This is a genomic window from Mycobacterium sp. RTGN4, assembly GCF_033804635.1.
Lineage (GTDB): Bacteria > Actinomycetota > Actinomycetes > Mycobacteriales > Mycobacteriaceae > Mycobacterium.
The window spans coordinates 114,561-169,866 of the sequence record NZ_JAPZLB010000013.1 but is presented as its reverse complement, the minus strand read 5'-3'; the positions used below and the strand labels follow the sequence as shown (position 1 = coordinate 169,866).

The following is a 55,306-nucleotide window of genomic DNA, read 5'->3' as shown; positions in this document are numbered from 1 at the left end:
CCAACGACACCCCAACGCCCGCGGCCGGACCCTGGACGACGGCGACGACGGGCTTGGGCAGCTCGACGATCGATCGGACGGCGGCATTGGCTGCGGCAAGCACGTCGGCGGGGGTGCCTGCGGCGCCCGGATTGGCATGGTCGGCTTCGCTGATGCCTGCGCCCGAGCTGAATCCGCGACCCGCCCCCGCGAGCCGAACCACCCGCACGCGTGGGTCGGCGCCCGCCCGCGTGATCGTGTCACCGATGGTGGCGAGCATCGCCGCCGTGAGCGAGTTCAGACTGTCCGGGCGGTTGAGCGTCACCGAAAGCACGCCGTCATCGAGGGACACCGTGAGATCGTCGATGCCTAGATAGGGCATGAGATCGGGCGGATTCGTTGTCATTCGCTGCCTAGGGTCAGGCGAGCCGAGGCCCGCGGTCGATCAACTTGGTTATACAAGTAAGCTATGTCGGCGGTCAACCAGGTCGACTACCGGAGGGCGTTGCAAGATGGCTGGACCACTACAGGGATTGCGTGTCGTCGAGTTGGCGGGCATCGGCCCGGGGCCACACGCAGCGATGATTCTCGGCGACCTCGGAGCCGACGTCGTACGCGTCGAGCGCCCCAGGAAGGGTCCGGGCGTACCCAGTGGGGATTCGATGCTGCGGAATCGGCGCTCGGTGGCGGCCGACCTCAAGAGCGACGAGGGTCGCGAACTGATCCTGCGCCTGCTCGCCAAGGCCGATGTGCTGATCGAGGGCTTCCGGCCCGGTGTCACCGAGCGGCTCGGGCTTGGACCTGACGACTGCGCCAAGGTCAACGGCGGGCTGATCTATGCGCGCATGACCGGCTGGGGCCAGGACGGGCCGCGGGCGCTGCAGGCCGGTCACGACATCAACTACATCTCGCTGAACGGGCTGTTGCACGCCGTCGGCCGCAAGGATGAGCGCCCGGTGCCGCCGCTGAACCTGGCAGGCGACTTCGGTGGCGGATCGATGTTCCTGCTCGTCGGCATCCTGGCCGCGCTGTGGGAGCGCCAGACTTCCGGCAAGGGCCAGGTGGTCGACGCCGCGATGGTCGACGGGTCGAGCGTGCTGATGCAGATGATGTGGAGCTTCCGCGCCACCGGAATGTGGAGCGACGTCCGCGGTACCAACATGCTCGACACCGGCGCGCCGTACTACGACACCTACGAGACGTCCGACGGAAAGTACGTGGCGGTCGGATCGATCGAGCCGCAGTTCTACGCGGAACTGCTCGCGGGGCTCGGCCTCGATCCTGCGACGTTGCCCGACCAGAACGACGTCGACGGCTGGCCAAAGCTCCGGACTGCGTTCACCGAGGCGTTCGCCGCACACGACCGCGACCACTGGGCCAAGGTGTTCAACGGCACCGATGCCTGCGTGACGCCCGTGCTGAGCTTCGCCGAGGTGGAGACGGAACCTCACATCACCGAGCGCGGGACGTTCTTCGCCAATGGCGACAACCTGGAACCGTTCCCCGCACCCCGCTTCTCGCGCAGCGCTTCGTCGACCCCGACCCCACCCGGTGTTCCCGGAGCCGACACCGAGGCCATCCTGCGCGACTGGGTATAGTCCCAACCAACCAGTCGGTTGAGAGCAGATCTCGACCGTAGATGAGTACGAAAGGAATGCATCCGTGCAGATCAAAGACGCCGTTGCCGTCGTCACCGGTGGCGCCTCCGGCCTAGGTCTGGCGACCACGAAACGCCTGCTCGACGCCGGCGCGTCCGTGGTGGTCATCGACCTACGAGAAGGTGAGGAACTGAGTCAGCTCGGCGATCGCGTGAAGTTTGCGTCCGCCGACGTGACCGACGAGGCGGCCGTTGGCCAAGCCCTCGACCTCGCTGAATCGCTTGGCCCGCTGCGCATCAACGTCAACTGCGCGGGTATCGGCAGCGCGGCCAAGACCCTCGGCAAGGACGGCCCCTTCCCGCTGGACTGGTTCACCAAGACCATCCAGGTCAACCTCATCGGCACGTTCAACGTGCTGCGCCTCGCCGCGCAGCGCATTGCGAAGAACGAGCCCATCGGCGAGGAACGCGGCGTGATCGTCAACACCGCCTCGGTCGCGGCCTTCGAAGGTCAGATCGGTCAGGCCGCGTACTCGGCCTCCAAGGGCGGCGTCGTCGGTATGACGCTGCCGATCGCGCGCGACTTGTCGCGTGAGCTCATTCGCGTCTGCACCATCGCGCCGGGACTGTTCAAGACCCCGCTGCTCGGCTCGTTGCCCGAGGAAGCGCAGAAGTCGCTCGGTGCGCAGGTGCCTCACCCGGCCCGACTCGGAAACCCCGACGAGTACGGCGCGCTCGCCGTCCACATCATCGAGAACCCGATGCTCAACGGTGAGACCATCCGGCTCGACGGCGCAATCCGGATGGCCCCGCGATGACCATCAAGACGAAGTTCACCGAAGTATTCGGGGTCGAGCACCCCATCGCTCAGGGTGGCATGCAGTGGGTGGGGCGCGCGGAACTGGTTGCGGCCGTTGCCAATGCGGGCGCGCTGGGGTTCATCACCGCGCTGACTCAGCCCACACCGGCCGACCTGGCGAACGAGATCGCCAAGACGCGTGACCTCACCGACAAGCCGTTCGGGGTGAACCTGACGATCCTGCCGTCGATCAATCCGCCGCCCTATGACGAGTACCGCCGGGTGATCGTCGACGCGGGCATCAAGATCGTCGAGACGGCCGGGTCCAACCCGGCGCCGCACCTGCCGATGTTCCACGACAACGGCATCAAGGTGCTGCACAAGTGCACCTCGGTGCGGCACGGCGTGAAGGCGCAGAGCCTCGGCGTGGACGGCATCAGCATCGACGGCTTCGAATGTGCCGGCCATCCCGGTGAGGACGACATTCCGGGTTTGGTGCTCATCCCGGCGGCCGCGGCGAAGATCGAGATCCCGATGATCGCCTCGGGCGGATTCGCCGATGCCCGCGGCCTGGTCGCCGCGCTGGCGTTGGGCGCCGACGGCATCAACATGGGCTCGCGGTTCATGTGCACCGTCGAGTCGTGCATCCATCAGAACGTCAAGGAAGCGATCGTGGCCGGCGACGAGCGCGGTACCGAGTTGATCTTCCGCAGCCTGAACAACACCGCGCGGGTCGCGAGCAACGTGGTGTCGCGTGAGGTCGTGGAGATCCTCAAGGGTGGCGGGCAGTTCGAGGACGTCAAGGACCTCGTGGCCGGGTCTCGTGGGCGCACGGTGTACGACGACGGCGACGTCGACGCGGGTATCTGGTCGGTGGGCACCGTGATGGGGTTGATCAACGACATCCCGACCGTCGGTGAACTGGTTTCGAGAATCGTGGCAGAGGCCGAGGACCTGATCACCGGTCGCCTCGGCAACATGGTCACGCCATCGCCTGTCACGGCGAAGGTCTAGTAACTCTGAGGGACGTTCAGATTGCACTCAGGGCTGTGACTCGCGTGGAGTCACAGCCCTGAGTGCATCTGCGTGGCGGTGTATCAGGCACCAAAAAAGCCGCCGACGCAACAGGTCAGCGGCTCTTGTGGCCTACGTCTAACGCGGGCAGGTCTACGGCCGAAAGGCCAGGTCAGACCATGCGCCCGAAGGCGAAGGGTCAGACTGCTTGAGCGAGGTCCGGGAACTGCTCGGACGTGTCGCCCTCAATCAGGAAGTCCCCGTGGTACAGGGCCTCGAAATCAACTTTGATGACATCTGCACTGGTGTCGTCGATCCACATGTACTGAACAGTAACCATCACCATTAAGAGTTCATTGAGTCACGATTCGGAAAATGGTGGCAATTCTTACCCGCGGGTAGTTTCCTAGCCCGTCGGCTTCGTCAGGTGTAGCGGATTGGTGCCGTTCAGCAATATCCAGGTGGCTACCGCGGCGGCAATGCCGATGATCAGCAGCCCGACACTGATCACACCGGGCCAGCGATGGCGGCCGAAGAGCTTCGCGTCCAGCGAGTAGGCGCCTGCGCCCGCGAAGAGCAGGGCCGTTGCCGCGAACGCGGTCAGGAATGGGACGTTGAACGGGTCAGCCCAAAACGCGGCGGCGGACACGTTCACCAACCAGGCGTCGATCATCGCAGCGAGCACACCCGCCGCGGCAAGCGGTGTCAGCAAACCAAGCAGCAAGAGCACCCCGCCCGCGGTCTCGGTGGCGGTGACGAGCGCTGCGGCGAACTTCGGCATGCGCCAGCCGCCGGACTCCATGAATGCCACCGTCGCGCCGAAGTCCAGCGCCTTGATGAGGCCGGCCTGAATCATCGTCACGCCGACCGCAAAGCGAAGTAGCAGCAGGCCGACATCGGTGAGGGCGTAGGCGTTGCGGGGAGTGTCGATGGTCGGCGTGTAGTCGGTGGCCATGACGACCACCTTATTCCGCTGTGAGAATGCTGGGAGTGCCTGCGCGGTGAACATTCCCGGGGTGGGCAACGTATGAACCGTGTGGGGTCCGCGTTGACGACGCTGAGTTATCGTTGATAAGTTAGCGCTGATATCTCTTGAAAGGACTCACGTGCTGCAGAAGATCGGCCTGCTGGCGATCGCCGCCCCGCGGCGCATCCTCGGCGTCGCGGCCCTGATCATGGTGGCTGCTGCGGTGTTCGGCGTCCCGGTGGCGAAGAGCCTGTCGGCGGGCGGTTTTCAGGATCCGACATCCGAATCGGCCCAGGCGACGGCACTGCTGACGGACAAGTTCGGGCAGGGTGACATGCAAATGCTGGTCACGGTCACCGCACCAGCCGGAACCACCGGAACCGCAGCCACAGCCGCCGCCATGGACATCGTCGACCACCTGAAGCGGTCGCCCCACGTCGCCAACGTGACGTCGGCCTGGACCGTGCCGCCCCAGGCCGCCACCGAACTGACCAGCAGGGATGGCAAGTCGGGCCTGATCGTCGCGGGCATCACCGGCGGTGAGAACGACGCTCAGAAGTACGCGCAGAGTTTGGCCGACGAAGTGGTGCACGATCGCGACGGAGTGACGGTCCGCGCAGGCGGTGTAGCGATGGTCTACGCGCAGATCAATGCCCAGACCCAACGCGACCTCTTGCTCATGGAATCGATCGCCATCCCGCTCAGCTTCCTGGTGCTGGTCTGGGTATTCGGCGGCCTGGTCGCGGCGGCGCTGCCGATGCTGGTCGGCGGGCTCGCCATCGTCGGGTCGATGTCGGTGCTGCGCCTCATCACGTTCACCACCGACGTCTCGATCTTCGCGCTGAACCTGTCCACGGCGATGGGCTTGGCCCTGGCCATCGACTACACGCTGCTGATCATCAGCCGATACCGCGACGAGCTCGGCGAAGGCAGACCCCGGGACAAGGCGCTGCTGCGGACCATGTCGACGGCAGGCCGCACGGTGCTGTTCTCGGCAACGACCGTGGCGCTGTCGATGGCTGCGATGCTGATCTTCCCGATGTACTTCCTGAAGTCGTTCGCCTACGCGGGCATCGCGACCGTCGCGTTCGCGGCAGCTGCGGCGGTGATCGTCACGCCCGCAGCCATCTGGTTGCTCGGTGACCGGCTGGATGCGCTCGACGTCCGTCGACTGTTCCGCCGGGTGCTCCGTCGGCCCGAGCCCGCGGTCAAGCCCGTCGAGAAGTTGTTCTGGTACCGCTCAACGAAGTTCGTGATGCGACGGGCAGTCCCCATTGGCCTGGCCGTCGTGGTACTGCTGCTGGCGTTGGGCGCACCGTTCCTGAGCGTCCGGTGGGGCTTCCCCGACGATCGAGTGCTGCCCACGTCGGCCTCGGCCCACGAAGTCGGCGACCAACTGCGCAACGACTACGTCGACAACTCCTCGACGGCGGTGAGCGTGGTGGTACCCGACGCCGCCGGACTGACACCCGCCGAGTTCGAGCGCTACTCGGTCGACCTGTCCCGAGTGCCCGACGTGTCGACGGTGTCCGGCCCGGCCGGGACGTTCATGGGGGGAGCGCAGGTAGCGCCGCCGTCGCCGAGCGGTTACGTCGCCGACGGAAGTGCCTACTTCAACGTCGGCAGTACGGCACCGCTGTTCTCCGACGCATCCGAGGCCCAGCTCGACCGGTTGCACGCGGTCAGCGCACCCGACGGTCGCACGGTCCAACTGGCCGGCATCGCACAGATCAACCGGGACAGTGTGGACGCCATCACGACACGACTGCCATGGGTGCTGGGCCTCATCGCAGTGATCACCTTCGGGTTGCTGTTCCTGTTGACCGGCAGCATCACGCTGCCGCTGAAAGCCGTTGTGCTCAACGTGTTGTCGTTGACCGCGGCATTCGGCGCGCTGGTGTGGATCTTCCAGGACGGCCACCTCAGCGCATTGGGCACCACGCCGACGGGGACGCTGGTGGCCAACATGCCGGTGTTGTTGTTCTGCATCGCCTTTGGGCTTTCGATGGATTACGAGGTGTTCCTGGTGGCCCGCATCCGGGAGTACTGGCTGTCGATGCGGACTGGTGCGGCGGCCACCCCCGCGGGGCTGCAGGCGATCAAGGCGTCACGCGCCGACAACGACGAGGCCGTCGCGCTCGGGCTCGCGCGCACCGGCCGGGTCATCACGGCCGCCGCGGTGGTGATGTCGATCTCGTTCGCGGCGCTGATCGCCGCGCAGGTGTCGTTCATGCGCATGTTCGGCGTCGGGCTCACGCTGGCGGTGCTCGTCGACGCCACCCTGGTGAGGATGATGCTGGTGCCTGCGTTCATGCACGTGATGGGTGGCTGGAATTGGTGGGCGCCAAGGCCACTGGTGCGGCTCCATCAACGCATCGGCATCAGCGAATCCGGCCCGGAAGACGCGCCCGCCTCGAATTGCGGCCGGTCGATGGCCTCAGTGACGGACACTCGATAGCGTGACGGTCCAGCCATTGCGACGCAGGCGCGCTCCGCGCGGTTCAGGTGAACAGCTTCGCGACGAGATCCTCGACGCCGCCACCGAGCTGCTGTTGGAGACCGGCCACGAGAAGTCGGTGTCGATCCGCGCGGTGTCGCAACGCGTCGGCGTCACGCCACCGTCGATCTATTTGCACTTCTCCGACAAGGACACTCTGCTGGATGCGGTGTGCGCCAGGTATTTCGAACGTCTCGACGAGGTGATGCAGGCCGTCGTCGAGGATCAGCCGACGACCATCGACCGACTGTGGGCGCAGGGCATGGCCTATGTGCGCTTCGGGCTGCAGACACCCGAGTTGTATCGCATCGCCACCATGGGGGAGTCCAGGCCGGGTAGCGACATCGACCTGACCTTGAACACCGCGGCGTTCATGCACCTCGTCGGTTCGGTGCAGGCGCTCATGGCCGAGGGCGTCTACCCCGATGGCGATGCGACCGTCGCGGCGCTCGAACTGTTGACCGTCGCGCACGGCATCGTGGCGTTGATGATCTCGCGGCCGTATCTGCCCTTCGGTGAGGTTGAGGACTTCGCCGATCGGGTGTTGCGCGCTGCGTGTTGCGGCCGCATCGCGATGGGTGTGATGGGCGCGGATACCCCTCCGGCGGAGGCCATCGCCAGGATGAAAGGACTCGCCGGTGAGTGACGCCGACGCTGTAGACAATCCGTTCTTCGCGCGGCTGTGGACGAGGCTGTCCGCACGGGAAACGGAGCAAATCCGGAAGCTGCGGCGGGAGAACCTGGTCGGACTGACCGGGCGCGTGCTGGAAGTCGGCGCGGGCACGGGCACCAACTTCGAGTTCTACCCCTCGACGGTCAGTGAGGTCGTCGCCATCGAGCCGGAACGCAGACTCGCCGTCATCGCGCGGAAAGCGGCCGAGCGTGCGGCGGTGCCGGTCACGGTCAGCACCGACACCGTCGAGCAGTTCGATGCGGGAGGGCGGTTCGACGCCGTGGTGTGCTCGCTGGTGCTGTGTTCGGTGGACGACCCCGATGACGTGCTGCGGCAACTCTTCTCGGTGCTGACGCCGGGTGGCGAGCTGCGTTACCTGGAACACGTCGCGAGCACCGGGATGCGCGCCGGGCTACAGCGGCTGGCCGACGCGACGGTGTGGCCGCGGTTGTTGGGTAACTGTCACACCCATCGTGACACCGAGCGGTCCATCGCCGCCGCCGGGTTCGAGGTGCGCGACGCCAGGCGCGAGTGGATGCTCCCGGCGTGGGTGCCGGTGCCCGTCGGCGAGACGGCGATCGGACGGGCGGTCCGACCGGCTTAGCCGAGCAACGCCGGTAGTCGTTGGAGCAGGCCCGGCAGGGCGGTCGCGGACGTTTCCCGCAGCGAGATCGTCGCTCTGTGCGACAGGGCCGTCTCTTCGGGATTGACCTCGATGACGGGGATGCCCTCGGACAAAGCCAACTCGGGCAGGCTGGCCGCCGGGTACACGACGGCCGACGTGCCGACGACGATCGCCACGTCGGCCCCCGCCACCGCGGCCATGGAGCGCTCCCAGGCCTCCGTCGGCAGTGACTCGCCGAACCACACGACGTCGGGGCGGATCAATCCGCCGCACGCGGGGCACGCAGGCGGCTGCACTGCCTCGACCGGTTCCGGCATGGCGGGGAGTACCCCGTCGTAAGTGGATTGGCAACGGTCACAACGGAAGTGGAACAGGCTACCGTGCAGGTGGTAAGCCTGCGTGCTACCTGCCCGCTCGTGGAGGTCGTCGACGTTCTGGGTCACCACGTGCACGTCGGCGTAGTCCTGCCAGGCGGCCACCGCCCGGTGTCCGTCGTTGGGTTTGACGGCTTTCATCATGTAGTGCCGCCACAGATACCACGCGAAGACCTTCTCGGGATGTCGGTGCCAGCCGTCCGAGCTGGAGATCTCGTACGGGTCCACCTTGGCCCACAGACCCGTCTCGACGTCTCGGAAAGTCGGGACGCCACTCTCGGCCGACATCCCGGCGCCGCTGAGCACCGTCACTTGCACATCCCCAAACTAGCGGGTTTCGGTGATACTAGGCAGGTGGTGAAGCCGGGCGACTGGGTCAGGATCGAGCAGGAGGCGTCCAGGCCGCTGTTCGACCAGTTGCGGACCCAGCTCATCGAGGGAATCAGGGACGGCCGGTTGCCGCCGGGCACCCGCCTGCCGACGGTCCGTGAGTTGGCTGGCGAACTCTCCATGGCGGTCAACACCGTGGCGCGGGCCTACCGTGAACTCGAGAGCGCCGGTGTCGTCGAAACGCGGGGCCGCTTCGGCACTTTCGTGGCCAGGGCCGACCCAGCGGATGCCGCGATGGCCACCGCTGCGCACGCCTACGTGACAGCCGCCAAGGCGCTCGGCGTGGCCAAGGCCGACGCACTGAGTTACATCGACGCGGCGTTCGAATAGCTGGTCAGCCGAATCCCAGCAGCTTCTCGACGGTGCGCAGGTTGCGGGTGGTGGTCGAGGACTTGTACCGCTTCTTGCTCATCGTCTTGCCGATCGTGCTGTCGAGCGTGCCCGCCCTGGATACCTGCCAGTAGACGACGCCCTCGCCACGCTCGATCTTCTCGTCGGGCCCCGCGTCGTCGACCAGTCCCGCTAGTTCGTCGAGGACGTCGGGATCGGTGACGAACGTGACGTACGAGTGGTGGCCCTCGACCTCGCGCTCGAACGGAAATGCCTTCGAAATCGCTTGCACGGTGTCGAGCGCATAGGCCAACACCCACGCGTCGTAGCCGAACGCCTCGCGTAACGCGGCCTCTGCCGTCGTGCGCACCTTCGCCACCCCGGACCGGCTTGTCAGCAAGACGTTGCCACTGGCCAGAATCGTCTTCACGTCGGTGAACCCCGCATCGGTGAACGCCTTGGCGACGTCGGCCATCTTGATGTTCACTCCGCCGACGTTCACCCCGCGCAACAGCGCGGCGTACCGCCTCATCCGAATTCCAGCAACGTCATGCTGGGCCGGTTGCGTCGCACGAAACCGATGCGGTCCAACGGTTTCCAACCCATGAACCGCCATATTCCCCGGCCCGGTGTCAGCGGAACGTCGCGTGCGACGCGTACGCCAGGAATGGTGCCTGCCATGGCCAGCCCCTCGTCCGCGGAGAGACTGAACGGCATCGGCGGCGCGATGTAGCGGTCCGACATCTTGGCCCCCTTCAGCGTGCGCTGGCTGAAGAAGCGCGGTATCGAGTCGAACATCATCCGGCCACCCGGGAAGCGCGCCGCGCAGTCGCGGATCAGGCTGAAGACGTCGTCGGGGTCCAGGTACATCAGCAGTCCTTCGGCGGTGATGAATGCGCCATGTGAGGAATCGACGCGATCCATCCAGCTACGGTCGAGCGCGGACTGCGCCAACTCGACGATGCGGTCATCACGGGGCAGCAGGCGTCTGCGCAACTCCATCACGGGCGGCAGATCGATGGAGTACCAGGTTACTTCGTCGGCGACGCCCGCGCGCTCCAGTCGCCAGAAGCTGCTCTGCAACCCCTCGGCCAGCGCCACCACGGCGGCCTTCGGGTGCGTCGTCAGATAGTCGCGCGCCACCGCGTCGAACGCGACTGCACGGAGTGCGTGCGCCTGGTGCGGCTTGCCGAACTTCAGGTAGTCGTAGTCGATGGTGTCGAGCAGCGTGATGGCCCACGGGTCGCGGATGACGCCATCGGAGCGCTTGGCCTCGGTAGCGCGGTTGTGCAGGGTCCACAGCGTCGTCGCGGAGACGCCTTCCAGCGTGTTGCCATCGATCGCGGTCATGACGCCCATGGTAGGGAGGCCGTACGCTGGCAACATGACCCGTCAGGTGCTCGACGACAAGTTGTTGGCCTTGATCAGCGGCAACTCGCTGGGGGTGCTCGCCACCATCAAACGCGACGGTCGGCCGCAGCTGTCGAATGTGTCGTATCACTTCGACGCGCGCAACGTGGCCGTCGAAGTATCGGTTACCGAGCCGCGCGCCAAGACCCGCAACCTGCGTCGCGACGCGCGGGCGTCGATCTACGTGAGGTCGGACGACGGCTGGGCCTACGCGGTCGCGGAAGGCGACGCCATCCTGACTCCACCGGCGGCCAGTCCGCACGACGACACCGTCGAGGCACTGATTGCGTTGTACCGCAACATCGCCGGTGAGCACCCGGACTGGGACGAATATCGCCGGGCCATGGTGGAAGACCGCCGGGTGGTGTTGACCCTGCCCATCAGCCACGTGTACGGACTGCCACCGGGCGTGCGGTAACAGCGACTCAACTCCTGGTGGCGCGCTACCGTATGCGTCATGGCCGAAGAACCCGAGGACGAGAACAAGCGCAAGTTCCGCGAAGCGCTGGAGAAAAAGAAGGCCACCGCCGGCGGCGGCACCGCGCACAAGGATGGTGGACGCAAGCACGGTCCGCGCTCGACGGGTCCCGCAGAGGCGCACCGCGAGTTCCGCCGCAAGAGCGGCTAGTTGCGGCTTGCGAGCGCAGCTGCTGGCGCCGATGCGTCCGAAGCAGCCAGCGCTCGTGCCGCGACGAGGCCGGTCACGATGATCGCGAGGCACCACCACCCCTCGTCCTTGAGCCCCCATGCGCAAGAGGCCAGCGTCGCTGCGCCTGCAACGCAGAGGAGCACGCCGACTGCGGCGCTGCGTGGGCCGGGTCCAGCGACGTAACCGCCATCCCACAGCGGCAGCGGGTTGTTCTCGAGCGGACGAAGCGCCACGAACGTGACCGCCACCAGTACGGCCATGATCGCGAACTGGACGACGGCGAGTACGACGAGGTGTGGCTGACCGGGGTAGCGCGCCAAGCCGAAATGGTCGAACACCAGATGCATGCCGAGCAGCACCGGCATGTGCCACAGGTACAGCGTCATCGCACCGGAATTGCCGATCACCGCAAGGCGCCACACGCGCGGCCGGCCCGCCCAGCGGGCGATCGCGGGCGCAGCGCCAATCGCAAACGCGCACAGCATGATTGCGTGACCAGCGAGCAGTAGCGACGGCGGAGTCATGTTGCGCAGTCCATCTGCGTCGATGCCGACCAAACTCAGTTGGTAGGGCCCGAACACGTACAGCGCGATGTTCACCCCCACCATCGAGACGCCAAGGCGCAGCGCCGCCCGGGGGTCGAGTAGCCCACGTCGGTAGGCCACGCCGAACATGCCGGGGATGAGCCACGCCGCGAAGTTGACGTAGGACAGCGCAGTCCATCCAGGGTCGGTGACGCGAAGGTAGTCGACGACGGCGACGATGACGTACGTCGCGCCGACGGCCGTCATCAGCCGTGGCAGCGAGGTGATGCGGGTCAGCAGGGGCACTGTGGCCAGCACCAAGACGTACGCCCCCAAGAACCAGAGCAGTTGAATGGAGATGCCCGCGACCGGCTCGTAGACGTGCTGGGGCAGCATCAGCTTCAATCCGGCCAGCGCGACGACCCAGAACCCCAGGTAGTAGAGCACCGGACGGTACAGCCGCGTGCACCGCTTCAACAACCAGCCGCCCCAACTCTGACCGCCGCTGATTCCCCGGTCGCTTCGCTCCTGCCCGCCGCCAACATACGAATTGACCGACGCCGCCACCCCGGCGAAGAAGAACAGCGGCATGATCTGGAACACCCACGTCAGGGCCTGAAAGACGACCGAGGTGGTGAGCAGGTTGCCCCAGCGGAAAACACCGTCGTCGATGATGCTGGTCGCCATGATGGTGTGTCCGGCGACGACGCCGACCAAGGCCACGATGCGGATGACATCGATCGCCCGGTCCCGGTCCGGTGGCGTGTTCGCTTCAATGTCGGCGGCGGTGGGGAAGCGCCGCGCTGTTTTCGTCATGGGCCGAATCTAAGCCCGCATGCCGTAGGTAGAAGCACTCAAATTCGGCCCGCGATCAGGCGGTGCTGTGCCCGTCAGGAGTGGTGGCGAGCCGGAGTTGCCGGGCAAGGAGAAACAGCGGGAACGTGACGCTGATGGCGATGAGAAAGCCGAAGACGACGTAAGCCCAGACGTAACGGACACCGACCCGTCGCGCTTCGACGAGCATCAACACGATGGCTGCCAAGCCGAGGAGGAACAGGTCGTTGGTCAGCGATGAGGTGGCGTAATTGGTGTAACCCGCTGCGAAGAAACCGATCAGCCCCCCGTTGTCCTCGCTCTGGAAGTACGCAATGTTGTTTGCCCATGTGGCGACCAGCGCCACCACGGCGATGCCGGCGTAGATGCCGCAGAGCAGCTTGTCGTGCCCCGATAACTTCGATAACGATGTCATCGGCAGATTGTGCGCTTCGATCGGTCAGGAATCCAGGGTCTTTCCCTGCATTAAGCATTACTGCCCGCGGAGACCCGCTCGCGCCGGTTTCCAGCCTCCTGCACCAGGATTGCGGCGAGGCACACCACCGCGAGCACCGCGATCGCGACGGCGAAGCTGACTCCGGCGGTGCGCAATCCCCAGTGCTGGGCGGCCAACCCCTCGCCGACGACGGGCAGTGAGATCGCCACGTAGGCCACCACGAAGTAGGTGGAGCTGACCTCGGCCCGGCGGTCGGCAGGCGTGAGTTCGACGACGGCAGCCAGTCCGCGGCTGAAGCTGATGCCCTGCCCGACGCCTGCCACGACCGCTGCAGCGATCAGGCCGGGCAAGGACGAAACATGCAGTGCGACAGCGAGCATCACCATCCCGACCGCGAGGATTGCCGAACCCACGGCCACTGCCCGAGCCGGTGCGATGCGTCGTGCCCACAGCTGCGAGAGCGCCGATGCCGCGAAGATGGAACTCGCCATCGCGCCTGCCACCGCGTGGTTGGAAATGCCGATGACGCCGGAGACGAACGACGGTGCCACGGCGCTGAAGAGCCCCATCACCGCGAAGCCGGCGAACGCCGCCGTCGCCGCCGTCATGAAAACCGGCCGCACCTCGGCAGGCACCGACAGCCGCTGTAGCCCAATCCTTCCGGTGCGCGCCGACGTCTCGGGGGCGATCAGCACCGCGGCCACGGCCAGCACCACCAGCACGATGTGCACGACGAAGGACAGCTGCAGCGGATACGGCGCGTATTGCACCAGAATCCCGGCCAGCAGGGGACCGAGGCCGAGCCCGCCAACGTTGGCGATGGTCGCCATCACTGCGGCCCGGTCGCGCCGTTGCGGCGGCGCGGCCTCGACGACCGCCGCCGTCGCGGTACCCGTGAAGATGCCCGCCGAGAACCCGGAGAGCAGACGGGCGACCAGCAGCAGCGGAACCTCGTCGGCGAGTAGGAAGACCAACGCGCTGGCCAATGCGAACACCGCGCCGGCCAACAGCACGGGCCGTCGGCCCACGGCGTCGGACCATCTGCCGAAGGCCAGCAACGCGGTGAGCACCCCGATCGCATAGCTCGCGAAGACCACCGTCGTCGTCAGCACGGCGAAGTGCATGCGCTCGGCGTACAGCGCGTACATCGGCGTGGGAAGGGTGGTACCCACCATGATCGCGGCGAACGCGTAGGTCAGGAGCGCCGACCCGTACGTGCGGCGACGGGCAGCAACTGGAGTCTCCGGCATGCTCCTAGCCAACACTGCTCGTGGCGACTTGCATCCCGGCCTAGTGGTCGACGGCCTTCTCGGCCCCGATCCCGGTGAGCGAGCGCACCTCCATCTCGGCGTTGCGGGCTGCGTCGCCGCGATCCTTGGGGGTCGTCAGGGTGCCGATGATGCCGAGCGCGAACGCCAGCGGAATGGACACGATGCCGGGGTTGGCCAACGGGAACCAGGCGAAGTCGGCCCCGGGGATCATCGCGGTCTTGGCACCCGACACCGCAGGGGAGAAGACGATCAGCACGATGGTCGAGATCAGCCCGCCGTACATGCTCCACAATGCGCCACGGGTGTTGAACCGCGCCCAGTACAGCGAGTAGATGATCGTCGGCAGGTTGGCGGCCGCGGCGACGGCGAATGCCAGCGCGACGAGAAACGCGACGTTCTGACCGTTGGCGAGGATGCCCAGCCCGATCGCCACCAGGCCGAGCACCACCGCGGTGATGCGGGACACCCGGACCTGTTCGGCTTCGGTGACCTTTCCGGACTTGATCACGCTGGCGTAGATGTCGTGCGCGAAGGACGCCGACGCCGTGATGGTCAGTCCGGCTACCACCGCGAGGATGGTCGCGAAGGCCACCGCGGAGATCACGCCGAGCAGGATCACCCCGCCGAGTTCGAACGCCAGCAGGGGCGCCGCGGAGTTCACTCCACCTGCCGCCTTCAGGATCTTGTCGGGGCCGACCAATGCGGCTGCGCCGTAACCCAACACCAGAGTGAACAGGTAGAAGGCGCCGATCAGTGCGATCGCCCAGACCACCGAGCGGCGGGCCTCCTTCGCGGTCGGCACGGTGTAGAACCGCATCAGCACGTGCGGCAGCCCCGCCGTGCCGAGCACCAGGGCCAGCGCGAGCGACACGAAGTTGAGCTGCGACGTCAGCGAGCCGCCGTACTGCGCGCCCGGTGCCAGCACGTCGCGCTTCGCGACGCCTTCGGTGGTCGCACCCGAGATCGCCGACTGGGCGGAGCCCAGAATGTCGGACAAGTTGACGCCGAACTTCACCAGCACCATGACCGTCATCAGGGCGGCGCCCGTGATCAGCAGCACCGCCTTGATGATCTGGACCCAGGTGGTGCCCTTCATGCCGCCGACGAGCACGTAGACGATCATGAGCAGGCCGACGACCGCGATCACGACGCCCTGCCAGAACTTGTCGTTCACGTCGAGCAGCAGGGCGACCAACCCGCCGGCGCCTGCCATCTGCGCGAGCAGGTAGAACAGCGACACGGTAAGCGTCGACGTCGCGGCTGCGAGCCGCACGGGCCGTTGCTTCAACCGGAAGCTCAGCACGTCGGCCATGGTGAATCGTCCTGTGTTGCGCAGCAATTCGGCCACCAGAAGAAGGGCGACCAACCAGGCGACGAGGAATCCGATGGAGTAGAGGAAGCCGTCGTAGCCGTATACCGCGATGGCCCCCGCAATGCCGAGGAAGCTGGCGGCGGACAGGTAGTCGCCTGCGATGGCGATACCGTTCTGTGGCCCGGAGAAGCCACGTCCGCCCGTGAAGAACTGATCGGCGCTTCGGTTGTTGCCGCTGGCGCGGATCACCACGGCCAACGTGACGAGGACGAACACCGCGAAGATGGCGATGTTCGCGAGCGGATTTCCGACCGTCGATGCGGCTGCGACGTAGTTCAGTTCTGGGTTCACTTCGAAACCTCCAGTTCGGTTTCGACGCGTTCCCGGATCGCGGCGGCGCGCGGGTCCAACTCGCGATTGGCGAATCGGACGTAGAGCCCGGTGATGAGAAAGGTGGTGAGGAACTGGCCGAGCCCGATCAACAGGCCGACGTTGACGTGCCCGAAAACCGGAGTGGCCATAAAGTCGTGCGCGAACGCACCGAGCACCACGTAGATGCCGTACCAGACGAGGAAGAAGGCGGTCATCGGAAACACGAAGCGCCGCAGTCGTGTTCGTAGCTCCTGGAAGTCGGGGCTGGCCTGGGTGGCCAGGTAGATCGCCTCGGTGGCCTCGGCGGCCTCTGGTGGTGTGGTCGGTTCGGGCACGCGGCTCCTGAGCTCGATGTGCAGTTGTGTCGGTCTCACAGCATAGTGAGAGCTGAGTCACAGGTATGGGCGTTCGCACTAGACTGGCCGAATGGCCAGGCTCCAGCTCGTTCAAGATCAGGCGGCCGATGCGCTGCTCGAGTCGAATCCCTTTGCGCTACTTGTCGGCATGATGCTGGATCAGCAAATACCGATGGAGGTCGCATTCGCCGGGCCCAAGAAGCTCGCCGATCGCCTTGGCGCACTCGAACCCGACCTGATCGCCGGATACGACCCGGACGCCTTCATCGCACTGTGTTCGGAACGCCCTGCCGTGCACCGGTTTCCAGGGTCGATGGGCAAACGACTGCAAACCCTGGCGCAGGCGATCGTCGACGACTACGCAGGCAACGCCGCCGCGATCTGGACCGTCGGCGATCCCGATGGACCCGAACTGTTGCGGCGGGTCAAGGCGCTACCTGGCTTCGGCGAGCAGAAGGCGAAGATCTTCGTCGCACTGCTCGGCAAGCAGTACGGGGTGACGCCTCAGGGCTGGCGGGCGGCCGCAGGCGACTATGGCAAGGCAGGCACCCACATGTCGGTGGCCGACGTCGTCGACAGTGGGTCGTTGGAGAAGGTGCGGTCGTTCAAGAAGCAGGCGAAGGCAGCGGCGAAGGCCAAGGCCTGAGCCCCGCTTTGGCGCGAGCGCGCGTGTTGGTACGCGACACGCCGCTGGAATTCGGCACTTTGCGCGCGCTCGACGGGCGCTAGAACGCGGACCCGTCGAACGTTTCTTGGGTAACGAAGTCCCGCACCAGCTTTCGCTTCAGCTTGGTGGGTTGGTGAACGGGCTTGCCCAGCGGCATTACGGATGCGACGGCGTACTGTTCGGGAATGCCCAACAGGGTCCGTACCGCCGGTTCCTGAGCGACGGCCATCGTCGTCGGCACGCCACCGAACCCCTCGTTGCGCGCGGCCAGCAGCACGTTCCATACGAATGGGTAGACCGAGGCTCCGCTGATCACACCGACGCGGTCCAGGTCCTGGTCCGTGGCAGCCACCACGCCGAGATCGAGACAGACGACGAGCAGTACCTGGGCGCCGAGCAACGATGCCACCATGGGGCTCCCATCCGTTGCCGACACCGTCGCGTCATCGACACCGCGCGCGTGCAACGGATTCCACGGCGACTCCCCGTTGGCCGACTGGGCGAGGTAGCGCTTGGAGCCCGGGAGGCTCAACTCGACCAGTTCCTGGCGGGTGCTCGGATCGCGCACCACGATCACTCGGACACCCTGGCGGTTGCCGCCACTCGGTGCGAACCTCGCATTGTCCAGAATCCGTTCGAGCACGTCGTCGGGCAAGGGAGCGTCGGTGAACTGTCTGACTGCACCCGTCGTACGCATTGCGTCGTATAGCTCCATACCCGTCATCATGCTGGTGTGGGATCGTGGAGACATGGCGAAGACACATCTGAACTGCCCCTGCGGTGAGGCGATCACCGGGGCTGACGAGAACGATTTGGTCGAGAAGGCTCAGGCGCACCTGGCGGAGTCCCATCCCGGCCGTGAATACGACCGGGACATGATCCTGTTCATGGCCTACTAGGCGCCGAGGTCGGGCGTCAGGCAGTGACTTCGGGAACCACCGTCGAACCGATGGTGGGCATGAACTGGCACTGCTTGTCGGTGGTCGTGACCTGACCGAAGATCGTCGACATGATGCTGCCCGCACCGGTGTCGGCGATGGCGGTCAATGTCGTCGGCCCCGCCGGGTTGATGTCGGACTGCGGCTTGAGCGTCGCGGTGCCCGACTTGCCCGTCGTCAGGTTGACCCAGGTCACGTTCAGCGGCAGCTTCTGCACGTCCGCAGGGCCAGGCGTGCCGATCGCGGTGAACACGTACGCCGTCTGTCCGGGACCGGGTCCCGGGGAGGGGATCTTCGCCGGCCCCGCGACCGAGATCGCGGTCGCCAGCACGTTTCCGCCGTCCGTCAGGCATCCGTTGCTGATCGATGGGTACATGAAGTCCTGTGTCACAGGTGAATCCGGGCCGAACCCGGGTGCAGGCCCTGGCGCGGGCGCCGCGTCGGGAGCGGGTGCGGGAGCGGCGTCGGGCGCGGGGACCGCATCCGGTGCTGGTGCCGGGGCGGCCTCAGGGGCGGGCGCGGGGGCGGCCTCGGGTGCGACGGCCTGCGCGGCCTGAGGGACCGCATCCGGTGCCGGACCCGCCGCGTGTGCCGGGTTGATGCCCATGGGGAGGTGGGCCTCGGTGCCCGGCACCGCCCCAATCGCGGGTACGTGCGCGACCTGGGGATCCGCGGCAAACTGATTAACGGCGGCTGCCACGTCCCGGGAACCGGGAGGGGTCGCGGAGTTACCCGCGAATGCGGCCGCCGCAGCCATCAACATCGACGCCGCGTTCGTCGGGTCGGCCGCTGCCTGTTGAATCGCCGGACTCAGCGATTGCATGGCGGGCAATCCCGGCGCCTGCAGCCCACTGATCGGCAAGGGCAGCGGCGGCGCCGGTTCGGCCGCAGCGACCGGCGAACCTCCGAGCATCAGGCCTGCTGTCGCGCTCAAGGCGACCAGCAGCGTCTTCGTCGATGACATGACTCTCCCCACAGTGATGGTTTTGCGGTCGGTTAGGCGTGGGTCACGGCAGTCCGGAGATCAACCCGCTCAAACCGTTCGCGGACAGGGCCGGCGCTGCGGCTGGTGCAGTCGCGGCCAACGGCGCGACCGCGGTCGCGACGGGTACGGCCGGAGCCGCGGCCACGGCGGGCGTTGGCGCCTTCGGCAACAGACTGGCCAACGGGCTACCGGCCGGCATCAGCGAGGCCAGGTCGCCGGGGAAGTTGACCGATTGCGGCAGCGGGAGAGCTCCCGGCACCTGGGGAAGCGACACCTCGGCCGAGGGAATCAAGCCCTGTGCCGGTGCGGGTGCCGCGGCGGCGACGGGTGCGGCCGCAGTCAGCGGAGCGGCCAGTGGCGCGGCCGCGGCCAACGGAGCCGCAGGTGCGGCAGCCGCCTGGGGCAGCGTGACGGAGGCCGTCGCCGCGGGCGCAGCGGCAGGCGCAGCCGCAGCCGGAGCCACGGCGGTCGCGGGTGAACCGAACGCCGAAGCCAAGCCCTGCAGCAACATCGGCGCGTTGGCGGGCGACAGCGAGCTCAGGAACGGCATGTTGGGCAGGCCGGGCACTACCGGCGCAGGCGCGGGGTCAGCGGAAGCCGTCGAACTGAACAGCAGCGCGCCCGGCAGCGCGCAAGCGGCCGCGATCATGCTGGTAGCGAAGATTCTTCTGGCGAGAGGCATGGTTTTCCAATCAGTCGGAGGCACGTCCGGGAGCGACGCTACGTAGTTACTGGTGGTACTCAAGTGACACGTGTGGCGTTTATGGAACCGTGACGGATCGGACGGCATACGGTTACCGATCGCTAGAGTCAGGGGATAGCTACGCCTGCGCTACGCCCCAGCGAGTCGCCGCCGCATAGGTGGGCGGCCGTGGCGCCCTACCTGCTGCTGCTCAGCGTCGCGCTGCGGTTGGCGCTCACCTACCTGGGGCCCAACGGCACCAACTTCATCGACCTTCACGTGTACGTCGACGGCGCCGCGGCGATCGACAGCGGCCGACTTTATGACTTCGTCTATCACGCGCCGGTGCCGCCGATACCGCTGCAGTTCACGTACCCGCCGTTTGCCGCGCTGGTCTTCTACCCGCTGCACTTCCTGCCCTTCGCGCTGGTCGGATTCTTGTGGCAGCTCGGCATCGTGGCGACGCTCTACGGTTGCGCCGCGGTCACGCTCAAACTGCTCGGGCGCTTCGACCGGCGCTCGGCCATGACGTGGACGGCGCTGGCGATCTGGTTCGAGCCGATGCGCCACGTCTTCGAACTGGGCCAGATCAGCGCCTTGCTCGTGCTGGCCGTGCTGTGGGCCTGCTACAGCAGTCGGCCCTGGGTCTCCGGCCTGTTGGTCGGCGTGGCGGCAGGCATCAAGCTCACCCCTGCGGTCTCGGGGTTGTACTTCCTCGGCGCGCGCCGGTGGGGTGCGGTGGCAGCCTCGGCGGTCGTGTTCGTCGGAACGGTCGCGTTGTCCGTGGTGGTGCTCGGCGGGCAGGGGCGCTACTACTTCACCGACCTGCTCGGCAACGCCGGACGGATAGGTCCGGTGGCATCACCGATGAACCAGTCCCTGCGCGGCATGGTTGGCTACCTGCTCGGCCATGACACGGGCTACGGTGCGCTGGTCCTGTTGGGGATCGGCGGCGCAGCCGTACTTTCCGTGTTGGCTTGGCGGGCAATCGATTCCGATGATGCCCTTGGCCGGCTTCTGGTGGTCATGCTGTTTGGCCTGCTGATCTCGCCGATCAGTTGGACCCACCACTACGGCTGGGTGCTGCCGCTCATCTTGTGGTTGGTGTACGGGCCGATGCGTGGCCGCACGCGCAATGTCGGCTGGGCATGGTTCGTGCTGGCTTACGTCAGCCCGCCGTGGATCCTGGTGTTCACCGACTCAAGGGGTTGGACGGTGAGCAGCCACTCGTACTTGGCTTGGGCCGGCTCGCTCTACGTGCTCGCGACGCTGGCGACGCTTGGCTATCTCGCTACGCTTCGGCGACGATCCGATCGAGCTGCCCGGCCATATCCAGATCCTTCTGGGTAATGCCGCCTTCGGAGTGCGTGACAAGTACGAAAGTAACTGTCCGCCAACGGATATCGATGTCAGGATGGTGATCCTGACGCTCCGCGTACTCGGCGACCCGACGTACGGCGTCGACTCCGGCGAGGAAGGCCGGAAACTTGACGGACCGCTTCAATGCTCCGTCGGTGTGCTCCCAGCCGTCGAGCGACGGCAGCGCGGCATCCACTTCTTCGTTCGATAACACGGCCATGATCGAAGGTATACCTTCGCGCGCAGTGTCTAAACCACCGCAGAACCAGATAGTCGTAGCCGGAGCGCTGATCTCCGAAGGAGCACTGCTCGTCGCCCAGCGCGACCGGCCGCCCGACCTTGCTGGCCTGTGGGAGCTGCCCGGCGGCAAGGTGGCGGACGGGGAATCCGACGCGGCGGCGTTGGCTCGTGAACTGCGCGAGGAACTGGGCGTCGAAGTCGTCGTCGGCCCGCGCATCGGTCACGACGTCGCGCTGTCCGACACGATGACGCTGCGCGCCTACCTCGTCACCCAGACCGGCGGCACCATCGAACCGCACGACCATCGAGCCTTGAAGTGGGTGACGGCCGACGCGCTCGACGACGTCGATTGGGTGCCCGCCGACCGTGCCTGGCTACCCGACCTCGCGGGTGCGCTACACGCTCAGCTCTGAACGGTGCCGCCCGACGCCTTGAGCGGGCTAGTACCGCAGCCCGTCGCCGACCACACGGACCTCCGAAACCGCCGCGGGATGGCGGGCTGAGTACACCGGGTGGGTCAACACCGGGTGCCTGCAGTGCAGGCACGACGGCTGTGGCTGATTCGCCGAGGCGAACGTCAGGTGGTGACATGCCGCACACCGCACGACGAACAACGCGCCGATCCAATTCAGCAGTCCGAGGTAGATCGCTGCCGTGGCGGCCAGTGCCAACACCGCGATCAGCGCGACCGTGAGCCCTTCGTAAACCGTCATGAACAAGGCCTCCAATCAAGGCTGGACAAAACCACGGTACGCCGCAAAAACGAAGGGCGTCAGGACTTCCTGGCCCGCTTGAACACCTTTTCGAGCTCCTTGCCGCGGAGGCCGTTGAGCTCGGCCTTGTGCACCTTGTTCAGCACCAGTGGGCAGCGCTTGCACCGCGGTTTCGAGCGGCAACACTTCTTCTTCGGTTTGGCCTTCGCGAACTCGCTGGACTTCAACTGACCCTCTCGTGTCATTCCGCCGTTTTCGCGAATGGTGGCCTGCGCTGCGACAATGTCTGACGTGGATTTTCGTAACGTAGCCATCGTCGCGCACGTAGACCATGGCAAGACGACCCTGGTCGATGCAATGTTGCGGCAATCTGGTGCCCTGACCCACCGCGGCGACGACTCGATCGAACGCCTGATGGACTCCGGTGACCTGGAGAAGGAAAAGGGCATCACCATTCTGGCGAAGAACACCGCGGTGCACCGCCAGCACCCCGACGGCAGCATGACGGTCATCAACGTCATCGATACCCCGGGACACGCGGACTTCGGCGGCGAGGTCGAGCGCGGGCTTTCCATGGTCGACGGCGTGTTGCTGCTGGTCGACGCGTCCGAGGGGCCGCTGCCGCAGACCCGGTTCGTGCTGCGCAAGGCCCTTTCCGCGCATCTTCCCGTCATTCTGGTGGTCAACAAGACCGACCGGCCCGACGCCCGCATCGCCGAGGTGGTGTCCGAGAGCCACGACCTGTTGCTCGACGTCGCCTCCGACCTGGATGCGGAGGCCCAGAAGGCCGCCGAGGACGCGCTCGGCCTGCCGACGCTCTACGCGTCGGGGCGCGCAGGAATTGCCAGCACCATCGAGCCGGCCAACGGCGAGAATCCCGCTGGCGAGAACCTCGACCCGCTGTTCGACGTGCTGCTCGAAAACATCCCGCGCCCGCAGGGCGATCCCGAGGCTCCGTTGCAGGCGCTGGTGACCAACCTGGATGCGTCGGCCTTCCTCGGCAGGCTCGCGCTGATCCGCATCTACAAGGGCCGCATCCGCAAGGGTCAGCAGGTCGCGTGGATGCGTGAGGTCGACGGCCATCCCGTCATCACCAACGTCAAGATCACCGAGCTGCTCGTCACCGAGGGCGTGGAACGGACGTCCACGGATGAGGCCATTGCAGGCGACATCGTCGCCGTCGCAGGCATTCCGGAGATCATGATCGGCGACACGCTCGCCGACACCGAGCACGCTCACGCGCTGCCCCGCATCACCGTCGATGAGCCCGCCATCTCGGTGACCATCGGCACCAACACCTCGCCGCTGGCCGGAAAGGTGAGCGGGCACAAGCTGACCGCGCGCATGGTCAAGTCGCGACTGGATTCCGAACTCGTCGGCAACGTGTCCGTTAAGGTCGTCGACATCGATCGGCCCGACGCCTGGGAAGTCCAGGGCCGAGGCGAACTGGCGCTGGCGGTGTTGGTCGAGCAGATGCGACGCGAGGGCTTCGAGATGACCGTCGGCAAGCCGCAGGTGGTCACCAGGACAATCGACGGCAAGCTGCACGAGCCGTTCGAGGCGATGACCATCGACTGTCCCGACGAGTTCGTCGGCGCCATCACACAGCTGATGGCCGCGCGCAAGGGCCGGATGGAAGACATGATCAACCACGCCGCAGGGTGGGTGCGGATGGACTTCATCGTGCCCAGCCGTGGCTTGATCGGCTTCCGCACCGACTTCCTGACCTTGACCCGTGGCACCGGGATCGCGAACGCGGTGTTCGACGGTTACCGCCCGTGGGCGGGCGAGATCCGGGCGCGCCACACCGGATCGCTGGTCTCGGACCGGACGGGCAAGATCACGCCGTTCGCCATGACCCAACTGTCGGACCGCGGTCAGTTCTTCGTCGAGCCGGGCCAGGAGACCTATGAAGGCCAGGTCGTCGGCATCAATCCGCGCGCCGAGGATCTCGACGTCAACGCGACCCGCGAGAAGAAGCTGACCAATATGCGTTCTGCGACGGCCGACGTCTTCGAGACGCTGGCCCGTCCGCTCGAAATGGGCCTCGAACTGGCCATGGAGTTCTGCGCCGAGGACGAGTGCGTCGAAGTCACGCCAGAGATCGTGCGGGTGCGCAAGGTCGAGCTGAACGCCACGGTGCGCGGCCGTCTGAAGGCTCGCGCGAAGGCCCGGGGCTGAGTCTGATGTCGCCGTCGGGGCGGCTCCGGCGTCGCCCGATACCCTGAACGGCGTGCCGACGACCTTGCGACGCATCATTGGCGTCGCGGTCGCATTGCTCTCGGTCTTGGCCCTGGTAGCGGCGTGCACGGTCAAGCCGCCGCCCGCACCGCAGAGCACCGAGACGTCGGTGGTCACCCCGCCGCCACCGCCCAAGGCGATGCAGATCATCATGGCGATCGACTCGATCGGACCTGGCTTCAACGCGCACCTGCTGTCCGATCAGTCACCGGTGAGTGCGGCCATCTCCGCGCTCGTGCTGCCGAGTTCGTTTCGGCCGATCCCCGACCTCCGCTCGCCGACCGGGTCGCGCTGGGAAATGGACCCAACGCTGTTGGAATCGGCCGAGGTGACCAGTGAAGATCCGTTCACCGTGACGTACAAGGTCCGCCCCGAGGCGCAGTGGACCGACAACGCGCCGATCGGCGCCGACGACTACTGGTATCTGTGGCGGCAGATGGTCGGTGAGCCAGGGGTCGTCGACCCCGCGGGCTACGACCTGATCACGGGCGTCCAGTCGATCGAGGGCGGCAAGACGGCGGTCGTCACCTTTTCGCAGCCGTATCCCGCGTGGCGCGAACTCTTCAACGACCTGCTCCCCTCGCACATCGTCAAGGACGTACCCGGCGGCTTCTCGTCGGGGTTGGTTCGGTCGTTGCCCGTCACTGGTGGCCAGTTCCGCGTGGAGAACATCGATCCTCAGCGCGACGAGATTCTGCTTGCGCGCAACGACCGGTACTGGGCGGTGCCCGCGCAGCCTGACGAGATCCTCTTCAGACGTGCGGGATCACCTGCGGCACTGGCTGATTCGATGCGCAACGGCGACACACAGGTCGCGCAGGTGCACGGCGGCCAAGCGACATTCGCACAGTTGGGCGCCATTCCCGATGTGCGGACGGAGCGCATCGCCACCCCACGCGTGATGCAGTTGACCCTGCGCGCGAGGCAACCGGCACTCGCGGACACCCCGGTCCGCAAGGCCATCATGGGACTGCTCGACGTCGATCTGCTGGCCGCCGTCGGTGCGGGCAGCGACAACACGGTGACGCTGGCGCAGGCGCAGGTGCGCTCGCCATCCGACCCCGGCTACGTTCCGACCGCTCCGCCCGCGATCACCCGGGAGGCGGCCCTGGGCCTGCTGACCGACGAGGGCTACGTCATCGAGCAGGTGCCCCCATCGACCGCTCCCGGGTCGCCGACGCCGCAGCCCCCTGCGACGCGGGGACGGATCAGCAAGGACGGGCAGCCGCTGACGCTCGTACTCGGCGTGGCGTCCAACGATCCGACGGCAGTTGCAGTGGCGAACACCGCGGCAGATCAGTTGCGCAACGTCGGTATCTCGGCGTCGGTGTTGGCGCTCGATCCTCCCGCGCTCTACGGCGATGCGCTCGATCAGAATCGGGTGGACGCGATCGTCGGCTGGCATCAGGCCGGTGGCGATCTGGCCACCGCCTTGGCGTCGCGCTATGGCTGCCCGGCACTTGAACTCGAGGCCGTCGGGACGGCCACCCCTGGGCCGAGTACGACACCCACCACGACCGCGACCACGACTTCCACCACTTCACCCCCGGCCGCGCCGCCGTCGAAATCCCCGTTGACGACAGCCACCGCGCCCGCGCCGGAGACCGGGGAGCTGGTACAGGCGCCGAGCAACCTCACTGGAATATGTGACCGAAGCATTCAACCGAAGATCGACGCCGCACTGGATGGCAGCGAGAACATCGCCGATGTGCTGACGGCGGTCGAGCCGAGACTGTGGAACATGGCGACCGTGATGCCGATCCTTCAGGACACCACCATCGTGGCGGCCGGTCCCAACGTCCAGAATGTCAACCTCTCCGGTGCCGTGCCGGTCGGCATCGTCGGCAACGCGGGCATCTGGGCCAAGACCGCGCGCTAGCTCAGTCCGCCGCGGTGTGCCGCTCGCCAAGCAGCCTGATGCCGTGCGCGGCGAAAGCAGCCACCAGAAACACGGCCAACAGCCAGTACGGCGGACGGGCGAGTTCCCAGACGAACAGGGCCGCAAACGCCGGGGCGCGCTGCGTGATCGCGAGCACGCCCGCCGCGCACGTCAGCGAGGCCGCGGCGACCTGAATGTGGGTGCCGGCGAGGTGGTTGAGCGCAAGTATGACCACCGATCCGGCGGCCGCGCCGGTGGCGAGCGCCGGCGTCATCATCCCGCCAACTGCCCCTGCGCGCAGGAACAGTGCCGTCAGCAAGGGCTTGAGCAGGAGGAGGACGGCCGCTCCGCCCAACGTCAAACCGGCGTCGACGCTGACCGTCAGGATGCTGCGTCCGTTGCCCGGTAATTCGGGCCACCAGATCGACGCGACCCCGGTCGCGAGCCCCGCGACCGCAATCGTCGGCATCAGCGTCCACGAGGAAATTTGGGGCTTCGGGCGGGCCAGCTTCATCAACTTGTCGAAGCCGAACCCGATGACCACCGACAGCGGCGCGATGACGAGCGCCAACCCGACGAAGAAGTAGGACAGCGAAGGATCCGGCCACGTGAGCAAGTGGTCCAAGTGGGTGACGGGCGCTGCGACGGCGACGGCGAGGCTCGACGTGATGAGCGCCGTTCCGACCGCGCGCGGGTGCCAGGTGCCCAGCACGATGCGGACGGCGAACAGCGCACCGCCGAGCGGGACGCTGTAGACGGCGCCGAGCCCCGCTCCCGCGGCGCAAGCCAGCAGGATTTCGCGATCGCGTGCGGTCAGCGCCCACCGCGAGGTGCCGAGATCACCGAGGGCAGCTGCCAGTTGCCGGGGTGCGCCCTCGCGACCGAGCGACGCGCCGGACCCCACGAGCAGGACCTGGAGCGCCGCATCCAGGGACATGCGCCACCGCGGGATCGGACGGTGATGTTCGATCGTTTCCGTCAGTGACGGGACCTCGGCCCTGCGTCGCAGCATCCACCAACCGAAACCGGCGAGTATCCCGCCGACCATCGGTCCGAGTGCGCGGCGGACAGGGCTACTACCGCCAACTCCTCCGAGCAGCGTCCCGAATGAATAGTGATATGTGATGTGTTCGACGAAATGGAGCAGCAAAGTGGTGGCAGCACCGGCGACACCGGCGAGCAGCCCGACCAGCACGACGCCGCATGCGTACTCAACGGTGCGCCGCGCCACGCGATGAATCTATCTTGGGCCAATGGACATTCCACGGTTGTTGTTCGTGCACGCCCATCCCGACGACGAGACGCTGACCAACGGCGCCACGATCGCCCACTACGTCGCGCGCGGCGCACGTGTCCAGGTGGTCACGTGCACCCTCGGCGAGGAGGGCGAGGTGATCGGCGAGCGCTGGGCTCAACTCGCGGTCGAGGGCGCCGATCAGCTGGGTGGGTACCGAATCGGTGAACTGTCCTCGGCGCTAAGCGAATTGGGGGTTGCCGAGCCGATCTTCCTCGGCGGTGCGGGCCACTGGCGTGACTCGGGCATGGAGGGTGCCTCCGGGCGGCCGGGGCGGCGCTTCGTCGACGCCGATCCGGATGAGGCCGTCGGCACGCTCGTCGCGATCATTCGTGACCTGCGCCCCCACGTCGTCGTCAGTTACGACCCCAACGGGGGCTACGGACACCCCGACCACATCCAGGCCCATCGGGTGACGGCGGCGGCCGTCGCTGCGGCAGGCGGTTCCGAGTACCCCGGCGAGCCGTGGCCGGTCCCGAAGTTCTACTGGACGGTGCTGTCCCGCAGCGCGCTGCAGGTGGGGTTCGTGGCCGTGTCCGACGTGGAGCTGCCGTCGACGTGGCACCGGATCTCGGCCGAGGAGTTGGACTTCGCGTACGTCGACGACGACATCGACGCCGTCGTCGAAGCACCCGAGAGCCGGGCGGCCAAGGTCGCCGCCCTTCGCGCACACGCGACCCAGGTCAAGGTGGACCCGAGCGGACGAGTGTGCGCGCTGTCGAACGACATGGCGCTGCCCATCGGCGACAGCGAGCACTACGTGCTGGCCGCGGGGACGGCGGGAGCGCGCGACGAGCGCGGCTGGGAGACCGATCTGCTGGCCGGGCTGAACCTGGGATAGCGCGTTGCAACCGGAGTAGGCTGCCAAACGACGTGCACCGCGAGGAAGGGCTAGCAATGGACCCGGATCTGGATCCCAACCTGCAGCATCAGCAGGACCGCTTGGACAACTTCCAGTGGGTCGTGGGTTCGCTCGTCTCGCTGCTCGACAGCATTCCAACCTGACCACTCGGTCCTCGCCGCCCAGTGCACCGCATTGGGCGGGTCGCATCTTGATCGTGGTCCTGGCGTTCGACGGCGTGCTCTCCGCGGTCGCGGGTGCCCTGTTCCTACCGCTCTACGTCGGGTCTGTACCGCTTCCCGTCAGTTCCCTCATCAGCGGATTGCTCAATGCCGCACTGGTATGGGCGGCGCTGCAATGGACGTCGGTGACGCGGCTCGCCGGCGCGCCACTGTGGACGTTTTTGGTCACCGTCGTCGCGCTGACGTTCGGAGGACCTGGCGGCGACGTCGTGTTCGGCGGCGAGAATCCGCTGCCGTTCATCTTGTTCGTCGTGTTGGGCGCGGGCCCGCCAGCGTTCTTGCTGTGGCGGAACCAGGCGCGGACGATCAGTCCTTCGCGCCCGCTTTGACGTGCCTGGCTCCCCTGGGGCCGCGGTCCTTCGACGCGTTGGCCTTCGTTGGCGCTGACCCGTCGGAGGATGAGGACTCCGTCGCGTGCTTGCGCGCGTGCCGTGGCTTCGTCTTGGACGGTTGTGCGCTTGCGTCGTCACTCGCCGTCTCGGCGGGCCGCCGGGAGGGTGCCGTCAGGCGCTTGACGAACTTGTTGATCGACGGAGGTGTGCGAGCTGGGTCCGTCGTGGTTTCGGTGCCGGGGTCCTTCGTGACGTCGGTTCGCACCGGGTTCAGTGCGGCCTCCAGCGCGCGGATCGCGTCGCGCGGGCGGGGGAGCGTCGCTTTGGTGAGCGCCTGAACGTGCTCGTCGACTTCGGTGGCCAGCGCCGCGAGGTCGGCCAACGGGCGCTTTACGGCCGGTACTCCCGCGGGCGCCTCGACATCGGCGACCTTCAGCACGGAGGGCTCCGCGGCGGCGAGCGCGCCGATCGGTGGGATGGGCGGAAGCGGTGGCAGGAAGAAGGCCAACTCGTCGTTTGCCAGCGTGATGAACGAGTTGATGGTGTCGACGGCGACGTTGCCCACGCCCTGCACGAAGCCGACGTTCCCGCCGAGAAAGTCGGCCACGTTGAACGTGACGCTTCGCGCGATGCGTTCACCGAAGTTGTAGAAGATCATGATCTGCGGCGCCAGCCAGCCGACCACCGGAACCCAGCCGACGACGTACGTGGCCACTTCGAAGCCGTACCGCACCCACGGTTCGACGGCGTCGTAGACGTTCTTGATGGCGCTGTCGACGGACGCCCCGACGGCGGCAGGCGCGCTCGACGGCACGACGGCGCTTTGCAACCAGTCGGTGAGCAGCCCGGGCAGCGGTGCCGTCGGCTGGACTGCGGCCGCTAGGCGGAAGGGCGCCGACGAAGCACGCACGATCGGGGTCGGGGCCTGCATCGACTGCGGAGCGGATTCGGCCACCGATGGCACGAACGCGAGCGTCGCGGCGGTGACCGTCGCGACGCCGGCAGTGAGGTACGACCGGACTGAAACGTGCATGGATCGTGCCTCCGAGGCTCGCGTCAATTTTGCTGCCGACGAACTTACGCGGTCTCGGCGCAACCCTGGGGAGCTGGCTCGCACCGGTGTCGTCGTACGGGGACTAATGTGAGGCCTATGCCAGGCGCAGGGGTGTCAGATTGTGAGCGGCGCGGATGATTCTCGACGACACCGGGGTTACAGAGGAGTGGCTCTGAACCCGCAGCACGGCATTGCACTGCCTGACCCGGTAATTCCGCCCAAGTCTTCCGGAGGGCAGGAGCGTAGCGACCCGGGAGTCGTGGAAGCGCCCAACCCCGCCGCCTTGCGACGGGTCTTGCGGCGCGCGCGGGACGGGGTGGCGCTCAACGTCGACGAAGCCGCGCTCGCCATGACCGCTCGCGGTGATGACCTCGTCGACCTCTGCGCCAGCGCTGCCAGGGTGCGCGACGCCGGGCTGGAGGCGGCGGGCCGCCGAGGCGCGTCGGGCAAGTTGCCGGTCAGCTATTCGCGCAAGGTCTTCATTCCCGTCACGCACCTGTGCCGCGACACGTGCCATTACTGCACTTTCGTCACCGTGCCCGGCAAGTTGCGCGCCGAGGGCATGGGCATGTTCATGGAGCCCGACGAGATTCTCGACGTCGCCAGGCGTGGCGCCGAGTTGGGTTGCAAGGAAGCGCTTTTCACGTTGGGCGATCGCCCTGAGGCGCGCTGGCCCGAAGCGCGTCAGTGGTTGGACGAGCGCGGCTACGACTCGACGTTGGACTACGTGCGCGCGATGGCCATTCGGGTGCTCGAGGAGACGGGGCTGCTGCCCCACCTGAACCCCGGGGTGATGAGTTGGTCGGAACTGTCCCGGCTCAAGCCTGTTGCGCCATCGATGGGGATGATGCTGGAGACCACCTCGCGGCGGCTCTTCGAGACCAAGGGGCTGGCCCACTACGGAAGTCCCGACAAGGACCCGGTGGTGCGGTTGCGGACGCTGGACGACGCGGGCAGACTGGCCATTCCGTTCACCACCGGCTTGCTGGTCGGCATCGGTGAGACGCTGCGCGAGCGCGCCGAGACCATGCATGCAATTCGGCGCTCGCACAAGGAGTTCGGGCACATCCAGGAAGTCATCGTGCAGAACTTCCGGGCCAAGGACCACACGGCCATGGCTGCCGTGCCGGACACCGGAATCGACGACTTCGTGGCCACCATCGCGGTCACCCGCCTGGTGCTCGGCCCCAAGATGCGCATTCAGGCACCGCCCAACCTGGTGTCGCGCGACGAGTGCCTGGCCCTGATCGGCGCGGGCGTCGACGACTGGGGTGGCGTATCGCCACTGACCCCGGACCACGTCAACCCCGAGCGGCCGTGGCCGGCGCTGGACGAACTCGCCGCGGTCACCGCCGAGGCGGGCTACGACCTCGTGCAGCGGTTGACCGCTCAGCCTCAGTACGTGCAAGCAGGCGCGGCCTGGATCGATCCCCGTGTGCGTGCTCACGTCGACGCGCTGGCCGATCCGGACACCGGGTTCGCGCTGGACGTGAATCCCGTCGGCCGGCCGTGGCAGGAGCCCGACGAGGCCGCTGAATCCCTTGGCCGCACCGACCTGCACACCGCCATCGACACCGAGGGCAGGCTGACCGAGACCCGCAGCGACCTCGACAGCGCGTTCGGCGACTGGGAGTCCATCCGTGCCAAGATCGAGGAGCTTGCTGCCCGCGCGCCCGAGCGCATCGATACCGACGTGCTGGCCGCGTTGCGTTCCGCTGAGCAGAACCCGGCAGGGTTGAGCGACGACGAGTACCTGGCGTTGGCGACGGCCGACGGTCCCGCACTGGAAGCCGTGACGGCACTGGCGGATTCGCTGCGGCGCGATGTGGTCGGCGACGACGTGACGTTCGTCGTCAACCGCAACATCAACTTCACCAACATCTGCTACACCGGATGCCGATTCTGCGCGTTCGCACAGCGCAAGGGCGATGCCGATGCGTTCTCGCTGTCCACCGACGAGGTCGCCGAGCGGGCCTACGAAGCGCACCTGGTGGGTGCCACCGAGGTCTGCATGCAGGGCGGTATCGACCCCGAACTGCCCGTGACCGGGTACGCGGACCTGGTGCGCGCGGTCAAGGCGCGAGTGCCGTCGATGCACGTGCACGCCTTCTCGCCGATGGAGATCTCTAACGGTGTCACCAAGAGCGGCACCAGCATTCGGGAGTGGCTGACCAGCCTGCGTGAAGCCGGGCTCGGGTCCATTCCGGGCACCGCTGCGGAGATCCTCGACGACGAGGTCCGCTGGGTACTGACCAAGGGCAAGCTGCCCACGTCGGCCTGGATCGAGGTCATCACCACCGCGCACGAGGTCGGGCTGCGCTCGAGCTCAACCATGATGTACGGCCACGTGGACACCCCGAAGCACTGGGTGGGCCACCTCAACGTGCTGCGCGACATCCAGGATCGCACCGGCGGCTTCACCGAATTCGTGCCGCTGCCGTTCGTCCATCAGAGCAGCCCGCTGTATCTGGCCGGTGGGGCGCGCCCGGGGCCGACGCACCGCGACAATCGCGCCGTGCACGCCCTGGCCCGGATCATGTTGCACGGCAGGATCGATCACATCCAGACCAGCTGGGTCAAGCTCGGTGTCGAACGCACCCGCGTGATGCTCAACGGTGGCGCCAACGACCTCGGCGGCACGCTCATGGAGGAGACCATCTCGCGGATGGCCGGTTCGGAGAACGGGTCGGCGAAGTCGGTCGAGGAACTCGTCGCGATCGCCGAGGGCATCGGGCGTCCCGCGCGGCAGCGCACCACGACGTACGCGCCACTGGCCGCCTAACCCCTTCTCGCCCGCCCCCGCGAACAGCGCTCGCGGGGGCGGAAACCCTGCGCCGAGGTGAACTTCCTGCCAGGCTCGCGCGTGTAGAAAGTGATTGTCGCCATCCACAGCCCAGGAGTGCGCCTTGACCACGATCTCCGGAATACCCGCCCACGCCCTGCTCGTACACGCCATCGTCGTGCTCGCGCCGCTGACCGCGCTGCTCGAAATCCTGTGTGCGCTTTGGCCGGCGGCGCGGCGACGGTTGGTGTGGCTGGTACTGGCGTTCGGGATCGCGACAATGGTGTTGACCCCGTTGACGATTTCTGCGGGCGACTGGCTGTACGACCAGAGTCCGCAGCACACGGCGATCCTCGAGATACACGGGGAGCGGGGTCAATGGATGCTGTACTTCGCCATCGGACTGCTCGTGGTGGCGATCGCTCAAGCGGTACAGCACTGGCATGAGTCACGGTCGGAAGAGCCGAAGCGCGTGCTCGCCGTGGTCGTTGCGGTGCTCGCCGTCGTGGTGGGGGTGTCGTCCATCGTCGCGGTCGTGCGGATCGGTGACTCCGGCGCACACGCCGTATGGGGCGGCGGCTGAGCAGTTGTGCTACCCAAGAGTGTGACCTCAGCCCAGACGCACACCACCGACGGACGACCGCGGGCCCGCGGACTCGCGATCCCATCGCCCGGTAGGCCGGGGCCGCTCAATGCGATCACCGATGTCCCCGGCGTCGAGGTCGGCGAAGTCACGCTGATCGATGGTGACGGACCACTGGAGGTCGGACGCGGCCCGGTGCGCACCGGTGTCACCGCGATCCTGCCTCGGAGCCGGGACGGCGTCGGTCGGCCGTGCGCGGCGGGCTGGCATTCGCTCAACGGTAACGGCGAGTTGACGGGCACCACCTGGATCGAGGAGTCGGGCTCCTTCAATGTGCCTGTGGTGCTGTCGAATACGCATGCCGTCGGCGCCTGTCACACCGGCGTCGTGAGGTGGATCAACAAGGTCAACCCGCGCCTGGCCCGCCAGTGGCTGCTGCCCGTCTGCGGGGAGACGTGGGACGGCTACCTCAACGACATCAACGGCGGTCACGTGCGGCCCGAGCACGTCGAGGCCGCACTCGACGCTGCCGCGCCGGGGCCGGTGGCCGAGGGCTCGGTCGGCGGCGGCACGGGCATGAACTGCTATGAATTCAAGGGCGGCAACGGAACTGCATCGAGGGTGGTGACGTACGGCGCCCACACGTTTACCGTTGGCGCGTTCGTGCAGGCGAACTTCGGCTCCCGCGGTGAACTGACCGTGGCGGGTCGACATGTCGGGCCGTCGCTCGCCGACGACAATCCGCTCGACTCGGACTGGTTCGCCGCAGACCTCGGGCTGCGGGCTCCGCCCGGGGCGGGCTCGGTGATCGCGGTCATCGCGACTGACGCGCCGCTACTTCCGGGGCAGTGCAAGGCGCTCGCGCGCCGGGTGCCGCTCGGGCTGGCCAGGACGGGTACGACGGGCAGCCATTTCTCCGGTGACGTCTTTCTGGCCTTCTCGACGGCCGACGCCGACGGCCTGCACAGTGGCTTCCCTGTTGGGCCGCCCGCCGACGACGAGTTCGGCACGCTGACCTTCCTTCCGTGGGGTCGGATGGATCCCTTCTATGCCGCTGTCGTGCAGGCCGTGGAAGAGGCGGTGCTCAACACGCTGGTAGTCAACGACGACATGGTCGGACGCGATGGTCACCGCACGCCCCGGCTGCCGATCGATCGCTTGACCGCGCTGTTGGCTGCCGCCGGAATAGAATCGGACTAGAGTCCGTTTCGCTTCTTGACGGTGTCGGACAGGCCGACACCCACAGTCAAGGAGCAACCGACATGACCGCAGCCGTAGCCACCGATCTGAGCGCAGGTACCTGGGCCATCGACCCCGTCCACTCGTCGATCACCTTCGCCGTCCGGCACCTGGTAGTGAGCAAGGTGCGCGGCAGCTTCGAGAGCTTCAGCGGCGCGGTCGTCGTCGCCGAGGACGGGACCCCGTCGGTGACCGCCGAGATCGCCGTCGATTCGGTGCACACCGGCAACGAACAGCGCGATGCGCACGTGAAGGCCGCCGACTTCTTCGACGCGGAGAAGTACCCGACCGCGACGTTCGTCTCGACCCGTGTACGTGCCGACGGCGGCGACTACGTGCTCGATGGTGACTTCACGCTCAAGGGCGTGACCAAGCCGATCGAGCTCAAGCTCGCCTTCAACGGCACCAACCCCGGTATGGGCCACGGTGAGGTCGCCGGCTTTGAGGCCTCGGTGGTGTTGAACCGCAAGGACTTCGGAATCGACATCGACATGCCGCTGGAGACCGGCGGTGCGGTCGTCGGTGACAAGGTCACCATCACCCTGGAGATCGAGGCGCTCAAGCAGGCCTGACTTCTCTCCGCGAGCAGACGCAAATGTGCCGCGACACGCTGTGTCAGTTGCACATTTGCGTCTGCTCGCGGAGTAGGGGCTCAGAGCTTCGCGGCGAGTTCGGTGCCTTGCCGGATGGCACGTTTGGCGTCGACCTCCGCGGCCACGTCCGCACCGCCGATGACGTGCGGTTCGATGCCGTTGCGGCGCAGCGACGCTTCGAGGTCGCGCACCGACTCCTGGCCGGCGCAGATGATCACGTTGTCGACCTTGAGCACGCGTGCGTCGGTGCGTTGGGGTCCGAAGCTGATGTGCAGGCCAGCGTCGTCGATGCGTTCGTAGTTGACACCCGAAAGTTGTTGCACGCCCTTGGCCTTCAGTGACGCGCGGTGCACCCAGCCGGACGTCTTGCCCAACCCGCGACCTTGTGGACCCTTCGTGCGCTGCAACAGATACACCTCACGGGCGGGCGGCAGTGGAATGGGCGTGGTCAGGGCGCCGCGCGCCTCCTGGGGATCGGTGACACCCCATTCGGCCTTCCACTCCTTGAGGTTCAGTGTGGGGCTCTGGTCGGTGACGAGGAACTCGCTGACGTCGAACCCGATGCCGCCGGCACCCACGACTGCGACGGACTTGCCGATCGGCTTGCCCAGAATCGCCTCGGCGTACGACAGCACCATCGGGTGATCGATGCCAGGGATGTCCGGCATCCGCGGAGTCACCCCGGTGGCCAGTACGACGTCGTCGAACCCGGACAGTTCGTCGACGCTCGCGCGAGTACTCAGTCGCACGTCGACCCCGTGCTTCTCGAGCATGCGGGTGTAGTACCTGATGGTCTCGCTGAATTCCTCCTTGCCGGGAATCCTTCTGGCCAAGTCGAATTGACCTCCGATGAGCTTGCCCGCCTCGAACAGCGTGACCGCATGGCCGCGATCGGCTGCGGTCACGGCGGCGGACAGACCTGCCGGTCCGGCGCCCACGACGGCGACTCGCTTGACCCGGCGGGGTGGCTCGAGCACGAGTTTCGTCTCGTGGCCCGCGCGTGGGTTCAGCAGACACGACACCGTCTTGTGGACGAAGGCATGGTCGAGACAGGCCTGATTGCATGCGATGCAGGTGTTGATGTCCGCGGCGGCGTCGGCAGATGCCTTGTTCACCCAGTCGGGATCGCTGAGCAGTGGGCGGGCCATCGAGATCAGCTGCACGTGTCCGTCGGCAAGGATCTGTTCGGCAGATTGCGGCATGTTGATGCGGTTGGATGCGACCACCGGAATGCCGACGTGTTCGGCGAGCGCATTGCTGATGTCGACGAAGGCGCTGTTGGGTACCGACGTGACGATCGTCGGCACCCGAGCCTCGTGCCAGCCGATGCCGGTGTTGATGATGGTGGTGCCCGCAGCCTCCACTTCGGTTGCCAGCGCGACGATCTCGTCCCAGCTTTGTCCGTCGTCGACGTAGTCGGCCATCGACATCCGGTAGCAGATGATGAAGTCGGCACCGACGGCCTCGCGGGTGCGGCGCACGATCTCGACGGGCATCCGGCGACGCTTCTCCGGTGTCCCGCCCCAGGCGTCCGTCCGCTTGTTCGTGCGCGGTGCGAGGAATTGGTTCAGCAGATAGCCCTCGCTGCCCATGATCTCGACACCGTCGTAGCCGGCCTCGCGAGCCAGCAGCGCGCAGCGCACGAAGTCGCCGATGGTGTCATCGACCCCGCGGGCGGACAGCTTGCGTGGCCGGAAGGGGTTGATGGGCGCCTTGATCGACGACGCGCTCACCGAGAACGGGTGGTACGCGTAGCGGCCGGCATGAAGCACCTGCAGCAGGATCTTGCCGTCTTCGTCGTGCACTGCGGAGGTGACCCGACGGTGTCGGCGCGCGTCCGACGACGACAGCATCTGCGCAGCGAACGGCAGCAGCCAGCCCGCGCGGTTGGGTGCGTATCCGCCGGTGATGATCAGCCCGACACCACCGCGCGCCCGCTCGGCGAAATACGCAGCCAGGCGGTCGATGTCGCGAGCTCGGTCCTCGAGGCCGGTGTGCATCGAGCCCATGATCACCCGGTTGCGCAGGGTAGTGAAACCGAGGTCCAAGGGGGACAAGAGGTTTGGATACGGGTGATCAGTCACGTGGGCCTCCAAGTGCGGCGAGTACTTCGTCGAGCCAGTCCACCGAGCCCTCTTCGGCGCGGATCCCCCCGCGCAGCACCAGATACTGGTGCAACGCCGGACCCCGCAGGGCGGTCGGGTCGGGAAACTGGAGTTTCTCGAATCCCAAGTAGGTGTCCAGTAATTCGGCGCGTTCGTCGCGCAGCGTGACCACCTGGGTGTGCAGCGCGGCCACGGCCGCATCGTCTCCGTATGCGGCGCCGCGGATCTTGACTGCCAGTTCGCGGGTGCGTCCGTCGGTGACGGCGCTCCCGCGGCCGGTCAGCGGCTGGGCGATCCACCTGGCGAGTTCGGCCCGGCCGCCATCGGTGGCGTCGTAGACCTTCTTGTCTGGCCTGCCGTGTTGTTCGACCGCTTCGACGCGGACCCATCCGTCGGACTCCATGGTTCGCAGCGTTCGGTAGATCTGCTGATGGGTCGCCGCCCAGAAGAAGCCGATGGACCGGTCGAACCGGCGGGCAAGGTCGTATCCCGAGCTGGCCTGCTCGCACAGCGACACCAGAATGGCGTGGGGGAGGGCCACACCGGGAGCCTAGGCGGTACCGCAGGTCCTATGCAACTAGTTGCACATAAACGCGAAATCCGCCGGAGGTATGGCGACTAGCCACTTGTATATGCAACGTCTAGTATCAGTAACACGCGCCACCCGTTACCGGGTGGCGTGGAAAGTTAGGGCACACTGAGACGGACGTCCAAGTCTGCGCATCGCATACTTGCCGAGGCCGTCGGGTGTGCACCAGACCGAACTGACCGGCAGCCCCACTGGACAGGAGAGACATCAGTGACGTACACCATTGCCGAGCCCTGCGTCGACGTAAAAGACAAGGCATGTATCGAGGAATGCCCCGTCGATTGCATCTACGAGGGCGCGCGCATGCTGTACATCCACCCCGACGAGTGCGTGGATTGCGGCGCGTGCGAGCCGGTCTGCCCGGTCGAGGCCATCTACTACGAGGATGACGTCCCCGACCAGTGGGCGGGCTACACGCAGCACAATGCGGACTTCTTCGCCGAACTCGGTTCGCCGGGCGGCGCCTCCAAGGTCGGTCAGACCGACAACGACCCCCAGGTCATCAAGGACCTGGCCCCGCAGGGCGAGGAGTAAGCACGCCCAGGTCTGTCTCGGCGTCGTTGCCGGTCTTCCCATGGGACACGCTGGCCGACGCGACGGCTAGCGCGCGCGCCCATCCCGACGGCATCGTCGACCTTTCGGTCGGCACCCCCGTCGATCCTGTTGCCGAGGTGATCCGCGAAGCACTTGCCGCCGCCAGCAGTGCGCCGGGCTATCCCACGACAGCGGGCACACCCGCGCTTCGGGCGTCCGCGGCCGCTGCGTTGCGGCGGCGCTACGGCATCACCGACCTGGCCTCCGACGCGGTCCTTCCGGTCATCGGCACCAAGGAACTCATCGCCTGGCTGCCCACCCTGCTGGGGCTCGGCGGCGACGACATCGTCGTGGTGCCCGAGCTTGCGTACCCGACGTACGACGTCGGCGCGCGACTGGCAGGCGCGCCGGTGTTGCATGCGAACTCCCTGACACAGATCGGTCCGCGTTCGCCGCGACTGGTCTACGTGAATTCCCCCAGCAACCCGACCGGTGCCGTGCTCGGCGTCGACCACCTCCGCAAGGTCGTGGGCTGGGCGCGGGAACGGGGTGCGCTGGTCGCCTCCGACGAGTGCTACCTGGGCCTCGGCTGGGAGACCGAACCGGTTTCCGTACTGCACCCATCGGTGTGCGACGGCGACCACTCCGGGCTGCTGGCGGTGCACTCGCTGTCGAAGACGTCGTCGCTGGCCGGGTACCGCGCGGGGTTCGTCGCAGGCGACCCCGCCGTGGTCGCCGAGTTACTGGCGGTCCGCAAGCACGCCGGAATGATGGTGCCGACGCCGATACAGGCGGCCATGGTCGCAGCGCTGGACGACGACGCCCACGAACTGGTCCAGAAGAAGCGGTACGCGCGGCGCCGGGACGTACTCCTTGCGGCGGTCCGCGACGCCGGCTTCACGGTCGAGCACTCCGAAGCGGGGCTTTACCTCTGGGCGACGCGTGATGAGCCCGGCCGAGCGACTGTGTCCTGGCTGGCCGACCGCGGAATCCTCGTCGCTCCTGGCGAGTTCTACGGCCCGCGCGGTGCCAACTACGTCCGGATGGCGTTGACGGCGACCGACGAACGGATCGATGCGGCCGCGGCACGACTGAGCGCCTAGCGTGCGCGAGGGCGCCGTCGCAGGACCGTACGGTTCGATCTACTACCGGATCGTCGGCGATGCGGATGCCGTGCCGCTGTTGGTTATTCACGGCGGCCCAGGCATGTCGCACGACTACCTACGCGATCTCGACGCGTTGGCCGACGAGCGCCCAGTCGTCTACTACGACCAGCTCGGCTGCGGCCGATCCGACCGGCCCGACGACAAAGCCCTGTGGACGCTCGAGGCGTTTGCCGACTCCATCGACACCGTCCGCGACGCCCTTGGTCTTGACCGCGTCCACCTGCTCGGGCAGTCGGCGGGCGGTTGGATCGCGCTGGAGTACGCGCTGCGTCAGCCCGCCGGGCTGACAAGCCTGCATCTGTCCAGCACTTGCGCGAGCATCCCGCTCTTCGAACGCGGTGTGGCGCAGTTGAGGGCCGCGCTGCCCGGCGGCGCAGGCGCCGTCATCGACGCACACGAATCATCCGGCAGCACAGCCGATCCCGAGTACCTGGTGGCCGCCGGTCTGTTCAACCGGTTGCACTTCACGGGCACCGACGACGTCCCCGCTCATGTGCAGGCCGCAGTGCAGGCGATGAACCCCGCGATCTACGCGGCGATGGTCGGCACGGGGTTGACGTTCACCGGCACCATGGCGGGCTGGGACGTCACCGACCGACTGGGCCAACTCGAGCTGCCTGTGCTGGTGACTTCGGGGCGATTCGACGAGATGACGCCCGACGTGGTGCGCGACATGGCCGATGCGATCCCCGGCGCTCGAATGGTGATCTTCGAGCAGTCCGCCCACCTGCCGATGGTCACCGAGACCGCGGCATTCCTCGACGTCGTGCGGGTATTCCTCGATAGCCTGCCGGCATGAGCGATTACGGCGGGCGACTAAGTAGCGCGCAGGCTCAGCGAAAGCAACAGTCGCACATCAGGATCCGTCAGCGACGTGCCCAACTCCTGCTCGATCCGACGCACCCGATAGCGGACCGTGTTGGGGTGCACGTGCAGCCACGACGCGGCGGTGGCCACGTCGCCGAAGCTGTCGAGGTAGGCCCGCAGGGTCTCGACCAGCATCGGGTCCTTCGCCCTCAATTCCCGCACCCGCGGATCGACCAGGCGCTCGTCGGCGGCGATCATCGTCACGATCTCGTCGAGCAGCACGGTGGTGCGCGCCTCGGCCAGCGATGTCACCGGTCCGATGGCGCCGGGATGACGAGCGGCGGTGTCGAGCACCCGGTCCACCTCGCCGCGGGCCGCCGCCACCCCGTGGAGTCCCGTTGGGGGAGTGGCGATCACCGCCCGTAGCTCGAGCCCGAGTTCTGCGCGCAGGGCGCCGATGGTGCCGCGGATCCACGACGTCACCGACGCGGCCTTGCCGGTGTGCGGAAACAAGACGTAGACGCGCGAGCGCCCGGCCACTACCTGTGCGTCGGGGCGAAAGGCACTGGCGCTCAAAGCGAGCACGTCGACCAACCGCACAGGCGCGCCTCCCGTGCCGTCGAACCCAATCACCGCCACCCGGCCATCGGCGACGATGCCGAGCTCGCGCGCGACGGCCGCGACGTCGACGTCACCGTCGTGCAGCCCGAGTAGCTCCTCAACCCGCACCGCGTGGGTGGACGGTGTGGCGGCCAATCGCACCATGATCCTGGCCGCCAGCACCCCCGCCCCGCGCAGCACGTCATCAGCGTCGTCGGCGAGCGGTCGGGTGCCCTCCTGCAGCCAGATGGTGCCCGCGAACACGGGGCCGCGGCGCCGGTCCGACGGCGGAAGGTGAATGCCGACCGCGCGGCGGGGCTGCAGCCCAAGTTCGGGCCGGGCATCGACACGGACGACGTCGCCCGTCGCGCGCAGCGCATCGAAGATGCCCGCCCGGCCTATCCAGGCCAGGTGCTCGGGGGGCCCCGCGCGACCGAGGATCGACAGCCGGCGCAAATCGTCGGCCTCTTCGTTGGAGGCCGAGTACGCGAGCACGTGTGATTGGGCGTCCTCGATGCTCACCATGCCGTGGCTGCGGTCGGCGATCGACTGCGCCAGTCCGAAGAGGTCGGTGCTCGAGTCGTATAGGGGGTCGGCGCGGTCGCCGTGGTGTTCGAAGACGTGGTCGACCAGGCGGTACAACCGTTCCCAGCGGGCGCGAGGTTCGACGGCCACCACCGCGGTGCCAGCGGCGACGGCACGCGCCACGAACTGCTCGGACGGTTCCTTGACGAAGATGGCTGCCGGGGTGCGCCCGCCAGACTGCTGATCGAGCCAGCCGACGGCGTCGTCGTCGGTGATGCCGAGCAGGAAGAAGACGTCGGCGGCGCTGGCACTCGCGGCGAGCCCGAGGCGCACGTCGTCCCCGTCGATGAGCGCGGCCGACGCCACCGGCAGATCGAGGCCACGTGGCGCCTCCACCAAGGTCACCATGGTCGCGTCTAGGGCCAACAGCAGTTGTCCAAGCCCGACGCCCGTTCCCTTCATATTGTCGGATGCTACTAGCAGACCCGAACACGCTTGGCTGATCGGCCAATATATGCGCATCGTCGGTGCGGGACGCTAAGGGCATGGATGCCATCACCGATGTGCCATTGCCGGTCAACGAGCCGGTCTACGACTACGCCCCGAACTCACCGGAACGCGCACGCCTGTCCAGCGCGCTCGAGGACCTGACTCGCGGACCCATCGACCTTCCGCACGTCATCGGCGGCACGCACACGATGGGTTCGGGCGAACGCATCGACGTCGTGCAGCCTCACCGTCACGCCGGGGTACTCGGCACGCTGACCAATGGCGGCCACGCCGAGGCCAGCGCGGCGGTCGACGCTGCCATCGCCGCCAAGGACGCGTGGGCCGATACCCCGTTCGACGAGCGGGCCGCAGTGTTTCTGCGCGCCGCGGACCTGCTTGCAGGACCGTGGCGCGCGAAGCTGGCCGCCGCGACCATGCTGGGCCAGTCCAAGACCGCGTACCAGGCCGAGATCGATGCGGCATGTGAGCTCATCGACTTCTGGCGGTTCAACGTGGCGTTCGCGCGGCAGCTCATGGCGCAACAACCAATCAGTGCGCCAGGGGTGTGGAACCGTACCGACTACCGCCCGCTCGAGGGCTTCGTCTACGCGATCACGCCGTTCAACTTCACCGCCATCGCGGGCAACCTGCCAACCGCGCCCGCGCTGATGGGCAACACCGTCGTGTGGAAACCCTCTGTCACGCAGACGTTCTCGGCCTACCTGACCATGCAGCTGCTCGAGGCGGCCGGACTTCCGCCGGGAGTGATCAACCTCGTCACCGGCGACGGGCTCGCCGTATCAGACGTGGTGCTGACCGACCCGCGGTTGGCGGGCATCCACTTCACGGGTTCGACCGTGACCTTCCAACATCTGTGGCGCGAGGTCGGCACCAACATCGACCGTTATCGCACCTACCCGCGGCTGGTCGGCGAGACCGGCGGCAAGGACTTCGTACTCGCCCACCCGTCGGCGCGCCCGGATGTCTTGCGCACGGCGATGATTCGTGGGGCTTTCGACTACCAGGGCCAGAAGTGCTCGGCGGCGTCGCGGGCGTTCGTGCCGAAGTCGGTGTGGCAGCGGATGGGCGACGACTTCCTCGGCGCCACCGCTGCGCTGAGCTACGGCGACGTCACCGACTTGTCGAACTATGGCGGCGCCGTCATCGACGAGCGGGCCTTCGTAAATAACACCAGAGCCATCGAACGAGCGAAGGGCGCACCGGGGGTGACCATCGCCGCCGGCGGCGAATACGACGACAGCGAAGGTTATTTCGTCCGGCCGACGGTGCTACTGTCCGACGACCCAGGCGATGAGGCCTTCCGCGACGAGTACTTCGGGCCGATCCTCGCCGTCCATGTGTACGACGACGACAAGTGGGACGACATCCTCGGTGTCATCGACGTCGGGTCCAAATACGCGTTGACCGGTGCGGTGATCGCCGATGACCGGGCCGCGGTGCTGGCCGCCGAACGTCGACTTCGCAACGCGGCGGGCAACTTCTACGTCAACGACAAGCCAACCGGTGCCGTGGTAGGGCAGCAGCCGTTCGGCGGATCGCGGGCCTCCGGCACCAACGACAAGGCTGGTTCAGCGCTGAACCTGCAGCGCTGGACGTCGCCCCGCTCGATCAAGGAGACGTTCGTCCCGCCGACCGAGCATGGCTACCCCCACATGGGGAGCTGACGCCATGGGGCTATTCCAGCAGGTCGCCCGCCCAGCCATCCTCGCCGCCGCCCGGTCCGACGGGCTTCGTCGCACGGCTGAACGGCTGCCGATCACCCGTGACGTGGTACACCGCTTCGTGCCCGGCGAGACCAGCGCCGATGCGTTGAGATCGGTTGCCACACTGAGGGAGTCGCATCGCTTCGTCTCGATCGACTACCTCGGTGAGGACGTCGCCGACATCGACGCCGCCAATGCCACGATGCAGGCCTACCTCGACCTGCTCGACGCCCTAGGTCAGCGCGACGAGCCCAGCGTAGGTCCCCGTCCGCTCGAGGTGTCCCTCAAGCTGTCCGCGCTGGGGCAGGCGTTGCCGCGAGACGGAGCGAAGATCGCGCTGGAGAATGCGCACACCATCTGCGCGAAGGCGCGTGACGCCGGCGCTTGGGTGACCGTCGACGCCGAGGACCACACCACGACCGATTCGACACTGTCGATCGTGCGCGACCTGCGGGCCGACTTCCCTTGGCTCGGAACCGTGCTTCAGGCCTACCTCAAGCGCACCGAGGCCGACTGCAAGGAGTTCGCGGCCTCCGGTGCGCGAATTCGGTTGTGCAAGGGCGCCTACGACGAACCCGCATCGGTGGCGTTCCGCAATGGTGACGAGGTCACCGACTCCTACCTGCGCTGCCTTCGCGTGCTGATGGCGGGTGCGGGCTATCCGATGGTCGCTTCGCATGATCCAGTGATCATCGATGCGGTGCCCGCGCTGGTCAGCGAATTCGGTAGGGGTGTAGCAGATTTCGAGTACCAGATGCTGTACGGCATCCGGGATCCCGAACAGCGTCGGCTGGCCGAGGCGGGCAACAACGTCCGCGTATACGTGCCGTTCGGTACCCAGTGGTACGGCTACTTCGTGCGCAGGCTCGCCGAACGGCCGGCCAACCTGACGTTCTTTCTGAGGGCGCTGGCCGAACGCAGGCACTGAGCCCCGACCTGACCGACGGTGTTCAGGCCACCGCGAACGCGGCCACGTCCATGACGACGGTGCCGTAGCAGGGGCCGCTGTAGATGTTGGTCTGCCACGTGCCGCGCAGTGAGCCGTCGGGCTGTGGCGTGTAGAAGGCCCACGACCTCGCCGGATTCCATTGCTTCGGCACCCCCTCGCCCATGTAACAGTCCCACTGCCAGTCGTAGATGTGCACCCACTTGCTGCCGTCCCAGGTGTACTCCGGTGGCTGGGGCAGGGTGGGGTTCTTGGGTTTTGGGCCGCCGCTGACGGTCGCCACGCACGCGGTCGCCGAACACGTCGTCACGAAGTCGTAGTCGTCGCTGAACGTGGGCTCCGGCTGGCGGGCGGCCAAGCTGGTACCTGTCTTTTGGGCGGCGTAGCGGACCAGGGAGTACTTCCCATTCCATGCGGGCAAGTCCGCGCTTGCCAGCGGCGCCGCATCGAAACACAAGGCGCCCAACACCATCGCGAACAACAAGGCGACGATTCCGCGGCAGCCGTTCATCGCGCTTCCCCCTGTGAACCCGGACGACCCACCGTATCGGCTCGAGTCTGGGAAACGGCTGACGAAACGCCGTTCGGAAGTGCAGGAGTCGCTGACGGTGGCTTAGGCTGACGGCGTCCCCGAGGAGGTGTGGATGACGGTCACCGGCCCGGGTGCAGAGCAGCAACGCATCGATGGATTCGGTCGCCTCGATCTTGGCCTCCGACAGGCCAGCGACTGGTACCTCTGGGGTCCGTACGTCAGCGACCGGCAGTGGGGCACCGTCCGCGAGGACTACAGCGCCGACGGCGACGCCTGGACCTACTTTCCACACGATCACGCTCGGTCCCGCGCCTATCGCTGGGGGGAGGATGGGCTCGCCGGATGGTGCGACATCGAACAGCGCCTGTGTCTTTCCTTGGCGCTGTGGAACGGCCGCGACGCCACCCTCAAGGAACGCGCCTTCGGGTTGAGCGGGCACGAGGGCAATCACGGTGAAGACGTCAAGGAGTACTGGTGGTATCGCGATGCGCTGCCCAGCCACGCTTGGAACACCTGGCGTTATCACTATCCGCAGCAAGCGTTTCCCTATGAGCAACTGCTGGAGGAGAACCGTAAGCGCGGACGACTCGATCCCGAATACGAGTTGCTCGACACCGGGATCTTCGACGACGACAGATACTGGGTCGTCGACGTCACCTACGCCAAGGCCGGCCCCACCGACACCCTGATGACCATCGACGTGACCAATGCCGGGCCCGACGCCGAGGTGCTTCACGTCTTGCCGACGCTGTGCTTTCGCAACACCTGGTCCTGGGACGTGCAGGGGAGACCGGCGGGTGAGCTCGCCGCGTCGGACGGCATCGTCGCGCTGGAACACCCCTTCCTCGGTCCGCTTGAAATGGTCTGCGGCACAGATCCGCTCGGCGCCGAACCCGAACTGCTCTTCTGCGACAACGAGACCAACGTGGCCCGGCTCTACGGCATCGCGGCGACGACGCTGTGGCCGAAGGACGGCATCAACGACCATGTAGTCTCCGGGGCCGCCACCGTCAATCCGGCCAGGCGCGGCGCCAAGTGCTCGGCGTGGTATCGACTGACCGTCGCACCGGGACAGACCGTGCAGCTGAGGCTGCGACTGCGGCCGGCAGGCGCCGAACCCGAAGCGGCGAGCGCGCTTTCGGACGACTTCACCCGCGTGCTCGACCTCCGGCGCGCCGAGGCCGACGAGTTCTATGCGGGGCTGACACCCGCCGATGCCGGACCCGACGAGGCCGCCGTGATGCGGCAGGCCTTCGCAGGGCTGCTGTGGAGCAAGCAGTTCTACCACTACGACGTGGCGCGATGGCTCGACGGCGACCCGGGCCAGCCGCCACCGCCGCCGAACCGGAAGGACATCCGCAACGGGCGATGGCGTAACTTCGAGGCGCTCGACATCATGTCGATGCCGGACACCTGGGAATACCCGTGGTTCGCGGCCTGGGATCTCGCGTTTCAGTGCGTGGCGTTGACGCACGTCGATCCAGCGTTCGCGAAGTATCAGCTTTCGCTGTTGTGCAGGGAATGGTTCCAGCATCCCAACGGGGCCCTACCCGCCTACGAATGGGACTTCAGCGACGTCAACCCGCCGGTGCAGGCGTGGGCCGCGTTGGAGATCTTCGCCATCGACGGCGGCCGAGACATCGACTTCCTCAGTCGCATCTTCGACAAGCTGCTGGTCAATTTCACCTGGTGGGTGAACCGGGAGGACGCCGACGGCTCGAACATCTTTGAGGGCGGCTTCATGGGCCTGGACAACATCGGGCCGATGAACCGCTCGCACCTTCCGATCGACGGACTGCTCGAACAGTCCGATGCCACCGGTTGGATGGCGACCTACGCGCTGTGGATGGCGATGATCGCCACGATCTTGCAGGTGTCCGGCCATCGGCCCGCGCTCGACCTGGTGCAGAAATTCCTCGAGCACTTCGCAGGTATTGCCGAAGCCCTTGACACCGTTGGGGTTTGGGACGAAGAGGATGGGCTGTACTACGACCGCCTCGTCATGCCCGACGGCAATGCGGTGCCGCTGCGAGTGCGCTCGATCGCGGCGGTGATTCCGTTGTTGGCGGTCGCCGTCGTCGACGACGAGGCGCTGGATCTCACCCTGGTGACCAACAAGCGCTTCGCCAGCTACCTGCGCCGGCAGCAGGACCGTCGCGACGGAGGGTTGGCGGCCGGCGGGATCCTGCACGGCAAGGCCGGGCAACGCCAGGTCCTGGTCGGCGTGACCAGTCCCGAGCGGGTGCGGAGGGTGTGCGAGAAACTGCTCGACCCAGCCGAGTTCCTGTCGCCGCACGGACTGCGCTCGCTGTCCGCCTACCACCGGGACCACCCGTACGTCGTCGAGATACAGGGCGTCCGCGCGGGTATCGACTACGAGCCGGCCGAGTCCACCGCCCCCATGTTCGGTGGCAACTCGAATTGGCGTGGCCCGGTGTGGTTTCCGTTGAACTATCTCATCGCCAGGGCGCTCGAGCGCTATCACGAATTCTTCGGCGACGACTTCACGATCGAATACCCCACGGGTTCGGGCACGTCAACGACACTCGATGCAGTCGCCGCGGACCTGTGGAAGCGCCTAGTCGACATTTTCCTGGTCGACGGTGATGGCCACCGACCGTGCTACGGCGCGGTCGATCGGTTTCAGAGCGACCCACGGTGGCGCAACGACGTGTTGTTCTTCGAGTACTTCAACGGCGACACCGGAGCCGGACTCGGGGCGAGCCATCAAACCGGATGGACCGCGCTGGTGGCCGACGTCATCCGCCGCAGGCACGGCTCGCTGCCGTCAGTCGGGGACGTCATCGCTCGCGTGATGCGGGGCGACGAGCGGACCTGACGCGGTCAGACGGTCAGAAGTTGTTGCAGGTGCGCGCGACCTGGTTGATCAGTCCGCGGTACTGCCCAAACTGAGGCAGGCCCTGAGCCTGGGCGTAAAGCTGTTGACGCTGGTCCGGGGGCGCATTGAGGAAGGTCTGCAGCCAGCCGGTGGCCATTCCGTTGCTGGTGAACTGGTTGGCCGATTCGGGCGACTGTGCAGTCAAGGCTCCGATCACCTGGGGGTACGTGCACGTGGTGTTGAGAATGGGGTCCGGCGCTGCGGACGCGATCCCGCTGCCGGCAATCAACGCCAACGTCAGCCCACCGGCTGCTGCGGCGAGTCTCGTCATCATCGTCATTCCAAATCCCTTTCAGTTCCCCCACAGTGCCCGACCAGCGTCAGCAGGGAAAGTCTCATTGTCAATCCTTAGACGGCCCTTAATGTTTGGCCGAATCAAGCAAGAACACGCTAGCGCCACAGTACCCGCGGCAAAATCGGCTGCGTTCCTCGTTTCTCTTCTGGTGAACTCCGGTGAACGCTTGTCAGGCCATCGGGAACGAATGATGTTCGTGCACCACGGTCCACCGATCGCCGACCTTGCGCAGCCCGAGCGTGAGTCGTAAGCGGTTGTCCGGGTTGGTCGCGAGCTCGCTCGGCGTGCTGCACCGCAAGATGCCATAGGCAAACGCGACGTCCGACCCGGCCTCGACGTTCAACTCGTCTAATTCGAAGATGGCGTCGGTGGATCGCAGCCAGTCGAAGAACGGACCCCAGCTGTCCCGGTAGTCGTCGAGCCCCCGCACCCCGAGGTATGGCGGCGGCACATCGAACATCACGATCTCCGGATCATGTTGGCGTAGCACGCCTTCGAGATCGCGTGACTGAATCGCGGCGACCCAATCGGCGACCAACGAGCGGATGTCGGAGTCGGCGCTCACAGGTCGAACCTGGTGGCGCCGTCAGCTGCGAGGTTTCGCCACTTCTGCGTCTTCGCACTCGAGGTGAAGTACCAGTGCCCCTCGTGCTGGACGACACCGACCGGTCTGACGTCTGGGCCGCCGTCCGGGCCGAGGGTGGTGAGCCAGGTGGTGTGGCGACCTGGCCCCCCGGTGCCGGGTGCCTGCGTCACCGTTGTGTTCAGCTGCCGTTCGACTCGGTCCCATTCGATCGCTGGGGTTCCGTAGCCGTCGAGATTTCGGTGGGTCTTGGGCTCGGTTGTCATCGGAACTTCTCCTTCCACTGAAGGTGCTGACCGGTTGGGCGCTGACAACTCATCGGACGGCCAGCCGGAACAGCGTCCATGCAGCGATGGTCTGTGCGTCGGTGATGATGCCGTCGACGATCATCTGCTCGAGCTGCTCGCCGCTGAACCACGCGCTTCGCATGTCCTGCTCTTCGGGCTCACGTTCGTGGTCGCCCTCGGTGATCCCGGTCGCAAGGAATACCCAGCCGCGCTGGCTGCTCATGCCCGGCGCGACGTCGAGTTGGCCCAGTACCACCATCGACTCCGCGCGAAGGCCGGTCTCCTCGCGCAGCTCGCGTGCTGCGAGCGCGGCGGGCGGCGGCTCGGCTCCGCTCGGCGTGCCGGGAGCGGTGCCTTGCGGAAACTCCCATCGCCGCAACCCGATCGGATAGCGGAACTGCTCGACCAGCTGATAACGGTGGCCGTCGGTGGCGATCACCAAGGCATACGTCGGCTTGTCGATGACGCCGTAGATTCCGGGACTGCCGTCCTGGCGCCGCACGCCGTCCTCCCGAACGACCATCCACGGGTTTTGGTAAACCACTCGGGAGTCGACGCGCTCGATGGGATCCACCCGTCCAGTATCCCGTCTCCGGGTAGCCTCGCGGGCGTGCTGCTGACCTCGCTGAACCCATCCGCCGTCGCTGCCGGGCGTGACATCGCGGACGCAGTTCGCATCGATGGCGCGACGCTGAGCCGCAGTGATCTCGTCGGAGCGGCCACGTCGGTCGCCGAACGCGTCGCCGGCGCGGGCGTCGTGGCAGTACTCGCGACGCCCACCGCGACGACCGTGCTCGCCGTCACCGGATGCCTGATCGCCGGGGTGCCCTTCGTTCCCGTGCCCGCGGACGTCGGAGTCGCGGAGCGCCGCCACATCGTCACCGACTCCGGTGCGGTGGCGTGGCTGGGCGAGTTGCCCCCCGAACCCGAGGGGCTGCCGCACGTACCGGTGAGGTTGCACGCCAGGTCCTGGCACCGTTACGCCGAACCGCCGGAGGATGCGTCGGCGATGGTCGTGTACACCTCCGGCACCACGGGCCCGCCCAAGGGCGTGGTGCTCAGTCGCAGGGCCATCGCTGCGGACATCGACGCGCTTGCCAAGGCGTGGGCGTGGACGCCGGACGACACCCTGGTGCACGGCCTGCCCCTGTTCCACGTGCACGGGCTGATACTCGGTTTGCTCGGGTCGCTGCGCATCGGCAACCGTTTCGTCCACACGGGCAAACCGACACCGGCTGCGTACGCGGCGGCCGCCGGTTCGCTGTACTTCGGAGTTCCGACCGTGTGGTCACGGGTCGTCGGTGACGTGGACGCGGCCCTGGCCTTGTCGTCCGCCCGGCTGCTCGTGTCCGGCAGCGCCCCGCTGCCGGTTCCGGTGTTCGACGAATTGGTCAGGCTGACCGGGCATGCACCCGTCGAGCGGTATGGCAGCACCGAGTCCCTGATCACGTTGAGTACCCTCGTCGACGGTGAACGACGGCCCGGCTGGGTGGGCCTGCCGCTCGACGGTGTGCAGAGCAGGCTGGTCGACGACGACGGGGCCCCAGCCACGCACGACGGGGAAACCATTGGGCGACTTGAGGTTCGCGGCCCCATGCTGTTCGACGGCTACCTGAACCGACCCGACGCCACCTCCGCGGTGCTTGGCGCCGACGGGTGGTATCGCACCGGCGACGTCGCTGTGATCGACGGTGGGGGGATGCACCGCATCGTCGGCAGGGAGTCGGTCGATCTCATCAAGTCCGGCGGGTACCGCATCGGAGCGGGTGAGATCGAGACGGTGTTGCTCGGCCATCCCGGTGTCGACGAGGTCGCGGTCGTCGGCGTGGCCGACGACGATCTCGGCCAGCGGATCGTCGCATTCGTTGTCGGCTCCGCGCCACCGCAGGTGTTGATCGACCATGTTGCCCAACAGCTTTCGGTGCACAAACGCCCACGTGAGGTGCGCATCGTCGATGCGCTGCCCCGAAACGCCATGGGCAAGGTGCTGAAGAAGGAACTCGCGCAATGGGATTGAGGTTCACCGAAGTCTGCATCGATGCCGCCGACATCCACGCGCTCGCGCGATGGTGGGCCGACGTGCTCGGCTGGCGCCTCGAGCCGACCGATGACGGGGACGTCGTTTTGCGTGCACCTTCGGGTTCGGGTCCCGACTGGTTGTTCCTGGCGGTGTCCGACGAGAAGGTCGTGAAGAACCGCATCCACTTCGACTTCACGCCCGACGACCAGCAGGCCGAAGTGGACCGCCTCGTCGCCTTGGGTGCGCGCCACGTCGACATCGGTCAGGGTGACGAGTCCTGGGTGGTCCTCGCCGATCCCGAGGGCAACGAGTTCTGCATTCTGGCCGCCGAGGGCTGATTCTGGGGGAACGGGCCCACAGGAACTTCGAAGGCGAGCCTCAGTCAGCGATGTCAGGATGGCCGCGTGCGTCGACTGTCCATCCTGGTGCTGTGCGCCGGCGTGCTCGCCGCCTGCGCTTCACCCGCGCCGGCGCCACCGCTGAAGCCCCAGACGCCGCCCATGGGATGGAACTCCTGGAACTCCGGCATCGCCCTGAACGAACGGGCCGTGGAGGCCACCATCGACGCGATGGTGTCCTCGGGGATGCGGGATGCGGGGTACCGCTACGTCAACCTCGACGCGGGATGGGCCGCCCCCACGCGTGACGCGGACGGCAACCTGCGGGCCGACCAGAACCGATTTCCCCACGGCATCGCCGCGCTGGCGGCTTATGCCCACGACCGCGGCATGCTGCTCGGCATCTACCACAGCCCGTTCAACGAGGGTTGCGGCCAGGATCCGCGGATCGGCGGCGCCGGGCACGAGCAGGCGGACGCCCGCATGTTCGCCGCCTGGGGTGTCGACTATCTCAAGTACGACTGGTGTCGGCTGGAGGCGGGTCACAACGAACAGGTGAAGTACTTCGTGGCGATGCGGGATGCGTTGCGCGCCAGCGGTCGTCACATCGTCTACAGCATCAACCCCAACAGCTCGGGTGATCCCGAAGCGGGCTCCGAGTATGACTGGACACACATCGCCGACGTCAGTCGCGACGCCATGGACCTAGTACCGGCCTGGGGCGACAAGGCCCTATGGTCGGCGGGGCTCGCGGGAGTCAGCCAGGCGTTCGACGCTGCGGGGCCGGTCGCCCGGCGCGACGGCCCGAAGCACGTCAACGACCCCGACATGCTGGTAGTCGGCATTCGATGGGCGGACTTCGTCACCGGCCACCCGACGATGGCACTCGGGCCGCAGCGGCCCGACCTGACCGAGACCGAGCAGCGCGCGCACTTCTCTCTGTGGGCGATGTTGGCCGCACCACTGCTCGCAGGCAATGACGTGAGGTCGATGACCGACGCGACTCGGGCGATCCTGACCAACCGCGAGGTGATTGCGGTCGACCAGGATCCGCTGGTCCTGCAAGGGCTTCCACTGCGCCGAGAATCCCGCGTGATCGTGAAGCCACTGGCCGACGGCTCGGTGGCGGTGGCGTTGTTCAACGCGGACGTTGCGCCAGTACCGATTCGCACCGATGCCACGGCGATCGGGCTGCCCACGGCGGCCTGCTACGCCGTGCGCGACCTATGGGAACACGCCGATTCGACCACTCCGGGGCCCATCGAGCAGACGGTGCCCGCGCATGGCGTCGCCATGTTGCGGGTGACGCGGTGCAGGTAGCCGTCAGTTGGCGTGCAGTGCCTCGTTGAGCGTGATGCCGCTGCCGTCGCGGGCGACGACCTCGACCGCGCCCGACACCGAATTGCGCCGGAACAGTAGGTTGTTGGCGCCGGACAGGTCCTTCGCCTTGATGGTCAGGCCGTCAGACGTCGTGACCTTGGTGCCGCCCGTGACGTAGAGGCCGGCCTCGATCACGCAGTCGTCGCCAAGCGAGATACCCAATCCGGAGTTCGCGCCGAGTAGGCAGCGCTTGCCCACCGAGATGACTTCCTTGCCGCCGCCGGACAGCGTGCCCATGATCGACGCGCCGCCACCGATGTCGGAGCCGTCGTCGACCACCACGCCGGCGGAGATCCGGCCCTCGACCATCGACGTGCCCAACGTGCCTGCGTTGAAGTTGACGAAGCCCTCGTGCATCACCGTGGTGCCCGCTGCCAAGTGCGCGCCGAGGCGCACCCGGTCGGCGTCGGCGATGCGCACGCCGGTGGGCACGACGTAGTCGACCATGCGCGGGAACTTGTCGATGCCGTACACCGTGACGGGCCCGCGCTTGCGGAGCCTGGCGCGCGTCAGTTCGAATCCGTCCACGGCGCACGGGCCGAAATTCGTCCACACCACGTTGGCCAGCACGCCGAACACGCCGTCCATGTTGGCGCCGTGCGGGGCGATCAACCGGTGCGACAGCAGGTGCAGCCGCAGGTAGGCGTCGAAGGCGTCGGCCGGTTTGTCATCGAGCGCGGCGATCGTGGTCCGGACCAGCACCGTCTCGACGTCACGCTCGTCGTCGCGGCCTTCGAGTTCGCTCAGCGCCGCGGGCACCTCGGCCACCGACAGCCGGTTTGTCCCGGTCTGGCCTTCGCCGCCGACCTCGGGCTCGGGGAACCATGTGTCGAGAACCGTTCCGTCGGCCGCGATGGTGGCCACGCCGACGCCTGATGCAGAAGTCACGTTGCTAAAGGCTACTGGACTAGCCTCGGTGATCGTGGGCCTGGATTTACGTGCTGACCCGATCGCGCTGACCGCGGCGCTGGTGGACATCCCCAGCGAGTCGCGGTACGAGCAGCGCATCGCCGACGAGATCGAGGCCGCGCTACGCGCTCAGGCGCCCGGATTCGAGGTCGTCCGCAACGGCGACGCCGTGTTGGCCCGCACGAACCTCGGCCGTCCGTCACGCGTGCTGTTGGCCGGCCACACCGACACCGTCCCGGCCGCCGACAACCTGCCGAGCCGGCTCGTTGACGGCGAACTGCACGGCTGCGGCACCTCCGACATGAAGTCCGGCGACGCGGTGTTCCTGCATCTCGCCGCGACCATCGGCGAGCCATCGCACGACATCACGCTGGTGATGTACGACTGCGAGGAGATCGAGTCCACCGCCAACGGACTGGGCCGCATCGAGCGTGAGCTACCCGAATGGCTGAAGGCCGACGTCGCCATCCTCGGCGAGCCGTCCGGCGGATACATCGAAGCCGGTTGCCAAGGCACCATCCGAGTGGTGGTTCGCGCCGCAGGCACCCGGGCGCATAGTGCGCGATCGTGGTTGGGCGACAACGCGATTCACAAGTTGGGCGAGGTGCTCGACCGGCTTAAGGCCTACCAGCCCCGCGACGTCGACATCGATGGCTGCACGTATCGCGAGGGGTTGTCGGCGGTGCGCATCGACGGCGGCATCGCGGGCAACGTCATCCCCGACGCCGCGTCGGTCACGGTGAACTTCCGATTCGCCCCCGACCGCAGCGTCGACCAGGCGCTCGCCCACGTGCACGACGTGCTCGATGGACTCGACGTCGACGTCGAACTGACCGACGCCGCCGCAGGTGCCCTGCCCGGACTCACCAAACCCGCTGCGGCCGCGCTGGTTCAGGCCGCAGGTGGCCAGGTGCGCGCCAAGTTCGGCTGGACCGACGTGGCACGGTTCGCCGCGCTGGGCATCCCGGCGGTCAACTACGGACCCGGCGATCCGAACCTCGCGCACCGTGTCGACGAACGCGTCGACGTCGCGCAGATCACCGCCGTCACCGAGCTGCTCAGGAAATATTTGGTTGCGTGACGTCGCTACCATGGGTGACGAAATCGCAATCGACATGAGGCGGGCCGCAATCGTGCTGGGAGACGACGTCTCCGGATAAGTCCGGAGCATCTAGTCGTTAGTCGTTCCCTGCCCTGCCTCGGGGCACTCTTCAAGAGAGCTCTCCCATGTCTTCCATCGTTTCTTCACACCTTTCCTTCGCGTGGCCGGATGACACCGTCCTCTTCGAGGACCTGTCCTTCACCGTGCCCGGCGGCCGCACTGGCCTCGTCGCACCCAACGGCGCGGGCAAGAGCACACTGCTGCGGCTCATCGCGGCGGAGTGCCTGCCTGCTGCGGGTTCCGTCTCGGTCGACGGCACCGTGGGTTATCTGCCGCAGACGCTGCCCTTCGATGCACACCTGATAGTGGCCGACGTGCTCGGTGTCGCGCCGGTGATCGCCGC

Annotated in this window: 60 protein-coding genes (2 of these 60 only partly in view); 32 read left to right on the top strand and 28 right to left on the bottom strand. The window is 66.9% G+C overall.

Translation table 11 applies throughout. The features are described 5' to 3' along the window. On the bottom strand, window positions 1-385 hold the 5' portion of the coding sequence (locus SLQ30_RS25050; protein WP_319449482.1) for an enoyl-CoA hydratase. It extends 437 nt beyond the left edge of the window; 385 of the gene's 822 nt are visible here — the first part of the coding sequence; it begins with the start codon at window positions 383-385; its stop codon lies off the left edge, out of view. Window positions 386-491: 106 nt separating this feature from the next. Between SLQ30_RS25050 and SLQ30_RS25045 the strand changes: the two genes are divergently transcribed. From SLQ30_RS25045 to SLQ30_RS25035, 3 genes are all read left to right on the top strand, one after another. After that, entirely contained in the window at window positions 492-1,577 is a 1,086-nt protein-coding gene (locus SLQ30_RS25045) for a CaiB/BaiF CoA-transferase family protein (RefSeq protein WP_319449481.1), read from the top strand. A 64-nt stretch (window positions 1,578-1,641) separates the two neighbouring features. Continuing rightward, entirely contained in the window at window positions 1,642-2,394 is a 753-nt protein-coding gene (locus tag SLQ30_RS25040) for a 3-hydroxyacyl-CoA dehydrogenase (RefSeq protein WP_319449480.1), read from the top strand. Beyond that, window positions 2,391-3,389 (top strand): nitronate monooxygenase family protein, encoded by a 999-nt coding sequence (locus SLQ30_RS25035; RefSeq protein ID WP_319449479.1) that lies wholly within the window; start codon window positions 2,391-2,393, stop codon window positions 3,387-3,389. Before SLQ30_RS25040 ends, SLQ30_RS25035 begins: the two co-directional genes overlap by 4 nt. 199 nt (window positions 3,390-3,588) lie before the next feature. Here SLQ30_RS25035 and SLQ30_RS25030 read toward each other — a convergent pair whose 3' ends face one another. Continuing rightward, window positions 3,589-3,711: a hypothetical protein gene (locus tag SLQ30_RS25030; RefSeq protein WP_319449514.1), complete on the bottom strand. Its 123-nt coding sequence runs from the start codon at window positions 3,709-3,711 to the stop codon at window positions 3,589-3,591. An 84-nt stretch (window positions 3,712-3,795) separates the two neighbouring features. After that, on the bottom strand, window positions 3,796-4,344 hold the full coding sequence (locus SLQ30_RS25025) for a DoxX family protein (RefSeq protein WP_319449478.1): 549 nt from the start codon (window positions 4,342-4,344) through the stop codon (window positions 3,796-3,798). 151 nt (window positions 4,345-4,495) lie between these two features. Between SLQ30_RS25025 and SLQ30_RS25020 the strand changes: the two genes are divergently transcribed. The 3 genes from SLQ30_RS25020 to SLQ30_RS25010 are packed head-to-tail and all read left to right on the top strand — an operon-like array spanning window position 4,496 to window position 8,130. After that, entirely contained in the window at window positions 4,496-6,814 is a 2,319-nt protein-coding gene (locus SLQ30_RS25020) for an MMPL family transporter (protein WP_319449477.1), read from the top strand. Window position 6,815: 1 nt separating this feature from the next. Beyond that, window positions 6,816-7,499: a TetR/AcrR family transcriptional regulator gene (locus tag SLQ30_RS25015; protein WP_319449476.1), complete on the top strand. Its 684-nt coding sequence runs from the start codon at window positions 6,816-6,818 to the stop codon at window positions 7,497-7,499. Then, entirely contained in the window at window positions 7,492-8,130 is a 639-nt protein-coding gene (locus tag SLQ30_RS25010) for a class I SAM-dependent methyltransferase (protein ID WP_319449475.1), read from the top strand. The genes SLQ30_RS25015 and SLQ30_RS25010 overlap by 8 nt, the downstream gene beginning before the upstream one ends. Here the strand turns inward: SLQ30_RS25010 and SLQ30_RS25005 are convergent. After that, a complete protein-coding gene (locus SLQ30_RS25005; RefSeq protein ID WP_319449474.1) occupies window positions 8,127-8,843 on the bottom strand; it encodes an NAD-dependent deacylase in 717 nt (238 codons plus the stop codon). The genes SLQ30_RS25010 and SLQ30_RS25005 overlap by 4 nt on opposite strands. Window positions 8,844-8,879: 36 nt before the next feature. On the opposite strand from SLQ30_RS25005, the gene SLQ30_RS25000 reads away from it, so the two are divergent. Then, the gene (locus SLQ30_RS25000) at window positions 8,880-9,245 is read left to right on the top strand and encodes a GntR family transcriptional regulator (protein ID WP_319449473.1); all 366 of its coding nucleotides are present in this window, start codon (window positions 8,880-8,882) and stop codon (window positions 9,243-9,245) included. A gap of 4 nt (window positions 9,246-9,249) precedes the next feature. Here the strand turns inward: SLQ30_RS25000 and SLQ30_RS24995 are convergent, their stop codons facing one another. Both SLQ30_RS24995 and SLQ30_RS24990 read right to left on the bottom strand, forming a co-directional pair. Then, window positions 9,250-9,777, bottom strand: a complete 528-nt coding sequence (locus tag SLQ30_RS24995; RefSeq protein WP_319449472.1) for a DUF1697 domain-containing protein — start codon at window positions 9,775-9,777, stop codon at window positions 9,250-9,252. Then, window positions 9,774-10,595, bottom strand: coding sequence for a class I SAM-dependent methyltransferase (locus tag SLQ30_RS24990; RefSeq protein ID WP_319449471.1), 822 nt, complete (start codon window positions 10,593-10,595; stop codon window positions 9,774-9,776). The genes SLQ30_RS24995 and SLQ30_RS24990 overlap by 4 nt, the downstream gene beginning before the upstream one ends. A 34-nt stretch (window positions 10,596-10,629) precedes the next feature. On the opposite strand from SLQ30_RS24990, the gene SLQ30_RS24985 reads away from it, so the two are divergent. Together SLQ30_RS24985 and SLQ30_RS24980 are read left to right on the top strand one after the other, a co-directional pair. Further along, complete coding sequence (locus tag SLQ30_RS24985; RefSeq protein ID WP_319449470.1) at window positions 10,630-11,073, top strand: PPOX class F420-dependent oxidoreductase; 444 nt, start codon at window positions 10,630-10,632, stop codon at window positions 11,071-11,073. A gap of 39 nt (window positions 11,074-11,112) precedes the next feature. Continuing rightward, window positions 11,113-11,283, top strand: coding sequence for a DUF5302 domain-containing protein (locus SLQ30_RS24980; protein WP_319449469.1), 171 nt, complete (start codon window positions 11,113-11,115; stop codon window positions 11,281-11,283). Here SLQ30_RS24980 and SLQ30_RS24975 read toward each other — a convergent pair. From SLQ30_RS24975 to SLQ30_RS24955, 5 genes are read right to left on the bottom strand one after another with little or no spacing between them, the layout of a single operon-like run. Continuing rightward, on the bottom strand, window positions 11,280-12,644 hold the full coding sequence (locus SLQ30_RS24975; RefSeq protein WP_319449468.1) for an acyltransferase: 1,365 nt from the start codon (window positions 12,642-12,644) through the stop codon (window positions 11,280-11,282). The two genes, SLQ30_RS24980 and SLQ30_RS24975, sit on opposite strands and share 4 nt — an antisense overlap. Window positions 12,645-12,699: 55 nt before the next feature. Then, window positions 12,700-13,077, bottom strand: coding sequence for a DUF2834 domain-containing protein (locus SLQ30_RS24970; RefSeq protein ID WP_319449467.1), 378 nt, complete (start codon window positions 13,075-13,077; stop codon window positions 12,700-12,702). 50 nt (window positions 13,078-13,127) lie between these two features. Then, window positions 13,128-14,348 (bottom strand): MFS transporter, encoded by a 1,221-nt coding sequence (locus SLQ30_RS24965; RefSeq protein ID WP_319449466.1) that lies wholly within the window; start codon window positions 14,346-14,348, stop codon window positions 13,128-13,130. Between the two features lie 40 nt (window positions 14,349-14,388). Next, entirely contained in the window at window positions 14,389-16,032 is a 1,644-nt protein-coding gene (locus SLQ30_RS24960; protein ID WP_319449465.1) for a cation acetate symporter, read from the bottom strand. Beyond that, on the bottom strand, window positions 16,029-16,388 hold the full coding sequence (locus SLQ30_RS24955) for a DUF485 domain-containing protein (RefSeq protein WP_319449464.1): 360 nt from the start codon (window positions 16,386-16,388) through the stop codon (window positions 16,029-16,031). The genes SLQ30_RS24960 and SLQ30_RS24955 overlap by 4 nt, the downstream gene beginning before the upstream one ends. A 91-nt stretch (window positions 16,389-16,479) precedes the next feature. Between SLQ30_RS24955 and SLQ30_RS24950 the strand changes: the two genes are divergently transcribed. Beyond that, complete coding sequence (locus tag SLQ30_RS24950; RefSeq protein ID WP_319449463.1) at window positions 16,480-17,055, top strand: HhH-GPD-type base excision DNA repair protein; 576 nt, start codon at window positions 16,480-16,482, stop codon at window positions 17,053-17,055. Between the two features lie 79 nt (window positions 17,056-17,134). Here SLQ30_RS24950 and SLQ30_RS24945 read toward each other — a convergent pair whose 3' ends face one another. After that, window positions 17,135-17,791, bottom strand: a complete 657-nt coding sequence (locus SLQ30_RS24945) for a nitroreductase family protein (RefSeq protein ID WP_319449509.1) — start codon at window positions 17,789-17,791, stop codon at window positions 17,135-17,137. A gap of 34 nt (window positions 17,792-17,825) precedes the next feature. Here SLQ30_RS24945 and SLQ30_RS24940 point away from each other — a divergent pair, with 34 nt between their 5' ends. After that, the gene (locus SLQ30_RS24940) at window positions 17,826-17,975 is read left to right on the top strand and encodes a DUF1059 domain-containing protein (protein ID WP_319449462.1); all 150 of its coding nucleotides are present in this window, start codon (window positions 17,826-17,828) and stop codon (window positions 17,973-17,975) included. A 16-nt stretch (window positions 17,976-17,991) separates the two neighbouring features. On the opposite strand, the gene SLQ30_RS24935 is transcribed toward SLQ30_RS24940, so the two are convergent. Together SLQ30_RS24935 and SLQ30_RS24930 are read right to left on the bottom strand one after the other, a co-directional pair. Next, a complete protein-coding gene (locus SLQ30_RS24935; protein WP_319449461.1) occupies window positions 17,992-18,978 on the bottom strand; it encodes a hypothetical protein in 987 nt (328 codons plus the stop codon). A gap of 43 nt (window positions 18,979-19,021) precedes the next feature. Next, window positions 19,022-19,648, bottom strand: coding sequence for a hypothetical protein (locus tag SLQ30_RS24930; RefSeq protein WP_319449460.1), 627 nt, complete (start codon window positions 19,646-19,648; stop codon window positions 19,022-19,024). A 222-nt stretch (window positions 19,649-19,870) separates the two neighbouring features. On the opposite strand from SLQ30_RS24930, the gene SLQ30_RS24925 reads away from it, so the two are divergent. Then, window positions 19,871-21,031 (top strand): mannosyltransferase, encoded by a 1,161-nt coding sequence (locus SLQ30_RS24925; RefSeq protein WP_319449459.1) that lies wholly within the window; start codon window positions 19,871-19,873, stop codon window positions 21,029-21,031. On the opposite strand, the gene SLQ30_RS24920 is transcribed toward SLQ30_RS24925, so the two are convergent. Then, complete coding sequence (locus SLQ30_RS24920) at window positions 20,973-21,260, bottom strand: 4a-hydroxytetrahydrobiopterin dehydratase (protein WP_319449458.1); 288 nt, start codon at window positions 21,258-21,260, stop codon at window positions 20,973-20,975. The two genes, SLQ30_RS24925 and SLQ30_RS24920, sit on opposite strands and share 59 nt — an antisense overlap. Window positions 21,261-21,285: 25 nt before the next feature. Between SLQ30_RS24920 and SLQ30_RS24915 the strand changes: the two genes are divergently transcribed. Then, window positions 21,286-21,693 carry a (deoxy)nucleoside triphosphate pyrophosphohydrolase gene (locus SLQ30_RS24915; RefSeq protein WP_319449457.1) on the top strand — a complete coding sequence of 136 codons (408 nt, stop codon included), beginning with the start codon at window positions 21,286-21,288 and terminating at the stop codon, window positions 21,691-21,693. 27 nt (window positions 21,694-21,720) lie between these two features. Here the strand turns inward: SLQ30_RS24915 and SLQ30_RS24910 are convergent, their stop codons facing one another. Then, window positions 21,721-21,993 (bottom strand): hypothetical protein, encoded by a 273-nt coding sequence (locus SLQ30_RS24910; RefSeq protein ID WP_319449456.1) that lies wholly within the window; start codon window positions 21,991-21,993, stop codon window positions 21,721-21,723. A 59-nt stretch (window positions 21,994-22,052) separates the two neighbouring features. Further along, window positions 22,053-22,238: a hypothetical protein gene (locus SLQ30_RS24905; protein ID WP_319449513.1), complete on the bottom strand. Its 186-nt coding sequence runs from the start codon at window positions 22,236-22,238 to the stop codon at window positions 22,053-22,055. A gap of 46 nt (window positions 22,239-22,284) precedes the next feature. Between SLQ30_RS24905 and typA the strand changes: the two genes are divergently transcribed. After that, complete coding sequence (gene typA, locus SLQ30_RS24900) at window positions 22,285-24,174, top strand: translational GTPase TypA (RefSeq protein WP_319449455.1); 1,890 nt, start codon at window positions 22,285-22,287, stop codon at window positions 24,172-24,174. Between the two features lie 52 nt (window positions 24,175-24,226). Further along, complete coding sequence (locus tag SLQ30_RS24895; protein WP_319449454.1) at window positions 24,227-26,113, top strand: ABC transporter family substrate-binding protein; 1,887 nt, start codon at window positions 24,227-24,229, stop codon at window positions 26,111-26,113. Window position 26,114: 1 nt separating this feature from the next. Here the strand turns inward: SLQ30_RS24895 and SLQ30_RS24890 are convergent, their stop codons facing one another. Further along, window positions 26,115-27,344 carry a chloride channel protein gene (locus SLQ30_RS24890; RefSeq protein ID WP_319449453.1) on the bottom strand — a complete coding sequence of 410 codons (1,230 nt, stop codon included), beginning with the start codon at window positions 27,342-27,344 and terminating at the stop codon, window positions 26,115-26,117. Window positions 27,345-27,366: 22 nt separating this feature from the next. On the opposite strand from SLQ30_RS24890, the gene mshB reads away from it, so the two are divergent. Further along, window positions 27,367-28,248, top strand: a complete 882-nt coding sequence (gene mshB / locus SLQ30_RS24885; protein WP_319449452.1) for an N-acetyl-1-D-myo-inositol-2-amino-2-deoxy-alpha-D-glucopyranoside deacetylase — start codon at window positions 27,367-27,369, stop codon at window positions 28,246-28,248. Window positions 28,249-28,363: 115 nt separating this feature from the next. Further along, window positions 28,364-28,819, top strand: coding sequence for a hypothetical protein (locus SLQ30_RS24880; protein WP_319449451.1), 456 nt, complete (start codon window positions 28,364-28,366; stop codon window positions 28,817-28,819). On the opposite strand, the gene SLQ30_RS24875 is transcribed toward SLQ30_RS24880, so the two are convergent. Continuing rightward, window positions 28,797-29,855, bottom strand: a complete 1,059-nt coding sequence (locus SLQ30_RS24875; RefSeq protein WP_319449450.1) for a hypothetical protein — start codon at window positions 29,853-29,855, stop codon at window positions 28,797-28,799. The two genes, SLQ30_RS24880 and SLQ30_RS24875, sit on opposite strands and share 23 nt — an antisense overlap. Window positions 29,856-30,042: 187 nt before the next feature. On the opposite strand from SLQ30_RS24875, the gene SLQ30_RS24870 reads away from it, so the two are divergent. The 4 genes from SLQ30_RS24870 to SLQ30_RS24855 all read left to right on the top strand — a co-directional run bounded on the left by SLQ30_RS24870 (window position 30,043) and on the right by SLQ30_RS24855 (window position 35,052). Then, window positions 30,043-32,658 (top strand): bifunctional FO biosynthesis protein CofGH, encoded by a 2,616-nt coding sequence (locus tag SLQ30_RS24870; RefSeq protein WP_413468177.1) that lies wholly within the window; start codon window positions 30,043-30,045, stop codon window positions 32,656-32,658. 124 nt (window positions 32,659-32,782) lie between these two features. Beyond that, window positions 32,783-33,241: a DUF2231 domain-containing protein gene (locus SLQ30_RS24865; RefSeq protein ID WP_319449449.1), complete on the top strand. Its 459-nt coding sequence runs from the start codon at window positions 32,783-32,785 to the stop codon at window positions 33,239-33,241. Window positions 33,242-33,262: 21 nt separating this feature from the next. After that, window positions 33,263-34,441, top strand: a complete 1,179-nt coding sequence (locus SLQ30_RS24860; protein ID WP_319449448.1) for a P1 family peptidase — start codon at window positions 33,263-33,265, stop codon at window positions 34,439-34,441. A gap of 62 nt (window positions 34,442-34,503) precedes the next feature. Further along, window positions 34,504-35,052, top strand: a complete 549-nt coding sequence (locus SLQ30_RS24855) for a YceI family protein (RefSeq protein WP_319449447.1) — start codon at window positions 34,504-34,506, stop codon at window positions 35,050-35,052. A gap of 80 nt (window positions 35,053-35,132) precedes the next feature. Here the strand turns inward: SLQ30_RS24855 and SLQ30_RS24850 are convergent, their stop codons facing one another. Continuing rightward, window positions 35,133-37,157 carry an NADPH-dependent 2,4-dienoyl-CoA reductase gene (locus tag SLQ30_RS24850; RefSeq protein ID WP_319449446.1) on the bottom strand — a complete coding sequence of 675 codons (2,025 nt, stop codon included), beginning with the start codon at window positions 37,155-37,157 and terminating at the stop codon, window positions 35,133-35,135. Beyond that, complete coding sequence (locus SLQ30_RS24845) at window positions 37,150-37,719, bottom strand: PadR family transcriptional regulator (protein ID WP_319449445.1); 570 nt, start codon at window positions 37,717-37,719, stop codon at window positions 37,150-37,152. Before SLQ30_RS24845 ends, SLQ30_RS24850 begins: the two co-directional genes overlap by 8 nt. Window positions 37,720-37,977: 258 nt before the next feature. Between SLQ30_RS24845 and fdxA the strand changes: the two genes are divergently transcribed. From fdxA to SLQ30_RS24830, 3 genes are read left to right on the top strand one after another with little or no spacing between them, the layout of a single operon-like run. Then, window positions 37,978-38,301, top strand: a complete 324-nt coding sequence (gene fdxA, locus SLQ30_RS24840; protein ID WP_319449444.1) for a ferredoxin — start codon at window positions 37,978-37,980, stop codon at window positions 38,299-38,301. A 26-nt stretch (window positions 38,302-38,327) separates the two neighbouring features. Then, complete coding sequence (gene dapC / locus SLQ30_RS24835) at window positions 38,328-39,404, top strand: succinyldiaminopimelate transaminase (RefSeq protein WP_319449443.1); 1,077 nt, start codon at window positions 38,328-38,330, stop codon at window positions 39,402-39,404. A gap of 1 nt (window position 39,405) precedes the next feature. Next, complete coding sequence (locus SLQ30_RS24830; protein ID WP_319449442.1) at window positions 39,406-40,266, top strand: proline iminopeptidase-family hydrolase; 861 nt, start codon at window positions 39,406-39,408, stop codon at window positions 40,264-40,266. A gap of 17 nt (window positions 40,267-40,283) precedes the next feature. On the opposite strand, the gene SLQ30_RS24825 is transcribed toward SLQ30_RS24830, so the two are convergent. Continuing rightward, window positions 40,284-41,861 carry a PucR family transcriptional regulator gene (locus SLQ30_RS24825; RefSeq protein WP_319449441.1) on the bottom strand — a complete coding sequence of 526 codons (1,578 nt, stop codon included), beginning with the start codon at window positions 41,859-41,861 and terminating at the stop codon, window positions 40,284-40,286. A gap of 83 nt (window positions 41,862-41,944) precedes the next feature. Between SLQ30_RS24825 and pruA the strand changes: the two genes are divergently transcribed. Together pruA and SLQ30_RS24815 are read left to right on the top strand one after the other, a co-directional pair. Continuing rightward, window positions 41,945-43,573: an L-glutamate gamma-semialdehyde dehydrogenase gene (gene pruA, locus SLQ30_RS24820; protein ID WP_319449440.1), complete on the top strand. Its 1,629-nt coding sequence runs from the start codon at window positions 41,945-41,947 to the stop codon at window positions 43,571-43,573. Window positions 43,574-43,577: 4 nt separating this feature from the next. Then, entirely contained in the window at window positions 43,578-44,540 is a 963-nt protein-coding gene (locus SLQ30_RS24815) for a proline dehydrogenase family protein (protein ID WP_319449439.1), read from the top strand. Window positions 44,541-44,562: 22 nt separating this feature from the next. Here the strand turns inward: SLQ30_RS24815 and SLQ30_RS24810 are convergent, their stop codons facing one another. Beyond that, the gene (locus tag SLQ30_RS24810) at window positions 44,563-45,030 is read right to left on the bottom strand and encodes a hypothetical protein (RefSeq protein WP_319449507.1); all 468 of its coding nucleotides are present in this window, start codon (window positions 45,028-45,030) and stop codon (window positions 44,563-44,565) included. A gap of 172 nt (window positions 45,031-45,202) precedes the next feature. Between SLQ30_RS24810 and SLQ30_RS24805 the strand changes: the two genes are divergently transcribed. After that, on the top strand, window positions 45,203-47,929 hold the full coding sequence (locus SLQ30_RS24805; protein WP_319449438.1) for an MGH1-like glycoside hydrolase domain-containing protein: 2,727 nt from the start codon (window positions 45,203-45,205) through the stop codon (window positions 47,927-47,929). Between the two features lie 13 nt (window positions 47,930-47,942). Here the strand turns inward: SLQ30_RS24805 and SLQ30_RS24800 are convergent, their stop codons facing one another. The 4 genes from SLQ30_RS24800 to SLQ30_RS24785 all read right to left on the bottom strand — a co-directional run bounded on the left by SLQ30_RS24800 (window position 47,943) and on the right by SLQ30_RS24785 (window position 49,728). Further along, a complete protein-coding gene (locus SLQ30_RS24800) occupies window positions 47,943-48,269 on the bottom strand; it encodes a hemophore-related protein (RefSeq protein ID WP_319449437.1) in 327 nt (108 codons plus the stop codon). Window positions 48,270-48,453: 184 nt separating this feature from the next. Further along, window positions 48,454-48,849: a YybH family protein gene (locus tag SLQ30_RS24795; protein ID WP_319449436.1), complete on the bottom strand. Its 396-nt coding sequence runs from the start codon at window positions 48,847-48,849 to the stop codon at window positions 48,454-48,456. Further along, window positions 48,846-49,133: a pyridoxamine 5'-phosphate oxidase family protein gene (locus SLQ30_RS24790; protein ID WP_319449435.1), complete on the bottom strand. Its 288-nt coding sequence runs from the start codon at window positions 49,131-49,133 to the stop codon at window positions 48,846-48,848. The genes SLQ30_RS24795 and SLQ30_RS24790 overlap by 4 nt, the downstream gene beginning before the upstream one ends. Before the next feature lie 49 nt (window positions 49,134-49,182). Next, window positions 49,183-49,728 carry an NUDIX hydrolase gene (locus SLQ30_RS24785; RefSeq protein ID WP_319449434.1) on the bottom strand — a complete coding sequence of 182 codons (546 nt, stop codon included), beginning with the start codon at window positions 49,726-49,728 and terminating at the stop codon, window positions 49,183-49,185. A gap of 36 nt (window positions 49,729-49,764) precedes the next feature. Here SLQ30_RS24785 and SLQ30_RS24780 point away from each other — a divergent pair, with 36 nt between their 5' ends. The 3 genes from SLQ30_RS24780 (at window position 49,765) to SLQ30_RS24770 (ending at window position 52,832) form a co-directional block, all read left to right on the top strand. After that, window positions 49,765-51,171, top strand: coding sequence for an acyl-CoA synthetase (locus SLQ30_RS24780; protein ID WP_319449433.1), 1,407 nt, complete (start codon window positions 49,765-49,767; stop codon window positions 51,169-51,171). Next, window positions 51,162-51,512 (top strand): VOC family protein, encoded by a 351-nt coding sequence (locus SLQ30_RS24775; protein ID WP_319449432.1) that lies wholly within the window; start codon window positions 51,162-51,164, stop codon window positions 51,510-51,512. Before SLQ30_RS24780 ends, SLQ30_RS24775 begins: the two co-directional genes overlap by 10 nt. Before the next feature lie 66 nt (window positions 51,513-51,578). Continuing rightward, window positions 51,579-52,832: a glycoside hydrolase family 27 protein gene (locus SLQ30_RS24770; RefSeq protein WP_319449431.1), complete on the top strand. Its 1,254-nt coding sequence runs from the start codon at window positions 51,579-51,581 to the stop codon at window positions 52,830-52,832. A gap of 3 nt (window positions 52,833-52,835) precedes the next feature. Here the strand turns inward: SLQ30_RS24770 and dapD are convergent, their stop codons facing one another. After that, window positions 52,836-53,813 carry a 2,3,4,5-tetrahydropyridine-2,6-dicarboxylate N-succinyltransferase gene (dapD, locus tag SLQ30_RS24765; RefSeq protein ID WP_319449506.1) on the bottom strand — a complete coding sequence of 326 codons (978 nt, stop codon included), beginning with the start codon at window positions 53,811-53,813 and terminating at the stop codon, window positions 52,836-52,838. Window position 53,814: 1 nt separating this feature from the next. Here dapD and dapE point away from each other — a divergent pair, with 1 nt between their 5' ends. Together dapE and SLQ30_RS24755 are read left to right on the top strand one after the other, a co-directional pair. Then, complete coding sequence (dapE, locus tag SLQ30_RS24760; RefSeq protein WP_319449430.1) at window positions 53,815-54,882, top strand: succinyl-diaminopimelate desuccinylase; 1,068 nt, start codon at window positions 53,815-53,817, stop codon at window positions 54,880-54,882. A gap of 146 nt (window positions 54,883-55,028) precedes the next feature. Next, a protein-coding gene (locus tag SLQ30_RS24755) for an ABC-F family ATP-binding cassette domain-containing protein (RefSeq protein WP_319449429.1) crosses the window boundary here: on the top strand, window positions 55,029-55,306 show its 5' end (the start). 1,330 nt of this gene lie beyond the right edge of the window; the window shows 278 of its 1,608 coding nt (coding positions 1-278); its start codon is at window positions 55,029-55,031; the stop codon falls past the right edge of the window.

What these genes read in the sequence shown, in the direction of transcription:
- SLQ30_RS25045 (WP_319449481.1), top strand. Translation starts at nt 492, where the DNA reads ATGGCTGGACCACTACAGGGATTGCGTGTCGTCGAGTTGGCGGGCATC.
- SLQ30_RS25035 (WP_319449479.1), top strand. Translation starts at nt 2,391, where the DNA reads ATGACCATCAAGACGAAGTTCACCGAAGTATTCGGGGTCGAGCACCCC.
- SLQ30_RS25030 (WP_319449514.1), bottom strand. Translation starts at nt 3,711, where the DNA reads ATGTGGATCGACGACACCAGTGCAGATGTCATCAAAGTTGATTTCGAG.
- SLQ30_RS25025 (WP_319449478.1), bottom strand. Translation starts at nt 4,344, where the DNA reads ATGGCCACCGACTACACGCCGACCATCGACACTCCCCGCAACGCCTAC.
- SLQ30_RS24995 (WP_319449472.1), bottom strand. Translation starts at nt 9,777, where the DNA reads ATGAGGCGGTACGCCGCGCTGTTGCGCGGGGTGAACGTCGGCGGAGTG.
- SLQ30_RS24990 (WP_319449471.1), bottom strand. Translation starts at nt 10,595, where the DNA reads ATGACCGCGATCGATGGCAACACGCTGGAAGGCGTCTCCGCGACGACG.
- SLQ30_RS24985 (WP_319449470.1), top strand. Translation starts at nt 10,630, where the DNA reads ATGACCCGTCAGGTGCTCGACGACAAGTTGTTGGCCTTGATCAGCGGC.
- SLQ30_RS24980 (WP_319449469.1), top strand. Translation starts at nt 11,113, where the DNA reads ATGGCCGAAGAACCCGAGGACGAGAACAAGCGCAAGTTCCGCGAAGCG.
- SLQ30_RS24975 (WP_319449468.1), bottom strand. Translation starts at nt 12,644, where the DNA reads ATGACGAAAACAGCGCGGCGCTTCCCCACCGCCGCCGACATTGAAGCG.
- SLQ30_RS24970 (WP_319449467.1), bottom strand. Translation starts at nt 13,077, where the DNA reads ATGACATCGTTATCGAAGTTATCGGGGCACGACAAGCTGCTCTGCGGC.
- SLQ30_RS24965 (WP_319449466.1), bottom strand. Translation starts at nt 14,348, where the DNA reads ATGCCGGAGACTCCAGTTGCTGCCCGTCGCCGCACGTACGGGTCGGCG.
- SLQ30_RS24950 (WP_319449463.1), top strand. Translation starts at nt 16,480, where the DNA reads ATGGCCAGGCTCCAGCTCGTTCAAGATCAGGCGGCCGATGCGCTGCTC.
- SLQ30_RS24945 (WP_319449509.1), bottom strand. Translation starts at nt 17,791, where the DNA reads ATGGAGCTATACGACGCAATGCGTACGACGGGTGCAGTCAGACAGTTC.
- SLQ30_RS24940 (WP_319449462.1), top strand. Translation starts at nt 17,826, where the DNA reads ATGGCGAAGACACATCTGAACTGCCCCTGCGGTGAGGCGATCACCGGG.
- SLQ30_RS24935 (WP_319449461.1), bottom strand. Translation starts at nt 18,978, where the DNA reads ATGTCATCGACGAAGACGCTGCTGGTCGCCTTGAGCGCGACAGCAGGC.
- SLQ30_RS24930 (WP_319449460.1), bottom strand. Translation starts at nt 19,648, where the DNA reads ATGATCGCGGCCGCTTGCGCGCTGCCGGGCGCGCTGCTGTTCAGTTCG.
- SLQ30_RS24920 (WP_319449458.1), bottom strand. Translation starts at nt 21,260, where the DNA reads ATGGCCGTGTTATCGAACGAAGAAGTGGATGCCGCGCTGCCGTCGCTC.
- SLQ30_RS24910 (WP_319449456.1), bottom strand. Translation starts at nt 21,993, where the DNA reads ATGACGGTTTACGAAGGGCTCACGGTCGCGCTGATCGCGGTGTTGGCA.
- SLQ30_RS24905 (WP_319449513.1), bottom strand. Translation starts at nt 22,238, where the DNA reads ATGACACGAGAGGGTCAGTTGAAGTCCAGCGAGTTCGCGAAGGCCAAA.
- mshB (WP_319449452.1), top strand. Translation starts at nt 27,367, where the DNA reads ATGGACATTCCACGGTTGTTGTTCGTGCACGCCCATCCCGACGACGAG.
- SLQ30_RS24875 (WP_319449450.1), bottom strand. Translation starts at nt 29,855, where the DNA reads ATGCACGTTTCAGTCCGGTCGTACCTCACTGCCGGCGTCGCGACGGTC.
- SLQ30_RS24855 (WP_319449447.1), top strand. Translation starts at nt 34,504, where the DNA reads ATGACCGCAGCCGTAGCCACCGATCTGAGCGCAGGTACCTGGGCCATC.
- SLQ30_RS24825 (WP_319449441.1), bottom strand. Translation starts at nt 41,861, where the DNA reads ATGAAGGGAACGGGCGTCGGGCTTGGACAACTGCTGTTGGCCCTAGAC.
- pruA (WP_319449440.1), top strand. Translation starts at nt 41,945, where the DNA reads ATGGATGCCATCACCGATGTGCCATTGCCGGTCAACGAGCCGGTCTAC.
- SLQ30_RS24815 (WP_319449439.1), top strand. Translation starts at nt 43,578, where the DNA reads ATGGGGCTATTCCAGCAGGTCGCCCGCCCAGCCATCCTCGCCGCCGCC.
- SLQ30_RS24810 (WP_319449507.1), bottom strand. Translation starts at nt 45,030, where the DNA reads ATGGTGTTGGGCGCCTTGTGTTTCGATGCGGCGCCGCTGGCAAGCGCG.
- SLQ30_RS24805 (WP_319449438.1), top strand. Translation starts at nt 45,203, where the DNA reads ATGACGGTCACCGGCCCGGGTGCAGAGCAGCAACGCATCGATGGATTC.
- SLQ30_RS24800 (WP_319449437.1), bottom strand. Translation starts at nt 48,269, where the DNA reads ATGACGATGATGACGAGACTCGCCGCAGCAGCCGGTGGGCTGACGTTG.
- SLQ30_RS24790 (WP_319449435.1), bottom strand. Translation starts at nt 49,133, where the DNA reads ATGACAACCGAGCCCAAGACCCACCGAAATCTCGACGGCTACGGAACC.
- SLQ30_RS24775 (WP_319449432.1), top strand. Translation starts at nt 51,162, where the DNA reads ATGGGATTGAGGTTCACCGAAGTCTGCATCGATGCCGCCGACATCCAC.